Source organism: Streptococcus sp. OMI750, from assembly GCF_047463895.1.
In the GTDB taxonomy this organism is placed as follows: Bacteria; Bacillota; Bacilli; order Lactobacillales; family Streptococcaceae; genus Streptococcus.
Genome location: NZ_JASHCZ010000001.1, coordinates 1 through 55411, shown reverse-complemented (window position 1 = coordinate 55411; position 55411 = coordinate 1). Strand labels below are relative to the sequence as shown.

Here is a 55411-nt window from a genome sequence, read left to right as displayed (position 1 = left end):
GCGCTTGGTTGAAGCAGAAAATCTTAAAGCCCAGGCGACGCGCGAAGAAGATTTTGAAAAAGCCGCTTACTTCCGTGACCAGATTGCAAAATACAAGGAAATGCAAGGACAACAGGTTACTGATCAGGAGACTCCTGTCATCAGCGAAAAAACCATTGAACATATCGTTGAACAAAAGACCAATATTCCTGTTGGTGATTTGAAAGAAAAAGAGCAGTCCCAATTGATCAATCTAGCTTCTGATTTAAAAGCCCATGTCATCGGCCAAGATGACGCAGTGGATAAAATCGCAAAAGCTATTCGACGCAATCGTGTCGGTCTTGGATCACCAAATCGTCCCATCGGAAGCTTCCTTTTTGTCGGACCAACCGGTGTCGGGAAGACCGAATTGTCAAAACAATTGGCGATTGAACTCTTTGGCACTGCAGATAATATGATCCGCTTTGATATGAGCGAATACATGGAAAAACACAGCGTGGCAAAACTAGTCGGAGCACCTCCAGGCTATGTTGGCTACGATGAAGCTGGACAACTGACTGAAAAAGTTCGTCGCAATCCATACTCTCTCGTTTTGCTAGATGAAGTTGAAAAAGCCCATCCAGATGTTATGCACATGTTCCTGCAAGTCTTGGATGATGGTCGTTTGACAGATGGTCAAGGCCGTACGGTTAGCTTTAAAGATACCATTATCATCATGACCTCTAATGCTGGAACCGGCAAGGCTGAAGCCAATGTTGGCTTTGGAGCAGCTCGCGAAGGGCGAACCAACTCTGTTCTTGGAGAACTCGGTAACTTCTTTAGCCCTGAATTCATGAACCGTTTTGATGGGATCATTGAATTCCAACCTCTATCAAAAGAAAATCTGCTTCAAATCGTTACCCTTATGCTGGATGAAGTCAACCAACGTCTTGCACAAAATGAGATCCATTTAGATGTAACAGATAAAGTCAAAGAAAAACTAGTCGATCTGGGTTACGATCCTAAAATGGGGGCGCGCCCACTCCGTCGCACCATTCAAGACCATATCGAAGATACTATTACTGATTTTTACTTGGAACATCCAAGTGAGAAACAACTCAAGGCCGTTATGACCAGCAATGGAAATATTAGTATTAAATCGGTTTCTAAGACAGTTGAAAAGACAGAAGAATAATCATCCAAATTATGAAAGAATGAGGCTGAAAAATCCAGTCTCATTCTTTTTTCTCTCCAGATTTTTGCTAAAAAATATGATATAATGATCAAAAAAACAAGAAAAGAGAAAACCATGACCATTCCAAGTTTTGGTGAAAAGAAAAATGATGTGACCTACGTCCATCGCTATGGTGTCTACGCTGTTATTCCTAATAAAGATAGAGATCAGATCATTCTCGTACAAGCTCCTAACGGGGCCTGGTTCTTACCAGGTGGCGAAATCGAAAAGGGAGAAGATCACCTGCAAGCTCTTAAACGGGAACTGATTGAAGAATTAGGCTTTACTGCTATCTTAGGTCAATACTATGGCCAAGCAGACGAGTACTTCTATTCTCGCCACCGCGATACCTACTACTATAATCCTGCCTATATTTATGAAGTCGTTGACTACACAGAAGCTCAAAAACCACTGGAAGATTTTAACAATCTCTCTTGGTTCCCAGTAGAGGAAGCTATTGAAAAACTGAAACGAGGAAGCCATAAATGGGGCATTGAACAGTGGAAAATTGCCCATAAAAACTAAAGGAATTCTTTCACAAAATAAAAAAAAGTGCTATAATAAATGAAGATAGAGGTCAGGAGGAACTCATATGAAGCTCATTAATACCACCAATAGTCATGCTACCTTGGTTAAAAATCAACTTGCTAGTACTGACGCCTTGCTTGTCGAGGTTTATTCCGCTGGCAATACTGATGTTATTTTTACACAAGCCCCAACCCACTATGAATTGTTAATCAGCAACAAACACCGGGCTATTCGTGAAAACGAAGTTGAAAAAATTCGTGAGTTCTTTTTGAAACGTAAGATTAATCTTCAACTCATTGACCAATCTGCTATTAAGACCCTCTACTCTGATAAACTGATCGAAATTTCTTTCCCAATTGCTAAGTAAGGTGCTTCTACCTTACTTTTTTCTTTGCTGTTTTTTTCAAAAAAAATCCGTTCATCTCAATCATGAGATGAACGGATTCTTTATTTCTGATAGATCATTTTTACGTGAGGGGTAGAAGCCAAGATAAAGGGCTCGCTCACCGTATGAAAACCTAGCTTTTCATACAAGCCAACCACCTGTTCTTGGGCCTCAATTTCAATGGTCCGTCCAGGAAATCTCTGTTCACACAGGTCCAAAATCTGCTCTACCATGTCTTTTCCCAGTCCTTGACCACGACTGTCTTTTGCCACAGCGACTCGACCAAAATGAATCGTCGACCCTGTCTCAAAGATACGTGCATAGGCATCCACGCGTCCTTCCTCATCTTGATGAAAAAGGTGAATAGCTCCAAGATCAATAGCGTCAAGACCATTGTAGATTCTTGTCTGTTCCACGACAAAGGTCTCCAAACGCAATTGAACGATCTCGTAAAACTCTTTCAGTTCTAATTCTTTAAATTCTTTCTGGTACCACATCAGTTCCTCTTTATTGAAAAGTCGCAAGGAGACTTTCTCCCTGCGATTTTTCACATCTTATTATTTAGATTCAAATCCTTCTGCTACTGCATCCGCAAAGTTTTCTTCGACGATGCTTGCACAGTGATCGCAGATGGTTGCGTTATAGCTACGTCCTGCTGTACTTGGATCAATGCGACGGCAACGGTCACAAACTTCGCCAGTTGCACGTTCAACAGTGAAGGCAACATCTTCGAAGGCCACTGCACCTTCTGGAGCTGAACCTTCTGCAATGGTCAATTCTGAGACAATCAAGAGTTGAGCAACATTACTATCTACTGCTCCAAGAAGTGTTTTCACTACTTCATTAGGATAAACTGTCAAATGAGCTTCAAGAGATTTACCGATCACTTTTTCATTACGTGCTTCTTCCAAAGCCTTTTGAGCTTGTCCACGGAAGTCCATAAAGGCTGACCAGGCATCCAAGATTTCATCTTGATTCGCAAATGTTTGTGCTTCTGGCAATTCTGACAATTGAACAAAGTCTTCTGCTTCAAACTCAAGGTATGACCAGATTTCTTCAGCAGTGTGAGGAAGAATTGGTGTCAAGAGTTTTGTGATTTTTACAAGGATATCATAGAAGACAGTTTGCATTTGACGGCGTTCTAGTGACTTAGCTCCTTCGATGTAAACAACATCTTTGGCAAAATCAAGGTAGAAGGCTGACAGATCAACATTGATAAAGTTAACCAAAGCCTTATAAATCGTCAAGAATTCGAAGTTTGCATAAGCATCAAGAATAGTCTTAACAAGTTGGTTAAAGCGGATGGTCATGTACTTATCAACAGAACGAAGTTCTTCATAAGCGACTGCATCCTCAGCTGGGTTAAAGTCAGATGTGTTAGCAATCAAGAAACGAAGGGTGTTACGGATCTTACGGTAAGTTTCAGAAACTTGACTCAAGATATCCATAGAGATCCGTACGTCGTTACTTGAGTCTACACTGGTTACCCAGAGACGTAAGATTTCTGCACCAAATTGTTTTTCAACATCACTTGGAGCAATGGTGTTTCCAAGAGATTTCGACATCTTCTCACCTTTACCATCCAAAGCAAAACCTTGCGACAAGATTTGTTTGTATGGTGCAACCCCTTGGTTAGCCACAGATGTGATGAGAGATGAGTTGAACCAACCACGGTATTGGTCAGAACCTTCTAGGTAGAGGTCTGCTGGATATTTAAGTTCAGGGCGATTAACCACGACACCATTCCATGATGAGCCGGAGTCGAACCATACATCCATGATGTCTGTTTCTTTCTTGAACTCACCGTTTGGTGAACCTGGATGGGTAAATCCTTCTGGCAAGAGGTCTTTAGCATCACGTTCCCACCAGATGATGGAACCATGTTCTTCAAAGAGTTGTGCTACATGCTCGATGGTTTCAGCTGTCATGATTGGTGTGCCGTCTTCTGCGTAGAAGATTGGAAGAGGAACTCCCCAAGCACGTTGACGTGAGATGACCCAGTCACCACGGTCACGAATCATATTGTACAGACGGACTTTCCCCCACTCTGAATGGAACTTGACTTTTTCAATTTCGTCCAAGATTTCTTGACGGAATTTAGATACTGAGGCAAACCATTGAGGCACGGCACGCCAGATGATTGGTTTTTTCGTACGCCAGTCAAATGGGTAGGAGTGAGAGATTTCTTCTTGAGCAAGAAGTAAATCACCAAGTTTTTCAATAACCGTTGGCACAACCTTGTCGTAGAATTGACCTTCGAACTCTGCACCAGCATTGGCCATCATGATCCCGCGTTCGTTAACAGTGACTGCGACTTCAAGTCCGTTTGCAATACCGACATTGTAGTCATCCTCACCAAAACCAGGGGCTGTATGGACGATACCTGTACCGGAGTCTGTTGTAACGTGATCACCAAGGATAACGAGTTCATCTACTGCGGTATCCCATGGGTGCTCTGTCACGATGTGGTTCAATTCTGAACCACGGTAAGTAGCCAACACTTGAACATCTGCCCAGCCAAATTTTTCAGACAAACTGCTCAACAATTCTGAAGCGACCACAAACTTACGAGCTTCGCCAGCTGGTTGCACCAAGACATAATCAATATCTGCACCAACAGTCAACCCGCGAGAAGCCGTGATGGTAAATGGAGTTGTTGTCCAAACAACAATGTAAGTATCAGTGTCTAGGACACCTTTGCCATCTTTAACCTTGTTGGCATAGTAAAGTGAAGTTGATACCAAGTCGTGGTATTCAATTTCCGCTTCAGCAAGCGCTGACTCAGATGACCAAGACCAGTAAACAGGCTTGGCTCCACGGTAGATATAGCCCTTGTTAGCCATTTCACCGAAGACGCGGATTTGCGCTGCTTCATAGTCAGGCGTCAAGGTTACATAAGGATTTTCCCAGTCCCCAGAAACACCCAAGCGTTTGAAGTCTTCGCGTTGTTTATCTACTTGAGAAAGAGCGTATTCACGACAAAGTTTCAAGTACTCGACCAAATCCATTTCTTTGCGTTTAACACCTTGTTTTGCCAAGACTTGCTCGATTGGCAAACCGTGAGTATCCCAACCTGGAATGTAAGGTGCGTAGAATCCTGACATAGATTTAGAACGAACAATGATATCTTTTGAAATCTTGTTCATAGCATGTCCTACGTGGATATTTCCGTTGGCATACGGAGGGCCATCATGCAAGGTGAAATGAGGTTTTCCTTGGTTCAATTCTTGACGGCGTTGGTAAAGCTTTGCTTCATCCCATTCTTTTTGCCATACTGGTTCTTTTGTGGGAAGACCTGCCCGCATTGGGAATTCTGTCTTACCTAAATTCAAAGTCTCTTTGAGTTTCATGGAGTCTCCTATAAAAAATAATCATACAAAATAAAAGACCACGACCTCGCCAAAAAGGACGACAAGTCGTGGTACCACCTTCATTCAAGAAAGAGAATCCTCTCTTTCTCCTCTTTTGTCGCTAACGCTGACCAGCGTTAGTGGTTACTCGTTTCACCACTAAGATTTGTAAAAGGATCAATCCTATCAAAGGAAGTACAGGTCTTCCACCATCACCTGCTCGCTAAAACTATTTGATAAGATCACTGTTTTTACAGATTATAAAATTGAAACAGATTCCCGTTGTTCTTCCACTTCTGGATCATCGATATTAGCAACTTGAGGAGTTTCTACAACAAGATCATCAATAGAATCTTCTTCTACATGACTTTTTTCTGCTTCTTCTAAGGCAGATTGAACTTTTTCATTCAAACCTTCAAACGCTTGTGTAGCACCCAATTCTAAGTTAGCTGCTTCAATGCGTTTTTGTAATTCTTCGATTTCAGCCGGAGTAAATTGACGAGTCAAGTCAATGTTATCATCTTCTGCATGATGATGAACAGACTCACCCAATGCTTTTTCAACAATTTCACGGAAAGCTTCATCGCTAGTTTGAATATACATGGCTGTTGGACGAAGAATTTCATCCCATTCAGGCGTGTCAATAATGCTCAATTGACTCTCGATAGTTGATTTCAAACGTTGATGGAAGACGCGTGTCTTGTTCTTTAATTCCTCTGTTTCAACAGCAACTTTCTTTGCATTATCGGTTGCATGGCGAAGAATTTCATTTGCCTTTTGTTTTGCTTCATCAACTAGGTGTTGTGCATCTTGCTCCGCTTGACGAACGATCGTTTCTGAGCGTTCATTTGCTGCATGTTTTACACGTTCAGCAGTATCTTGCGCAATCAAAACAGATTGGCTCAATGAATCTTTCATTTCATCGAAATAGTTTAGGCGTTCTTCAAGAGCTTGAATTTTTGCTTTTTGATCATGATTCAAACGAACAAGATCTTCATAATCGCTAACAACGATATTCAGAAATTCTTCAACTTCGTTCGCATCATAACCTCTAAATTTAACGCCAAATTTTTTATCTTTAATTTCTAAAGCAGTAAGAGCCATAACTCCTCCTTATTTTTTACTTAAGAGTACTTCAACAGTTACTTTATATTTTCCACTCTTTGAAATACCATTTTCAGAAACCATTTTAAGACGCCCAAAGCGTCGGACACTGACTAAATCATTCAGACCTACAGCATAGCTACTATTGGTAGTTGTTGCATAGTTAACTTTCACTAGACCAGAGCTAATCAGTTGGCTGGCCTGAGAACGTGAAAGCTTAAAGGTTGCAGCAATCACTTTGTCTAGTCGAAAACTCGACACGAGAATATCTCGGTGCTGGCTGTCCTCTTCTATGACAAGTTGTTGAGATAGCGGAACTTCCTTTAGCTTAACAGGCACTCGCGAAATTTTCTGGATATGATCCATAAAATAGGGAACAAAGCGCCGTTCTACAAATACTTGGATCTTCCCATCGCTCGTCAAAATGTCTCCAAAAGACTTGCGCTCCACTCCTAATTGATGAACAATGGTCCCCAACACTTGAGAATGCGTCAAGTGATGAAATTTTGACGCATAGACCATTTCCAATAAAGCCAGATCAAAATCATTAGGATCCAATTGGTAATAGTCCGGAGCCACAATGACTTTGGCATATTCCATTTTTTGCTCATCGCTAGAAGCAAACACTTGTAACTGATAGCTACTAGCAACATTTCGTAAAATAGCCACCTGGTGAGGATTTAAAAATCCCGTGACCTCAACAGAATACCGCTCGATCACTCTTTCGGACAATTCAATACAACGATCAATAAATTCATGATCATCACGGTTGAAATGTTGGTAAATGTCTTTCTGTCCCATCTGTGTCTACCCAATCAGTTGTAGAAATAGTCGCCATAGCAACTGGTTTAATCCATTCAAAACCAAGAGGGCTACCAGAACTGTAAAATCAAGGCCACCAACCTGCAAAGGTAACTTTCTAAAAAGGCTCAAAAATGGTTCAACTAATCGGTGAACCATTTGTCCAAGTGTACTCTGAGGTACACCCGGAAACCAAGAAAGCAGGGCATAGATGACAAGAATAAAAGAGTAGATTTGAATGATGTTTGATAGATATTGAAAAAAGATCATCTTAACGATTGCGTTTCATATCATAATCAAATTCTGTCACTTCCACATCATTTGGAAGGCGAATATCTTCAACATTAACGACCACGTTAATTGGAGTCAACAAGTACATGGTACTTGCAACACGACGAAGATTTCCTGCTAAAACATAACGAGCACCGTCCAAATAATCCAAACAACGACGTGCTTGTACTTCTGTCATATATTGGAAATCAATCAAGATACTCTCATTAGATAGTAATAGATCAACAATTTCAGTCGCTTCCTCGTATTTGCGGGGATAGCGAACATCGATCGTAATCTTTTCATCAGTATTAGCACGCTTAGCAGCCAATTCACGTTGGCGTTCATGCAAGCGAGTAATATTTTCAGATGTATTTTTCGTTGTTGAAACAGGTTCCTTCACAGCTACTGTTGATACAGGAGTTGTAACAGGTGCAACAGGAGTTGATTTTGGTTTTACTGGTTCTTTTTGACTAATCTGTGGACGTGGAGAAGTCACTTGAGGAGTCGGTTGAGGCTGTGGAACTGGTTGCGTTTCCGCCCCAGCTGCTTTTGCCTCCCGAACTTCTACTTCTTCACCGTCTTCTGTGAAGTAGTCAATAAAGTTGTTAAATTTATCTTTTAATGACATAGTTCTTTCCTATTTAAAAAATGATGTCCCAATTCTAACAAAAGTCGCTCCGTTCGCAATGGCTACTTCAAAGTCACGACTCATACCCATACTTAGTTCTGAGAAAGGCATATTTTTTAATTGTTTCTTTTCTAGTTGTTTCTGAAGTTGGTGAGTTTTTGAAAAAATATCTTGCAACTCTTCTTGACTAGCCTCAAAAGGAGCCATCGTCATTAAACCAACAATTTCAATTTTGTCCAGCTGTGCGATTTCCGCTAAAACATCATCCAGTTCATCGGGTGCAAATCCATGTTTACTTTCTTCACCAGAAATATTCACCTGGAGGAAACACTTGATTGGGTGCTCTACTCGCTTTTGTATTTCTTGAGCCAGCTTCACTGAATCCAAGGCATGAAAATAATCAACGAGATTAATCACATCTTTTACCTTCCGTCGTTGGAGGCTCCCAATCAAGTGCCAAGTGAGATTGTACTCTTTTAGAGCTTGATACTTTTCTAGGAATTTATCAACACGATTTTCACCGATATCTTGAATACCTGTTTTGACCAATGCTTCTGTTGTTGCAACATCCACATATTTGGTGACAGCTATCACATTGACTTGATCTTGGCGGTGTGCTTTGTTTCTTGCTGTTTCTACTTGTTGCCGTACAAGATCAGCATTCTGTTCCAGATTCATGATTAACGATTCCGGAAGAATGGAGGTGTTTCCAATTCATCATCATCTGAAGATGAGTCTACATAACGATCAACTTGATGTGTTGATGTTGGTTCAGTTTGGCGAACGATATTCTCACGACGAATATCCCAATCACCAAAGGCTGAACCACGGTTTGGTTCTACCGCTGGACGACTTGAAGTTGTTGGCAATTCAACATCTTGTTTCAGATCAAATTCACGGTCAAATGGTGCAGCTTGTGGACGTTGTTCACGAGGTCCTGTTTTATAAGGACGATGTGAAGAAGCAATACCGCTAACACGTTCTACTTTATCTTGACGGACACCTGTTGCAACAACGGTTACGCGGATTTCATCTTTAAGGGTTTCATCGATAGAGGTACCCAACCAGATGTTCACTCCGTGACCTGCAGCTTGGTTCACAATTTCTGAAGCTTCTTCAGCTTCGATCAAGGTCATATCCAAACCACCAGTAACGTTGACAATCACATCTTCTGCACCGTCGATGGTTGTTTCAAGAAGTGGAGAGTAAATAGCCTTACGAGCCGCTTCAATCACACGCTCTTCTCCGCTACCAACACCGATACCCATAAGGGCATTTCCTTTGTTTTCCATCACAGTCTTCACGTCTGCGAAGTCAAGGTTGATCAAGCCTGGGCTTGTGATCAAGTCAGTGATCCCTTGAACACCTTGACGAAGAACGTTATCTGCTTCACTCAAAGCTTCAAGAAGTGGTGTTTTCTTGTCCACAATTTCAAGCAAGTTGTTGTTAGAAATAATCAACAAAGTATCCACATGCTCGCGAAGTTCATTGATCCCTTCAATTGCGTAGTTTCCTCGTTTGGAACCTTCAAACCCAAATGGACGAGTCACAACGGCTACTGTCAAAGCACCAACTGCTTTAGCAATGCGAGCAATAACTGGTGCAGCACCTGTACCAGATCCTCCACCCATTCCTGCAGTGATGAAGACCATATCTGCACCTTGCAAAGCTTCCGTTAAAACTTCTTCGCTTTCTTCTGCTGCCTTACGACCAACTTCAGGTTGACCTCCGGCACCCAATCCACGAGTCAATTTTGGACCCAATTGGATAACTGTTTCAGCTTTTGCACTTGAAAGTGCTTGAACATCTGTATTGGCAGCGATGAATTCTACACCGGCTACCCCTTCGTCAATCATACGATTGATGGCGTTACCGCCACCACCACCGACACCGATTACTTTAATAACTGCACCTTGTGCCGCTGCTGTGTCAAATGAAAATGTCATAAATACTTACACTCCTTAATCAAACATATTACCGATCAAATTTTTCATTCGGTCTGTGAATGTAGTTTTGGGTTCTTGTTTCTGATCATTGCTTGCTACTGGAATTTCTTGAGCATCTACTGGAGATTCAATCTTCTCAGCATTGTACGCAGGTACTACCGGTTGTGCTGGAGCAGCAGGTTGTGGTTGTACTTGTGGTTGCACTGGACGATCAAATTGAATCGGTTGTTGACGCAAGACTTCGTCTCCATGAACCGCAGCTTGAGCAATAATATCCACATCTGTCAAATTGCCTGCATATTCAGACAAGCTAATTACATGGGCAAAAGCTGGATTGCGAATTCCAATTTGATTTGGAACAAACAATTTCACATTTACACCAAAGACTTCTTGAGCCAATTCTTCAACACCTGGAAGGATCGCACCTCCACCGATAATGACAATACCACCAGGAAGATCTAATAAATGTCTTCTCTCAAGATCTTGCTTGATTTGCTCAAAGATGTGTTTGATACGTGCTGAAATGATTTCAGCCAAGTACTTCTCAGTCACTTCAACTGGCTCTACTTCACCAATGACTTCTACATGGAATACTTCGTTTCCAGCAGATGGCACATAGGCTTCACCGTAGTTGAACTTCAATCCTTCTGCCAATTTTTGAGAAGTCTTCAATACTTTAGAAATATCTTTGGTAACGTAATCGCCACCTTCTTGGTAGATATTTGTAAATTGAAGTTCTTGGCTACGAACAGATGCTACTGTTGTTTGGCCACCACCCATATCAATCACAGTTGCTCCGAATTCACGTTCGCCTTCGTTCAAGACTGTTTTGATCATAGCAAGTGGGGAAATGATGATATTTTCAACTTGTAAGCCTGCACGTTCAACCGTTTTACGCAAATTGTGCAAGATTGTACGAGGTCCTGTGTAAAGAAGACCACGCATTTCAAGTCGGATTCCCATCATTCCACGTGGATCGCGAATTCCTTGGAAACCATCTACTGTGAATTCTTCAGGAATAAAGGTGATCACTTCACGATCTGGTGTCATACTTTTTGTAAGAGCAGATTTGACAACATTTTCAACATCTGCATCTGTGATTTCTTTCGAATCACTTGTGACTGGAATCATTCCTTGAGTTGCTTCAATTTGTAGTAAGTTTGCAGGCAACCCAACATTGACTAGATTGATTGAAATCCCTGCTTTTTCTTCAGCTTGGCTGATTGCATTTTTAATTGCATTTGAAGCAGCTTCGATATCTACTATAATTCCATCTTTGACGCCAGCACTTTTTGCATTGCTGACTCCAATTACATTCATTTCTCCATTGACATGTTCTGCCACCAATACTTTTATTGAACTAGTACCGATATCTAAACCTGTAAAAAAGCCGTCTCTAGCCATTACACCAGTCCTCTCTCTTTTTTTGTTTTCACTTTACATCTATTTATAGCCCTTTTAGTTGGAACTATCCAAACTTCATTATAACACAAAGAAGCCTAAAATGGATATTTTTTCTACAATTATTTGAGATAATTTATGGGGTTTCCACATTTCCAGAAGAATTTTCTCCCTCTGTATTCTGTTCTACATTCTGCTCTTGGGTCGCTTCCTCAGAATGCTCAGCTTGATTTTCTGTACTTTCAGCCTTCTCTTTTTCAGCTTGCTCTTTGGCATCTGCAATGGATTGTTCACTATAGCTGAAAACTCCAGCTTCCATATCGATCGTTGAATCATCGTCCAATTGCTTACTGATTGTCTTGTAGTAAGGCAACTTACGGGTAATTTGGGAAACCGGAACCAAGATTTTATTATCATTTTTCATGGTAATGGTTATCAGGTCTTTCGTGACCTTGCTCGGTGTCAAATCAACCGATACAATTTTATCCTTAATCGAAGACGAAATGGATTTCATTTGTTGAACAAACTGTCTAACCAATTCCCGATCTGAAAATTTCAAACTGATATAAGAGGATGGTAATTCTGAAGCAGGTGTTACTGCCTCTACTACTTCCCCATTTTCCAATACTGGATAGTGATCTTCTCCCGTCACATAATAGGCCACCACTTTGTGTTCTGTCACATTGACTTTAAAGGTCACAGGGAATTGATAATGCATGTGAACCTCTTTGATCCATGGACTAGTTGTTTTCATATTCTGTTCATAGACCGACTTATGAAGGAAGGTCGTAAGAGTATAATCTTCTTCTTTGATGCGACTTTTTTCATACAATTTTTGCTGGTCAACAGCTTTGTTCCCTGAAAATTCAATCACTTTCTGTGTAGACAAGGGACTTAGAAAATAGATCGAGACTAGAGCTACGATTGAGCTGATCCCGATAACAGGAAGAGCACGATAGAGATGCCGTTTTGCAACCATAGGTTCCTTCTTCGGTTTATTCCTTTTCAAACGATTGAAAAAGGAAGGCTTTTCCCCCTGCTCTTCTGGAATATCTAGGTCCTCTACAGCCGAATCAGGCATTTCAGCATCTGAACCTTCTGATTCAGAACCTTCTGATACTGGCCCTGTTTCAGGCTCAGATTCAATTTCCACATCTGATTCTTCTAGATCATCCTCTGTCGCGGAATCCACATCTTGCTCTAAAAGTTCTGCAACTTCTTCGCTTTCCAGCTCTTCTGTTTCAGCCTCCTCGACTTTTTCTAGGGCTTTTTTTTCTAAATATTCTTTGTTTCTTTTTTGCCAGGCTGACAATTCTGTAATCTTGTCTTCCTTGGGTGTTTTTTTATTGTCCTCAGTCATTTTTTCCCTTACTGATATCCTTTTGAAGCAGGCCATAAAAATCGTCCAGTGACAAGAGTTCTGTCGATTTTTCCATCGCTTGATGGTAGACTTGACTCTGCTTCAACATTTCTTGAATGGTTTCGTTAAAGGTCTTAAGTGTTAATTGATCTTCTTGCAGTTGTTCTGCATAGCCTTTATCCACAAAATATTGGGCATTTTCAAGCTGATCTCCACGGCTGGCTCCTTTTCCTAGCGGTACAATCAAATGGAGTTTATTCATGGCCAAGAGTTCAAATAGGGTATTGGCTCCGCCTCTTGTCACCACTAAATCCGCCTTTTGGAGCATTGGTAAGTACTGATCGGTTACATAATCCACTCGATACAGACCCCCTTCTGCTTGATTCAAAGTAGGATCTCCCGTCAAATTAATGATATTGTAGTGCTGTAAAAGCTCTGCTTGATGTTCTGTCACAAATTCATTGAAGACACGCGCACCTGCTGATCCTCCAACAAATAGAAGGGTTGGTAACTCTTGCCGGAATCCTTTTGTTTTCTCATCCAGTAGATCCGAAGTTGCCGGCTTCTGATCTGTAACCTTAGTGACTGCACCGATATGCGCACTCTTTGTTAAACCATGAGCTTGCTCAAAAGTCGTGTACATCTTGGTAGCGAATTTATAGGCTATTTTATTGGCCAATCCCATAGAAAGATCGGACTCATGGATATAGACAGGAACACGCGTGAGTCGGGCTGCGATCACTGGTGGAACCGAGACAAATCCCCCTTTGGAGAAGAGAACTTGTGGACGCACACGAAGCAGGATTGCTATGGACTGGAGCGTTCCCCAAGCCACCTTGAACACATCCATCATATTTTGGAAAGAGAAATAGCGGCGCAATTTCCCCGTTGCAATTGAATGGAAGCGCACGTCTAAGCCAGACTTCTTGATTTCTTGGTACTCAATTCCTTTTTTGTCGCCTATGTAATGGACTTCCCAACCATCTTCGATAAATTTTGGAATCAAGAGGAGATTAAGGGTCACATGGCCCACTGTTCCTCCGCCTGTAAACATTATTTTTTTCATCTTATTTAAACCCTTTTACTGTAGCAAGGAATTCATCCCCACGCACTTCAAAATTCGGATACATATCCCAGCTGGCGTTGGCAGGACTTAATAGGACAACATCTCCAGGACTGGCCAACTCGAAGGCCTTCTTTGTCGCATCTGCCACATCTGCTGCATCGACATAAGGGACGCCTGCTTTATCGGCTGCGCGTTTCACTCGAGGAGCTGATTCCCCTAGAATCACCATTTCTTTTAGACCAGCAATGTGAGGCACTAAGTCATCGAACTCATTGCCACGATCGAGCCCTCCTGCAATCAAGATAACCTTGCTGTTATCAAAACCAGAAAGAGCTTTTTGTGTGGCTAAACTATTGGTCGATTTACTATCATTGTAGAATTTAACACCTTGAATTTCATCCACATATTGAAGACGGTGTTTGACACCCCCAAAGGCTGACAAGGTTTCTTTAATGACTTCATTCTCCACTCCACGGACTTTTGCAACAGCAATCGTTGCCAAGGCATTCTCTACATTGTGACTACCTGGAACGCCGATCTCATCCGCGCGCATAACAACTTCTCCCTTAAACTTGAGAAGTCCATCTTCCAAATAGGCCCCATCCACTTTTTCGACCGTTGAAAATGGAAGGACCCTTGCCTTGGTTTTTGTAGCAAGTTCCTTGGCCAGGTCCTGGTTGAAGTTCAAGACAATGACATCTTTTTCTGTCATATTCTTTTGAAGATTCCATTTAGCGGCTACATAATGTTCGAAAGAACCATGATAGTCGATATGGGTTGGCATGAGGTTGGTAATCACTGCAATCTCCGGATGGAAAGTTTCAATCCCCATCAATTGGAAAGAAGACAATTCCATGACCAAGACTTCCTTTTCTGTCGCTGTTTGTGCAACTTGACTAGCTGGAAAACCAATATTTCCAGACAATAGACCGCCTTGGCCGGCAGCTGTCAAGACTTCACCGATCATGGTTGTCGTCGTCGTTTTTCCATTTGATCCTGTAATCCCAATGATCGGCGCATCTGAAACCAAGTAAGCTAATTCCACTTCAGTAAGGACTGGGATGCCTTTTCCCAGCGCTTTTTCAACCATCGGGTTTGAATAAGGAATTCCTGGATTCTTGACCATAAGCGCAAAGTCTTCATCCAACAACTCCAGAGGGTGGCCTCCTGTCACGACTTTAATTCCTTCTTCTAGCAAACTTTGAGCTGCTGGGTTTTCTTCAAAGGGGTTGCCATCATTGACGGTCACAATCGCTCCTAGCTGATCCAACAAACGGGCTGCTGACTCACCCGATTTGGCCAAACCTAATACAAGAACCTTTTTATTTTCAAATTGTTTCACAAATTTCATATTTTTGTCGCTCCATTTTTATCACCCTCTATTTTACCTTTTTTTAGCAAAATTAAAAAGCCCAAAGGGCTTTAAAAATCACGTCACTGTTTATTTTTTCTGTTTGGTTGTCATTCTAGAAATATCTACCAAAGCCAGATAGCCAACAAAGGCCAGAAAGGCGCCGACAAAAAACTCGGACGGTAGTTGGAAGATCTGAAAAATGGCCAGACAAGTTAAAACAATAATTGAGACGATCAAGACCACCATGGTGACACTGTTCAAAGTGCCACGAATACTTTTTGGGGTCATAAAAAGGTAAAAAAGGAGAATCAAAATCCCTAAGATAAAATAGACCATTTTGTTTCTCCTTTCTTTTCGTATTATTCAGCTGCAGCTGATTTTTTCTTTTTATTTGCTTTTTCGCGTTCTGCTTTATTCAAAATTTGTTTACGCAAACGGATGGATTCTGGTGTTACTTCCATATACTCATCGTCGTTCAAGAACTCAAGAGATTCTTCCAAAGTCAAGATACGAGGAGTCTTGATTACCGCTGTTTGGTCTTTGGTCGCTGAACGAACGTTGGTCATTTGTTTCGCTTTCGTGATGTTCACCGTCAAGTCATTCTCACGAGAGTTTTCCCCAATGATCATTCCTTCGTAAACTTCTGTACCTGGGTTGACAAAGATGGTACCACGCTCTTCGATGGACATGATAGAGTATGTGGTTGCTTTCCCGTTATCGATCGAAACAAGAGCACCACGGTGACGACCACCGATTTCACCTGGAATCACTGGCAAGTATTGGTCGAAGGTGTGGTTCATGATTCCGTAACCACGTGTCATTGACAAGAACTCTGTTGAGTAGCCAATCAAACCACGCGCTGGAACAAGGAAGACCAGACGAGTTTGACCATTTCCAGTAGCTACCATATCCAACATTTCACCTTTACGTTCAGAAAGGCTTTGGATAACAGATCCTTGGTATTCTTCTGGTGTATCGATTTGCACGCGCTCAAATGGTTCACATTTGACACCATCGATTTCCTTGATGATCACTTCTGGACGAGATACTTGCAATTCGTAGCCTTCACGACGCATGGTTTCGATTAGGATAGACAAGTGCAATTCCCCACGACCTGAAACCGTCCATTTATCTGGTGAATCTGTTGGGTCAACACGAAGAGATACGTCTGTTTGCAATTCCGCTTGCAAGCGTTCTTCAACTTTACGAGAGGTCACCCATTTTCCTTCACGACCAGCAAATGGTGAGTTATTCACCAAGAAGGTCATTTGAAGTGTTGGTTCATCAATGTGAAGGATTGGAAGAGCTTCAACTGCATCTGTCGGTGTGATCGTTTCTCCAACGAAGATATCTTCCATACCAGAAATAGCGATCAAGTCACCCGCTTTAGCTTCTTGAATTTCACGACGTTCCAAGCCAAAGAAACCAAAGAGTTTGGTAACACGGAAGTTCTTAGTCGTTCCATCCAATTTAGAAAGGGTTACTTGGTCCCCGACTTTTACAGTACCACGGAAGATACGTCCGATACCGATACGACCTACAAAGTCATTGTAGTCAAGAAGCGATACTTGGAATTGAAGAGATTCATCTGAGTTATCAACTGGAGCAGGGATGTGGTCGATAATGGTATCAAAGATCGGTGCCATGGTTTTTTCTTGATCTGCTGGATCATCTGAAAGTGAAGAGGTTCCATTGATCGCAGATGCATAAACAACCGGGAAATCAAGCTGGTCATCATCCGCACCAAGCTCGATAAAGAGTTCCAAGACTTCATCCACTACTTCTGCTGGACGAGCAGATGGCTTGTCGATTTTATTCACCACAACGATTGGAACCAAATCTTGTTCCAAGGCTTTTTTCAATACGAAACGAGTCTGTGGCATGGTTCCTTCGTAGGCATCTACGACTAAAACAACACCATCGACCATTTTCATGATCCGTTCCACTTCTCCACCGAAGTCCGCGTGTCCTGGAGTATCCATGATATTGATGCGAGTTCCGTCATAAGCAACGGCGGTATTCTTCGCAAGGATCGTAATTCCGCGCTCTTTTTCAATATCGTTTGAGTCCATTGCACGTTCTTGCAATTCTTTGCGTTCATCCAAGGTATGCGATTGTTTCAACAATTCGTCTACCAAGGTTGTTTTTCCGTGGTCAACGTGGGCAATGATCGCAACGTTACGAATATCTTCTCTTAATTTTGTCATGATTTCCTCTATATAATTTTAAATAATATTTCTAACTGAACAATTATACCACAGTCCTGTTTAAAAAACACAGTTCAGCTAGTTGTAAATGTTTTCATCCTCATTTCTTTTCTCCGACTCGATTTCCTTTTCTTTTCATGATACACTGGTTACAAAACTTTCAGAAAAAGAGGTGCCCATGAGATTAGATCAATTGATGGCAAGTCACCAGTATGCTCGAAAAGACATCAAACAATTGCTTGCAAAAAGACAAATCTTGGTCGATCACCTACCTGCTAAAAAGCTATCACAAAATATTGATCCTGGACTCCAAGAGATTCAAATAGGACCAAAGACCATTCATGAACCGCGTCACCACTACTACATGCTCCATAAACCAATCGGAGCCGTGACTGCAAAAAGAGATGCCCAGCATCCAACAGTCATCGAGCTGGTGGATCCCCAACAAGAATATCCAGATCTCTATCCACTTGGGCGCCTCGATCGCGATACCAGTGGCTTGCTCCTGATCACAGATAATGGTCCTTTAGGTTTTCAACTGCTCCATCCTCAATACCATGTGGAGAAAGTCTATGAGGTAGAAGTCAACGGTCCACTCCTTACAACTCACATTGAGCAATTTCAGGACGGCATTACCTTCAAAGACGGCCCCATCTGCAAACCTGCCTCCTTAACTATCCTAGAGAGTCGTTTCAACTACAGCAAGGCCCAAGTCCAAATCTCAGAAGGAAAATACCACCAAGTGAAAAAAATGTTCTTAGCCATCGGGGTCAAAGTGATGACCTTAAAACGCTTGTCTTTTGGTCCTTTCACCTTGGATCCTCAGTTAGCTCCTGGTGAAAGTCGACTTCTGAATGACATTGAACTTGCTTGGATCAAAGACTACCTTGAAAAAACGAGATAAAAGAGGCTAGGACAAAAGTCCTAGCCTCTTAATTGTTTTTGGATTGTCGAGTAAGACGCAGTGGTTGAGTGGGCTCTACTACGCTGGTTTCATCAGCTTTTATAGCCCTACTCAACTTTGCGGAGGTGGGACGACGAAATCGAATTCTAACGAATGACCGATTTCTGTCCCACTCTCTTTTATTAAGCGTCTTTTTTCACTTTTCCGTTCCAAGAGTCAAGACCATAAGACAAGACATAGATGTCTGTATAGCCCTGTTTCTTAAGATAGAGAGCTGCGTTGGTCACACGAGAACTCCGACTATTCTCATAAAGCAAAATTGGTTTGTCCTTGCGCAAGGCAGCAAGGCTCAACTTCAACTGAGTAGAAGGAATGTTACGCGCTCCTAAAATATGCTTAGCATGAAACTCAGCTGGCTCTCGCAGGTCAATCAACTGCCCTTGACGAATGAGCTCTTCAAACTCTGCATTGTCCACAAATTTGGCAGCTTTACGGATGCGGAAATAATTAAAGGCCATCCATCCAAACAATCCTAAAACAACCAACCAAAAAATGATATTTCCCATTACTCTACCTCACTCTTTTTCAAAAATTCTAATTCTTGCTTGTGCTCTCTTCTTAAAACAGTTTCAGCTTCTATATAATCGAGCCGTTCCATCAGGCCAGCATCATAAAGACGTTGAAGCTCAATTTTCATCAATTCGATGTCATAGAGGCGCTTCCCCACATAAATGATGATTCCAAAACGTTTTAAAAATTGTTGAACATCATACAGGTTTTTCATGTTCATTATTGTATCAAATTTAGAAAGGCTTTACAAGATTTTCAAGTAAATGAGGAAATTTTTCGATTGGTTTACGAATAAATAAGTATGATCAACTTTTATTTTTTTACCATTGGTACTTGCATCGCCTCTTTTTTGGGACTAGTTGTCGATCGCTTTCCCAACCAATCCATCCTCGTTCCTCGCAGTCATTGCGACCATTGTCAGCATGTCCTTGGAATTTGGGACCTCATCCCTATCATCTCACAACTCATCCACCGTTTTCGTTGTCGCTATTGTCATCAGACCTATCCTGTTTGGTACTGCATTTTTGAGGTCTGGAGCGGTCTTCTCTTTTTAGCCTGTGCCAACAGCCACCTTTCTCTGTCTCAACTTCTAACACTACTGGGGGCTGCTATCTTAGGCATATACGACCTTCGTTTTATGGAATACCCCGTGGTCATCTGGTGCTGCCTCCATGCCCTGGTTCTCCTTTTCTCAGGTGGCAATCTCCTCATGCTAGTCTTTTTACTCCTTGCGCTAGGGGCTCACTTTTTCTTTATCGGAATTGGGGCAGGGGATTTTCTCTTACTAGCCACCTTTTCGCTGACCTTTTCCCCAAGCAAGATCCTCTTTCTCATTCAGATCGCATCTATCTTAGGGATCCTCGTTTTTGCCCTCAAAAAAGAAAGAGACCGGATTCCCTTTGTTCCCTGTCTCTTTCTCAGTTATCATGCTTTACTGCTTTATACAATGTTTTGCTGATAGGTTCTTCTTATTTTGCAGCTTTCGCTTCTAGATAATCTGCAATAGCAGCTACGTCCTTATCCCCACGTCCTGAAACATTAATGATGATGATCTTGTCTTTATCCAGTTTTGGAGCACGTTTAACCGCTTCTGCAATCGCGTGTGAGCTTTCGATAGCTGGGAGGATCCCTTCTGTCTTACTGAGAAGAAGAAGGGCTTGAACTGCTTCATCATCTGTCGCTGCTACGTATTCAACACGACCAGAGTCTTTAAAGAAGGCATGCTCTGGACCAACCCCTGGGTAGTCCAAACCAGCAGAGATTGAGTACACTGGCGCTACTTTTCCATCTTCTCCAAAGACAGCATAGGTCTTCATGCCATCGACAACTCCAACTGTCCCCTTGGTCATGGTCGCTGCGTGCTGATCAGTATCCAAACCATGACCTGCCGCTTCAACACCGACCAATTTGACTTCTTCATCACCTACATATTGGGAGAAGGCACCGATGGCATTGGATCCCCCACCGACACAGGCAATGACATAGTCTGGCAAACGACCTTCTTTTTCCAAGATTTGACGTTTAGATTCTTCACTAATCACCTTTTGGAATTCATGCACAATGGTTGGGTAAGGGTGAGGGCCAACAGCAGAACCCAAAACGTAAAAGGCATCGAGATCCGCCATCCATGCTCCAAAAGCAGCATCAACAGCGTCTTTCAAGGTCCTAGTACCTGTTTCAACCGCATGGACGGTTGCCCCCATCATTTCCATACGGAAGACATTGAGACGTTGGCGTTCCACATCTTCTGCTCCCATGTAAACATCACAGGCCATACCAAATTTAGCTGCTGCAGCTGCTGTAGCCACACCATGTTGACCGGCTCCTGTTTCAGCAATCACGCGCGTTTTACCCATACGTTTGGCCAAGAGGATTTGCCCCAAGACGTTATTCAATTTGTGCGAACCTAGGTGATTCAAGTCTTCGCGCTTCAAATAAATTTTTGCCCCACCTAAATGCTCTGTCAAGCTTTCCGCAAAATAGAGCGGTGTTTCCCGACCTGAGTAATCTTTCAAATAATGTTTGTATTCTGCGATAAATTCTGGATCATTTTTGTACTGTTCAAAAGTTGCCTCTAATTGATCAAGCAAGTTTTGAATGGGTTCTGGTACAAAAGATCCACCAAATTGTCCGAAATATCCTTTAGTTTCTGTCATGATTGTGTCCTCTTTTCTATCTCTTCAATTCTGTTTATGATCTTTTTCTCTCTCGCTGGTCCTTTGAGCTGCAGTCTCACTGGATTCCTTTGAGATACAAAAAACCTCACACAGAAAAATCTGTGTGAGGACGATTCGATACCGCGGTGCCACCTCTATTGTAGGAAGATATTCTTTCTCCTACATCTCTGACCTGTCTAACAACAGGGTGCACGATAAGGTGTGCTCACCGAATTTTTATTGTTTCAAATTCATCATCATAAACGCATCAGCCCATTTCAAGATTCACCACTGCTTGTTCACAATCACCACAAGCTCCCTGGAAGTGAGAAAAACCTCTACTTTTCTGATGTCTTGAAGCTATTATAGCTCCCGCTTCTGACTTTGTCAACAAAAATTTTAAAAAGCGGCTGAAATGTTCGGATTTTACATTTCCCCATTTTTTGCTAGCAATCGTGCTCGGTGATACTGAAAGCCTAAATAAGCCAGATAAGCCCCTAAGGTATTGGTCCACAAATCATCTAGCTCGAAGACACGATTGGCATCAAACAAGAGGTCTAACAGAACTTGGCTGCATTCAATCCATAGACTTAGACCAAAGCCAAAGAGTAAAACCCGGTTGCGACTCCTCAACCTGGGCCATAGCCAGAGGAGTTGAAAGACCAGCGGGCTTAACAAAAAGATATTGGCTACGTTTTGGAGAATGACCTTAATGAGTTGGATGAGACTGGTAATCTGGCCAAGATTCATCACCGAATTAAGAGGAACCAGCAAGACGACGATGCGACCGAAATGTTGAATCCCCGGTGTTTCCATACCTGGCTCTGGCTGTTGGGGCAAAAAACACATCAGACACAAGAGGATAAAATAGAAGAAGCTGCTACTCCGTAACAGCTTTCTTCCTCTTTTTGTTAGTTCTGTATGATCCATCAGCCCTTGTTTAAGGTTGCGCATGTTGAACAATTGCTTTCTCCCGATCCCGTTTCATGGTATTTGAACGCAATTGGCCACAGGCAGCATCAATATCTGTACCGTGCTCTTGACGGACTACACAATTGACACCATGCTTTTTCAAGGTATCATAGAAGGCCATGACCCGTTCTTTTGGACTCCGGCTGTATTGGTCATGCTCACTGACAGGATTGTAAGGAATCAAGTTAACATAAGACAATTTCTTGATGTTCTTGAGTAATTCTGCCAACTCCAAGGCTTGCTCAACTCCATCATTGACTTCATTCAACATGATGTACTCAAAGGTCACCCGACGGTTCGTAGTCTCGATATAGTATTCAATCGCTGCAAACAATTTTTCAATCGGGAAAGCCCGGTTGATTTTCATAATACTAGAGCGCAAATCATTATTTGGAGCATGAAGGGACACCGCCAAATTGACCTGCACTCCTTCATTTGCAAAATCACGAATTTTATGAGCCAAACCAGAAGTTGATACGGTAATATGACGAGCCCCAATCGCTAGACCTTTATCATCGTTGACGGTCCGGATAAATTTCAAGACGTTGTTATAGTTGTCAAATGGTTCACCGATCCCCATGACAACGATATGGCTAACCCGTTCATCTTGGCCCCGTTCGTCAAAGTATTTTTGAACCAACATGATTTGAGACACGATTTCGCCATTGTTCAAATCACGTTGTTTTTTGATCAAACCTGAAGCACAGAAGGTACAACCGATATTGCATCCGACCTGAGTCGTTACACAGACAGATAAACCATAGTGCTGACGCATCAAAACCGTCTCAATCAGCATTCCGTCTGGCAATTCAAAGAGGTATTTGACGGTTCCATCTGCTGATTCTTGCACAATTCGTTGTTTGAGTGGGTTGACGACGAACTGATCATTTAACTTTGCAATTAAGTCTTTGGACAGATTGGTCATTTCTTCAAAGGACTGGACGCGTTTGCGATAGAGCCATTCCCAGATTTGTGTTGCACGGAATTTCTTTTCGCCATTTTCTTCCGCCCAATCAATCATATCTTGGCGTGTTAAACTATAAATGGATGGTTTCATTCTTTTTTACTCCTCTTTTTGTCGAATCACAAAATGACGTTTGTTGTCCGCCTTTGTTGCCTTTTTAGTCTCAGCAGACGATCTTGTTTTTTTCGAGTTTTTCGCTGGCTGTCCCTTTTCGCGTTCTCGTTTTTGGAAACGATCTTTTTGTTTGCGATTGCGCGAACGCTTTTTAGATTCTCTTGCTTCTGATTGAGCCTTTTTGACCGGTGATTTCTTATCAAAAGAAGCACGATGAGGCTCCTTATTTTCAAGGACAAAATAAGCACACCCATAGCTACAATACTCTAACAAATAATCGTCTAAGCGACTTAATTTGTCCATCGTTGCAACATCGCGCTCTTCCTTATAGAAGCCACGCAAGCGCAACTGCTCATTGCTCCAATCACCAACAATGTAATCAAACTTGGTTAAAATTTCAGAAAATCGCTGACCAAAAACAGTCGCATCAAAAGCTTCCTTCTCATTTTTCAAGAGCTCAAAGGAGAGGTTTTCTGAACGGATTTGGTCTCCTACCTGATGAAAGACAGGTCCAGGAAATTTATTGTAATTATATAATTCAGGGTCAATCTCTTTTCTCATAGTGTTCCTTCATCAAAATCTATTTACTGTAACACTTTATTTTATCATAAATTTGATGACTTGCGTTAGATTTGACTAGAAAAGAGTTGAAATTCAACATTGAGAGTTTCCAAAAGGAAAAAGAGACAAAGAAAGCAATCTTTGTCTCTATACATGTTCATCAGATGATGAAAGGGGCAAAAAAAGAGTAATTTTGGTATAGCTATTGGCCTTAGAATCAATCTCCATATGATAGGCTTCGCCAAATTGAAGATGCAATCGTTGGTCCACATTGTTCAAGCCAACACCTCCTAAACAAAGAAGGGTTTGGTCTGTTGAATCTGATCGGTCAAACCCTCGTCCATTGTCAAAAATCGATACGCAGGTGTAGTCTCCACTGACTTCAGTCGTCACTCGAATGAGACCTGGCCGATCGATCTCTTTAATGCCATGGTAAATCGCATTTTCCACTAAGGGCTGGAGCACCAATTTGGGGAGCTGATAGTCGCCCAACCGTTCATCTTCTAGAATTTCATAGTTGAGCTTTTCACCATAACGTTGCTTCTGAATGAAAAGATACTGGCGGACATGGTCAATTTCATCTCTCAGTAAGATTTGTTCCTGGCCTTGGTTGAGAGCCAGTCGAAAATATTGAGCCAGAGACTTAGTGATGTCGACCACGCGCCGACTATCATTAAACTCCGCCATCCAGACAATCGTATCCAAGGTATTGTAGAGAAAATGCGGATTAATCTGAGCCGAAAGTGCCCGTAACTCATAACGCCGCGCGTTTTGCTCCTCTTCCTTAACCTGTTGCATGAGGTTATCGATTTGGTCCAACATGGCATTAAAAGCTTGAGCGAGGTCCACCAATTCTGGAGATCCTTTGGCCGCAGCTCTCACGTGAGCATCTCCTGCTCCAATCCTCAAAATGATAGTCTGAAAGTCTCGTAAGGGTTTGATCCACAAACGTAGAACAAAGCCGATCCCTATTAAACACATGATCAAAGCTAGTAATCCTAGGCCAATAAAAGAGTACAGGAGCTGCGACTGAAGCATCTGAAGTCCTTCAAGTGAAGCCACTCCAATCAAGGTCCAATCACTATTTGGAATCGGAACTTGATAGATAAAATTCTGCCCCCCTTTAGCATAGCCATCTTTCACAGCAATATAGGGTTGCATGGCCTGCATTTCTTGACTGGAAGAATAGACTGCTTTTTTGGGATGGTAGACAAACTCATGCTTTTGATTAATGATAAAACTAAAGCCTTGTTTCCCAAGTTGCAGGTGATCCAAGTAAGCCTGAAGGCTATCGTAGCCAATATCCAAGCGTACTACTCCAAGATTTTGACCAGTCTGATCAACCACTTCTTGGGTAATAGAAACCACCCATTTTTCTTTTTCCGAAGTCAAGGATTCCTTTCGAGCTGGCGTCAAGACCGGCATGGCTCTTTCCTTAATCGCCTCTTGATACCAGCTTTCATTCATCATGTCTGAGGAAGTCTGCATGCTGATTTTGGAATCTGTCGCTACCAGACGTCCATCCTTGGTTACCAAGACCGCTGAGACCAGGTCCGGATCCGTTTCAATCATCGTTCGCATCAAGTGCTGAACCGTTTTTTGATCCGCACTCTTATCTTGGGCAAATTGTTGAACAGCCTGTTCCTTGCTAAGCACCGTTGTGGTCTGCTTTAATTTTTTTAGATAAGACGTAATAAACTGACTACTTTGGTCGATACTATTTCTTGTCGTCCGCTCCGTTAGCTGGCGGATCGTCCCTGAACTCGTTTGATAGTAAAGGCTACCGATGAAACCAAAAAGTAAGAGAATGAAGAGAAAAAAGTAGAGGACCAGCTGAATCAGCAAGGGATATCGTTTCATTCATGCTCTCCTTTTTTGTACTGCCTTGGCGTCACCCCAACAACCTGCTTAAAGCGTTGAGAAAAATAGTTCATATCTTCAAAACCAACCTGATCGGCGATCTCATAAATCTTTAAATCTGTCGTGAGAAGCAAGAGTTGAGCCTTCTTCATTCGCTCTTGAATGAGGTAGTTTTGGAAAGGAAGTCCCAATTTTTTCTTGATCAATACACTTAGATAAGAGGAACTGAAACCAAGTTGATAGGCCAAATCCTTCAGGGTTAACTGCGAATCTGCTAAACGAGCATGAATGGCTTCTTCTAAGTCTGTTGAATAACCATGGCTGACCAAATCTTCGACTTGCGCCTTCTTTCGCTCTTGATCGAGTTTTCCTTTCACCTTGGCTAACATCTCTTCAATATCATCTTTTGAGAAAGGCTTTAGCAAATAATCATCCGCACCTAACTTGATGGCTTTTCTCGCAAACTCAAAGTCATCATAACCTGTCAAAAAAATGATATGACAAGACGGAGATTGCTCTTTAACGAGATGGGCCAGATCCAAGCCATTCATTTGTGGCATGTTGATATCGGTTAGAAGGATATCGGCTGGTTGCTCTTGAAACTTCTCCCAAGCCTCACGCCCATTTTCTGCCTGATTGATGACAGTCATTCCAAACTGTTCATAGTCGACTAAGGAAGTCAGACCCTGCCGAATCAACTCTTCATCTTCCACAATCATAATCGCGTACATGTCTTTCACCTACTTGTTTTTGCTATACTTATTATAGCAAATTGTAGTTCCAAATGTCTCAGACATAGTCCAATAAATAACCGTAGCCCTTTTCTTTCATTTCTGCTTTGGGAATGAAGGTAATAGACAAGCTATTGATGCAGTAACGAAGACCACCTTTTTCCTTAGGTCCATCAGTAAAGACGTGGCCTAGATGGGAATTTCCTACTCGACTCCGAACCTCTGTCCGAGTCATATTGAAACTCTTATCTTCCTTGTAGGTTGCCACATCCGGACTGATCGGTCGGCTAAAGCTTGGCCAACCACAACCAGAATCAAATTTATCTTTTGAGGAGAAGAGAGGCTCTCCTGTTACGACATCCACATAGATGCCCGCTTCAAACTTATCCCAATAGCGGTTAGAAAAAGCACGCTCTGTATCATTCTCTTGCGTCACTGCATATTCTTCGGGCGATAACTTCTTCTTGATCTCTTCATCGCTCGGTTTTGGATAGCGACTAGCGTCAATAACCGGATAAGAAACTTGATTCACATCAATGTGACAATAGCCATTCGGATGTTTCTGTAGATAGTCCTGATGGTAGTCTTCCGCCTTGATATAATTAGCAAGTTCTTCTTTTTCTACAGCCAAAGGTTTATCATACTTCTTCGCCACCTCTTCAAACACTTGGTTTATGGTTGGCAAATCTGCTTCATCAGTGTAATAAACTCCTGTCCGATATTGACTGCCCTCATCATTTCCCTGACGGTTTTTTGATGTTGGATCAATAATCCGGAAATAGTGTAGAAGCAGTTCTTTCAAGGAAACCTTCTTGACATTATAGGTGATATGTACCGTTTCAGCATGCCCTGTTTGCTTGACCAGTTCATACTTGGTGGTATCCCCTTTTCCATTGGCATAACCTGATTCGGCATCAATGACACCCGGAACACGGGAAAAATACTCTTCCACACCCCAGAAGCAACCACCAGCTAGATAGATTTCTCGTTGGTCTTCTGGATTGACTTTTTCTTCCTGCTTTTTGTTTGCTACTGGTGTCTGACTCATGGACGCTTTTTTGATCTGCTCAGTCGTCGCATCTGATGTATCCAAGGCCATGGATCCTTTGACAAGGAAAAAGATTCCAAAACAAAATAGCCCCACTAAAAGAATGGAAATGAGTTTCCATTTTGTTTCCATTTTATGTCCTCCTTACTTCATTTCTTTTAGAGTCTGGACGATGTCTTCCTTGCTCATATAACCGATATGGGTCTTAGCGAGAGTTCCATCACTATTGATAAAGAGTGCCGATGGATAAGAACGAATCCCATACTCTTTTAGCAGTTCCCCTTTACTATCTAGCAAGACTGGGAAATCCTTGTAATCCAAAGACTGGTACCAGTTTTTGAAATCTGCTTCTAATTTTTCACCATTAAAAGTTGGAGCTACAACGGATAAGACCACATAATCCTTACCCGCCTCTTCTTTTGCCAACTCATTGGTATCCTCTAATGTCGATAGGCAAATAGAGCACCAGGAAGCCCAAAATTTGAGGTAAACTTTCTTCCCTTTGTAATCAGATAAGCGGTAGGTCTTACCGTCTACTCCTTGCAGGTTAAACTCTTGAACCTTCTTTCCAGCTTGCTCTGAAGATCCCGTTGTGGATGTCTGCTTAGTCTCACTTTTGTTGGATGATTCCATTCCTTGGTTAGAGCAAGCCCCCAAAAGTCCAGTACACAAGAATCCTGCAGCTACTAAAGCTAATTTCTTCATCATTATTACCTCTTTAAACAAGGAGAAAGTCATCCTCAGATGACCTCTCCCTTCTTTCATTAGTTGTCTGATTTCATATCAGATGATTCACTCTTTTCATCTTTCATTTCTGAATCGCTAGATTTCATCTCATCTTTTTTCATATCGTCCTTCATTTCAGAACTGCTGTCAGACATCATAGATGAATCTTTCATGTCTTCTTTTTTCATTTTATCATCGGACATGGATGAATCCTTCATGTCATCCTTCTTCATATCGTCCTTCTTCATCATACTACTATCATCCGTTTTTTTCATGTCTGAATCTGATTTCTGTCCAGAACAAGCTGCTAAAGTGACGATGCTAAGTGTAGCAATAGAAAGTGCAAGAATTTTTTTCATGATTTTTCTCCTTTAATCATTCAAGATTAGTGAAACAGGGATGCGAGGCTATTAAGATTTCCTAGCATCAGCAAGATGCCCATCAAGATGATGAGGGCACCACCAATTTTTTTCAAGGTTCCCATATGGGGCTTGAGTTTAGCAAAATGTTGTAGAACCCAGCTAGAAGCCAAGGCCAAAAGCAAGAAAGGCAGAGCCAAGCCTAATGTATATACCAGCATCAGGAGAGCGCCTTGCAATGCACCATCTCCTCCAGAAGCTGCAATGGCTAAAACAGAGCTCAAAACTGGTCCGACACAAGGGGTCCAACCAAAACTGAAGGTGACCCCTATCAGAAAAGCATTGAAGAATTCATTGCGTTTTTCGTCCTTCTTCAGTTGGATACTCTTTTGTTTTTGGAGTTGTCTCAGATTGATGAGGCCCATCTGATGGATTCCCAATAAGATGACAATCCCTCCTAGTAGGTAACGGAACCAGGGAGCATAGAGTATCTGACCAAGGGCACCTGCACCATAACCTAGGATGAGAAATACGGTTGATAGACCAGCAATAAAACAGAGGGTCTTGACCAAACCATACCAAGAAATATCTCTTCCAAAAATACGCACCGTTTTTTCATGCTCAGAATCTAATAAGATCCCTACATAGACTGGCATCAGTGGCAAAATACATGGGGAGAAAAAGGATAGAACTCCCGCTAAGAATACTGAAATGGAAAACAAACTGGTTTGAATCATTTCACTACCTCCCTTTCTTTCTGATACCAGTATAAAGAAAAAATCCCTCTAAAAATAGAGAGATTGATAAGCAAAAACTTGAATTTGATTAGAAGGTGAATCTTCCTATCTGCCAACTCTACCTCGTACTTTCAAGTACGAGACTGATCTAACAAGATACTTCTAATTCTTCTTCAAATAATTAATAGCGTCTTGAAGGGTTTTGACGGGGACAATTTTCATCTTCGAATGAATTTGTTTCGCTGCTTCTTTCGCTGTTTCATAGTTTGATTTGGCCTTGGGATTGGCTTTCTTTTCTTCTTTGGAAACAGGATTATTAGGGGCAAAGAAAATTTCTGCTCCTTCTTTATCGGCTGCGACGACTTTCTTGTCAATCCCACCGATGTCGCCAACCGTTCCATCTTGGTTAATGGTTCCTGTCCCAGCAATATGGCGTCCCTGACGAAGGTCTGGATCCGCTACTTGGGTATAGATGGACAAACTAAACATCATCCCGGCACTTGGACCACCGATGCCAGCTGTCGCAAACTCAATTGGCACGTCACTCTTCACTTCTGTCCGGTCAATCAAGCTAATTCCAATCCCATTCTTACCATTGACTAACTCAATAATCTTTCCTTCAGCCGTCTTGGTCTGTCCATCTTCTGTGTAGGTCACTGAGACCTTGTCCCCAACTTTTTGAGAACCAACATACTCGATGAGCTCTTTTGAGCTCTTGAAGGTTTTGTCATTCACAGCGATAACTGTATCCGTAACATTTAAAATACCTTTAAAAGTAGAATCCTCCATGACTTCCATGACGTAGACACCCAAGAATTCCATCTCTGTCTCTTTACCAGCAGTTTTCAACCCTTGGTATTTGGCCATATTTTGCGAGGTTTCCATATAGAATTGATTCATCCTGAAAAATTCCTCACTGGAACTGCCACCAGTCATTTCTTGTTTAGAGTGGATATCTGTAAAAGGAGTCATCCAGGCATAGATCAAATCAGCCGGAGTCGCTTCTTTCACTGCTACGGTCACAAAATCATAAGATCCTGACTTGGTATCTATTTTTCCATCCACTGTCATGACGGATCGAATATCTTCTGCCGTTCCCGGCATCTCAATATAATAGGGAAGGCGAATCACAAAAGCAGCTAGCAAGAGGAGCAAGAAAAGAACTCCTGCAATCGGCCATCGGTATTCTTTCAACCGTCCTTTTTTCTTTTTAGTGGTCAAGCTTGGTTTATTCGCTTGTGTCATCTTTGATTTCCTCCATTACACTCTCTGGGACATAAGGTGAGATATCCTGCTGAAAAGCCAGCAACTCTCGAATACGGGTTGAACTAATGGCCTGGTAAGGAGGCTGGGCATAGAGATAAATAGTCTCTATTTCAGGCGCCAACTGGTGATTAAAATAATCCATATTGGCTTCGTAAACCAGATCCTGTGCATTGCGCAAGCCTCGGATCAAGGTCACCACACCAAGATTGCGCGCCACTGTCACAGCCAACTCTTGAGTCGACGTCACAATTTCAACATTTTCCAAATGAGCCAAGGCCCCTTCTACCATGCGCACGCGCTGCTCAATGGAAAAGAGTCCGACTTTTTCCGGATTATAAAAAATTCCGACATAGACACGGTCAAACAAGCGACTCGCCCGCTCGATCAATTGCACATGCCCAATGGTAATCGGATCAAACGATCCTGTAAACAATCCAGTTCTATCTGACATATACTGTTACCTTACTAATTCCATAGATTTTTTCTTTCCAGATTCCCACTTGTCCGATTTCCTCAGGAAGTTCTACGTGTTTATCTGTCTCGCACACAATTAGGACGTCCTCTGACAAGAGTTGACGCTCGCACAAGGTTTTGATATCGCGAACGATCTCTTCCTTGGCATAAGGAGGGTCTAAGAACACTAAATCAAAGGTGCCCGTTAGGAGCCCTAAGGCCTGCTTGGCCTCCATTTTTAGCAGTTGAAACCGTTCCTTTTCCTTGGTCATGGCAATATTGGCTGCTATAATCTCCTGCGCTCTGCGATCTCTTTCCACTAGAACGGCCTCTGACATGCCTCGAGAAACTGCTTCGATAGAGAGACCACCGCTTCCAGCATAGAGATCCAGCACTCTTCCACCGTCAAAGTAAGGACCAATCATATTGAACATGGCCCCTCTGACCTTATCAGAAGTCGGCCTGGTTGTTTTTCCTTCAAGTGTTTTGAGGGGACGTCCCCCATAGGTTCCAGATACTATTTTCATAGGGACCATTATACCAAAAAAAATCAGAAAATTGCGATTTGATATGGTCAAGCGACAATTAAAAGAGGCTGGGACAAAAGTCCTAGCCTCTCAATTGTTTTTGGATTGTCGAGCAAGACGCAGTGGTTGAGTAGCCTCTACTACGCTGATTTCATCAGCTTTTACAGCCCTACTCAACTGTGCGGAGGTGGGACGACGAAATCGAATTCTAACGAATTACCGATTTCTGTCCCACTCTCTTTCTTTCCTTATAGGATATTTTCATATTCATCACGGACAGATTGAGGCCAGACACTGGTTTGGACTTCACCAATATGTTTCTTACGAAGCAAGAACATAGCCAAACGAGATTGCCCGATCCCTCCACCAATTGTGAGTGGGAAAAGACCGTTTAATAAGGCCTTGTGCCACTCTAATTGGAGACGATCTTGGTCCCCTGTAATCGCAATTTGACGGCGAAGCGTTTCCTCATCGACACGGATTCCCATTGAAGACAACTCAAAGGCTGAACCTAGGACATCATTCCATACAAGGATATCACCATTCAATCCCTTGTAGCCATTTTCAGATTCTGTTGTCCAGTCATCGTAGTCAGGTGCGCGTCCATCGTGTGGTTTGCCATCTGCCAGCTCTCCACCAATCCCAATCAAGAAAACAGCTCCGAATTCTTTGGCAATGGCATTTTCACGCTCTTTTGGAGTTAAGTCTGGATAGCGTTCCACCAATTCTTCAGTGTGAATGAAGGTGATTTGTTTTGGAAGGACAGACTCAATATCATAACGCGCTTCTACTGCTAGTTCTGTTAACCGAATCGCCTTGTAAATTTTTTCAACTGTTTCTTTAAGGTAGGCGATGTTGCGTTGACCATTTGGAATGACTTTTTCCCAGTCCCATTGGTCTACATAAACAGAGTGGATGGCGTCTAGCGAATCTTCATCTGGACGAAGAGCCTTCATATGGACGAAGAGGCCTTCGCCTTCGCCAAACCCAAAACGTGCCAAGGTATGGCGTTTCCATTTCGCAAGTGAATGCACGACTTCATAAGTCTCATCAGGAATTTGAAGGACCTTTACAGATACCGGATGTTCAATCCCAGAAAGGTTATCTTGCATCCCGTCTCCGACCTTGCTCAAAATTGGCCCTTGGACTTCAATGATGTCCAATTTATCTTTTAAATATTGTGTGAAAGTCGTTTTAACAAACGAAATTTCTTTTTGTTGGTGTATAAAACTTTTTTTCATATAATCCCTCGTTGATAGAAGTTGTAAAACTGATTATACTCTTTTTTCACTTAAAATCCAAGTCTTTCCATCCCCTTATAACGGAATTTTTCTCTTGCAAAAGGATTTTATTTTTGATAAACTATATGTAACCTTTAAAACGTTACATAGGAGAAGCGACATGTTTGATGCAAAAAAACTAAAAGAAAGACGCCTGGAAAAAGGCTTGACCCAAGCAGATGTCTACGAGGATCTCAAAATTTCTCGCAAGACTTACTCCAGTTGGGAGAATGGCTTAGCGGAGCCACACGAAAAAAATCTCAGGAGGTTGGCCAAGCGCCTCTCCGTTAAAGAGGACTACTTTATTAACAAAGAGTCTGCACTCTACACCTACCCTTTATTAACCCCACCTCATCAAAAGAAAGTCGACCAATTGGCCAGCCAGTTATTAGAGCAGCAGCAAAAAGTTGTTTCCTTGACGGCTTATAAGGTTCTTTCAATTGAGCTGGCAGCTGGTTTAGGACATACCTTTTATGATAACGAAACAGACTATGAAACCGTCTATTTTGACAAAGAGATCCAGCATGACTTCGCATCTTGGGTATCCGGAAATTCCATGGAACCTCTCTACCCCAATGGCTCTGTTGCCCTCATGAAGCAGACCGGATTTGACTATGATGGAGCTGTCTACGCCCTCATCTGGAATGGAAAAACTTACATCAAGAAAGTCTATCGGGAAGCGGAAGGCTTGCGCTTAGAATCCATCAACCCTGATTATGACGATTTATTTGCTCCTTATGAAGACGAGCCCAAAATCGTCGGCATTGTGGTCGGGCATTTCCTACCACTTGAGGTGTAAGTATGCTGTTTGATTATTCACGTGAGCCTCATTCTGATATTGCTTTTGTGGATATGAAAAGTTTTTATGCCAGCTGTGAGTGTGTCCGTCTGGGCCTAAATCCCCTGACCACTTCTCTTTGCGTCATGAGCCGGAGCGACAATTCTGCTGGTCTGATTTTGGCCAGCTCTCCCGTTTTCAAACAAGTCTTTGGCAAGAAAAATGTGAGCCGGAGCTACGACCTGCCTTTTGATCTCAAGACCAGAAAATTCAATAGCTACGTCGCCAAAAAACAAGGATTGCCAACAGATCCAGCCTTTATTGCATCCATTGAATCCTGGGCCAAGAGGACCCTGATTGTGCCACCACGCATGAATGCCTACATTCAGGTCAATATGGAGATTCAGAAGGTTTTTCAGGAATTTGCGGCACCCGATGATATATTTCCTTACTCGATCGACGAAGGCTTTATCGATCTGACTTCTTCCTTAAATTATTTTATTCCAGATTCCTCCCTTTCGCGAAAGGAAAAACTGGACCTTCTTTCTGCCAGGATCCAAAAAAAAATCTGGCAGGAAACTGGAATCTATTCTACCATTGGCCTCAGCAACGCCAATCCCCTTCTTGCCAAGCTAGCCTTGGACAATGAAGCCAAGCATTGTCGAAATATGCGCTCCAATTGGTCTTATGAAGATGTAGAAAGTAAGGTCTGGAAACTGCCCCAGCTCACTGATTTTTGGGGTATTGGACGTCGCACTGAAAAACGATTGCAAGGGATCGGGATCACGTCGATTGCTGAACTAGCTCAGGCCCACCCAGATCTCTTAAAGAAAGAATTCGGAGTCATGGGTCTTCAACTTTGGTTCCATGCTCATGGCATTGATGAAAGCAATGTCCACAAGCCTTATCGTCCGAAATCACGAGGCATTGGTAACTCTCAAATCTTGCCCTATGACTACCATCTACAAGCCGACATTGAACTGGTATTTCGGGAGATGGCTGAACAGGTGGCTATTCGCTTGCGACGGAAAAAAAAGAAGACCCAGCTGGTCTCCATTCATGCCTCCTACTCCAAAATCGAGGGTCTTCCGTCCATTCACTGCCAGCAAAAGATTGAACCCACCCAATCTACCAAGGTTTTATCCGATACGGTTCTGCGGCTTTTTCGCTCCAAGTACAAAGGCGGAGCCATTCGGCAGATTGGTGTTTTTTATGGAGAACTTGTCGAGGAGTCCCTCCAATTCTTTTCTCTCTTTGATGATCCAGTAGCTCTGGAAAAAGAGGAAAAACTCCAGCAGACCATTGACCGCATTCGGGATCAATTTGGCTTTACCTCTCTTCAGAAAGGCTCCTCACTACTAGAAAACTCACGCGCCATTGCACGCAGTAAACTAACAGGTGGACATTCCGCAGGAGGCTTAGATGGATTAACATGATCGACCGTTCTTATCTCCCTTATCAATCCGCCCGCGAATTTCAAGATCGTGGCATGGCTAAGTGGGCCGGCTTCTTTTTATCCGAGCACACAACTGCCCTGCACACAAAAGAAATTGACTGCAGTCAGCTCACGATTCTTCCACTTGCTGAACAGATCCAGCTCCTGGAGCAGGCCTTCCAACAACAAACGACGATCTCGATCTCGACTCTAGAGGGGAATCAATTTGCAACCTACACAGGTTCGATTCACACCTTATCTGCTTCTGAGCTTCTTCTCAAAAGCGATGGCCACTACCACCGTCTCCTCGTGGACTCTATCATTTTTATTGAATCTGAGGAAACACCCTATGAAACCTATTCAGACTAAACACGAATTACAATTTGATTATTTTTCAGAGAATTACCACCAATTTGAGATGGACTTTTACAAGTGGGCCGCTACTTCTACACCGCTCGTCTTTTTAGAAGACGATATTCTCCACTCTATGGCAGCAGGCCAGCGAAACTACTTTCGTCTTCACCATACCAAAAGTCGGGATCATCGAGACCATTATTTCTATTTTAAGGTTTCCACACTCTCCCAATCACCCCTGACCCGTATTTACGCTTATACAGGCCATCACTTACAAAAGATAGATCCTCATCAGACAGAGAAAAAGGATAGCTTGATCTGAGAAGCTATCCTTTTTCTTAATTTATGGGATTCACTACAATCCTTACGAGTGATTAGAATCCATCTACGTTTGTGTAGATTTTTTGTACGTCCTCATCGTCTTCAAGAACGCTGTAAAGTTTTTCAAAGGTTTCCAAATCTTCACCTGACAACTCAACTTCTGATTGAGGAATCATTTCCAATTCTGTTACTTGGAATTCTTCGACACCTGATTCACGCAAAGCAACGATCGCTTTGTGAAGATCAGTTGGAGCAGTGTAGACTGTGATCGTTCCTTCTTCTGCTTCTACATCGTCTACATCAACATCTGCTTCAAGCAAAAGTTCAAAGATCGCATCCGCATCATCACCAGCAAAGACGATAACTCCCTTGTTGTCAAAGAGGTAAGATACAGAGCCTGAAGCTCCCATGTTACCACCGTTTTTACCAAAAGCAGCACGAACATTCGCCGCTGTACGGTTAACATTTGACGTCAAGGTATCAACGATCAACATAGAACCATTTGGTCCGAAGCCTTCATAACGTCCTTCTGTAAAGGTTTCATCCGTGTTTCCTTTTGCCTTATCGATCGCTTTATCAATCACGTGTTTTGGCACTTGCGCTTGTTTAGCACGGTCGATAACGAATTTCAAAGCAGTATTCAATTCTGGATCTGGTTCACCCTTTTTAGCGGCTACATAGATCTCAACACCAAATTTGGCATATACCTTTGAGTTGGCACCATCTTTGGCAGTTTTCTTGGCAACAATATTGGCCCATTTACGTCCCATGAGGATTCTCCTTAAATTTTTTCAAATTATTTTCAATCTTTTATATTATATCACAAATCATAAGACTTGGAAGAGTTTTTTGCGCATCATCCAGGATGGAACTACTCTACCAACCATCCATTATTCATCTCTTAGTCTCACCGGCACCCGGCCCCAGATTTGTTCAGGCAATTGGGGGTGACCTAGCTGATACACCTGATCCGCTTGCTGGCTCAAAGCATCCCAAGGTTCCTTACCGATTCGGGTCACGATTTCTACTGATTTTTTCAAGCCTTTGAGGTGGACTTGTCCCTTTGCGGAAAAACCTAAGACATGAATGGCATCGGGAAGAGCTTGATCCATCGCCCCTAGCAAGATGTAAGTCAAGATGCGACGGACTCGCGCCTTGGTATAGCGCTTGGTTGCGACTTTCTCCACCAGGTCTTCCACAGAACTAGCACTTCGAACCGCCTCCTTTAGCCGATTAGCCAGTTCTTCATTGACCTGAAAAATCTGTGTCAAATCCGGATGAGTTAGGATTTGATAACGGAGCAGTTGGTCATAATCCTCCCAAGACACCTGTGGAGCCGACTGAAAGAGTTGACTATTGGGCATGAATTTATCGACAAAGTCCTGATCTTCCTTGTGCAGGCGTAGACTAGTGGCAGAAGCATAGGCCACTTCTTTTTCTTCTGAATGGTAGCCTGCTCCCTGGCGCTGGACGGGCTTGAGCGCAATCCCCTTCCCAGCACAAGCCTTGGCATAAGCCAACCCTAGGATATGATTGGGAGTAGCTCCTGTGAACTCAACTCCAGCAAAGCTTTCCCACATTTTTTGGGTCTTTTGTGGATAGGATAAATCATCCGGAAGGCTTCGCAAGAAAGCTTCCATTTCCATTTTTTTCTCCGAGTAAACAGTTGCAATCGCTTGGTAATCTAAGACCTCTTCTGTCCCAAAGGTCAATTGGTCGATTCCCAGACGGAACAAGATCTCCACCGCTCCCTTGGCAAAATGATCCGCCGACTGAACAGCCACAAGAAAGGGGAGCTCGACCACCAGATCCGCTCCATTTTCCAAAGCCATCTGCGCCCGTGTCCACTTATCTACAATGGCAGGTTCACCACGTTGGACAAAATTTCCAGACATAGCAACAATTTTCAAACCCTCTGCCTGTTCCAGCAAATACTTGTGCCCATTGTGAAAAGGATTAAATTCTGCAATAATACCTGTAACTGTCATGCTGTCCTACTTCTGTGCTACAAAAAACCATCGTTTGCTGGTCTTTGTTGGCTCCTTATCTTCAAAGTCCGCGTATAATTTGAAAGATTTAAATCCAGCCTGCTCCAGCAAAATGTCATAGGTTAAAACTTCATAGGTGCGCTCCTCATGGACTTCATCGTGCCGACTAAAGCTGCCATCCTCCTCTTGGACAAAGAAGGTCAGCTCATGGACGATCGAGTGAGGGGCCGCATCCTCATAGGTATCCCAGAGCATGGCAAAATCTTCTGCATTTTCGTGATAAGAATAGCCCGGGAAAACCTCATCAGTCTGGTAGGTCGAATGCACATCAAAGATAAAGACCCCGTCTTCATTAAGGGCATTGTAGACTTCTTTGAAGACATCTCCTACTTCCACCTCGTCCTGCATATAGCAGATGGAATCAGAGTAGCAGGTCACAAAGTCGTAGGTACCCGCTTGCGACAGGTCCAGCATATTGCCCTCGATAAAAGCAATCTTTTGCTTGGCTGAAGCCGCTCTTTTTTCAGCAATCTTCAGCATATCAGCACTCAAGTCTAATCCTGTCACATCAAAACCAGCTTGGGAAAAGCGAACAGACTGAATCCCTGTCCCACAAGCCAATTCCAGTAATTTTTTCTTATCTTTTGTCTTTGGGAGATGGCGGAGGGAAAAATCCGTCCACAAATCATACAGGCTATCATCCATGACCGCATCATAGACCGCCGCAAACGTTTCATAAGTCGCCATATTCATGATACCAAGTCCGCCCGTAATCCGATAGAAAATTAGGGGAGTGAGACAGAACGAGTTTTCTTAGAAAATTCGTTCGTTGTCTCACCCCCGCAAGGCTGATTAGGTACTCTTCCGAGCTTAAAAAGCGAATGAAGAGTCCAATCAGCTACTGCGTCAAACAATAAATTTTTTAGTTAATAATTTGACATAGCCCTATCTATTTTCCGAGGATTACAGGACGGGTTCAAATCCTTTCTAAGATACAAAGAGCGTTAAAAGCAAAGTGAAAATAGGAAACTTTCTGCCGTATCGTCAGATACAAAGGAAGTTACTCTTTTTCTCACAGCTTTTAGCTCGTGTTCCGTTACCAAACTAACTTAACACGAGGCCCCATCCTTTCTTTCCATAGAATTTCAATTTAACCAACAAAACTCAGTTGCTACCAACTGAGTTTACCTGCTTATGCTAAGGCTGCTGAAAGATCGACAGCACTTGCTTCGTGCCATAGCTTTTCTAGGTTATAGTGGGCACGCATTTCTTCTGAGAAGACATGGACCACCACACCACCTAAGTCAAGAAGGACCCAACCTCCTGCTGAGTCACCTTCGACGTGACTGGCATTGCCACCAGCTTCAACGACTTTCTCGCGAATATTTTCTGCGATCGCTTCCAACTGACGGCTGTTCATAGAGCTTGCGATAACAAAGTAATCTGTCACGCTGGTCAAGCTTTGAACATCTAAAGCTACAATGTCTTCTGCACGTTTTTCATCGGCAGCTTTAACAACAAGTTCAAGTAATTCTTTTTCTTTCATTTAGTCCTCTTTCTTTAAAAAATTGTTTTGTAGTCTAAGACATCCGCAAAACGTTCTGCCCAAATATTTTCATAAAATTCATTAAGCGTTTCTGCTGGGATGTCCTCTCCATCAAAGGTTGTGACAGCTCCTTCTGGAACGACCAGCTTATAGCCGTATTCAAATCCCACTTTGACGGATGTATCGACACAATATTCTGTCTGCATGCCACACAGAACCAGTTGTTCAATCCCTTGTTGATCCAAGTATTCTTTTAATCCTGTCTCTTTAAACATACTATTGTATCGCTTCTGAAATACCTTTTCATTTGCCTGTCTCTTCAACAGGGGCGATAACTGCCAATCTTCTGAAGTGAAAGCCTCTGGCGTTTCAATATGCTGCATGTAGATGATTTCAATCTGCTGTTTTCTAGCCTGTTCTTGTAAATAAGCAATCTTCTCCAGAAGCTTTTCTGTCTCAAAACCTGTTTCCACGAGAATATTTTGAACATCAATAATGATTAAAGCTGTTTTCACTCACTGCTCCTCTTTCAAATACTTCACAAAGGCATTGTAGGTTTCAAGGGTTTGGGGATAAATCGGCAATCCTTGGTGAGCCAGGTGTTCGACTGTGCGAGCCGTCTCATAGGCCACGGCACGATCCAAGGAGACTTGGGCGATTTTACGAGCTTGATCTACCCCTGGGAAATCCCGATTGTGTTCAATATAATCTGCCACATAGACAATCTTGTCTAAGGTTGACATCCGCCCACTTCCGACCGTGTGAATCTCAATACTGCGAAGAATGGCTGGATCTGTCAATCCGAGATCTTCTTGGATCTTATAAATCCCGACCATCCCATGCCAGACATTGTTGCCCCAGTTTTTTAATGCAGGATCTAGCTCATAGCGATCAATCAAGTCCAAAAATTCCTGATCCGATAATTTCTTAGCATAATCATGTAACAAACCTGCTAGGCCAGCCTGCTCTTCATCAGCCCCATAGCGTTTAGCCAAGTCACGCGCAGCCTTCTCAACCCCTAAACAGTGGGTTAGGCGCTTTTCTGGCAGGATTTGACGCATTTTTTCAAGCAAGACATCACGAGAAAAGCCAAGGTAGTTTTCATAGGTCATTAATACAAACCTTCTTTCTTGATGTAGTCCAAGACTGGTTTTGGCAACATAAAATTCGGCGTCCGGCCTTTAGCAAGAAAATCGCGCACCATGCTCGAGGAGATATCCATTAGGGGAACATCCACCCATATCACCGGATAAGAAGTCCCTGCTTTATAGCGTGGTCGCTGTACTCCGACAAATTGCACAATCTCCACCAATTCATCAATACGATGCCATTTGGGTAAATAATCCACCATATCTGCACCAATAATGAAGTAATAGTCTGTGTCTGGATCGCGTTCATTGAGCAAGATCATGGTGTCATAGGTATAGGAAATCCCTTTGCGCTCGAGTTCAATAGTCTCGATTTCAAGACCTTCAATGCCTTCAATGGCTAATTCCAGCATCTTGAGACGATGGTGCTCTGCAATCGTCCCCTTAGCATCGACATGCGGCGGCTCGTACTCAGGCATCAAGAGCACCTTATCTAACCCTAATTGTTGGCGCACTTGATCCGCAACGACCAAATGGGCATTGTGGACCGGATTGAAATTCCCACCCAAAATACCAACTTGTTTGCGTTTCTTGTCTTTGATCTCTGGCTCTAACTCTACCTTCGTAAAGGGAGTCAATAGTTCAATTGCCATATACCTGCTCTCCTGTGTCTCTTAGATTTCTTTTACTTTGACTGAAATCTTCCGGTTTTCTTTTTTGCTTGATTGTTTATACAAGATGAGGATTCGTCCAATTTTTTGAACCGTATCCACACCGATTTCTTCTTCCAAGATTTCTGCTACTTCATGGATGTTTTCATCCGTATTTTGAAGAAGAGTCACCTTGATCAGTTCGCGCGCATCTAGCGCTTGGCGCACACTGGTTTTGATTTGGTCATTGAGCCCGTTTTTCCCGATTTGGATAATCGGTTTGAGGCTGTGGGCTTGGCTATTGAGGAAAGCCCGTTGTTTGGATGTTAATGTCATATTTTTACTTCCTTTTTTCTTGATCATTATTTTAAGTGGTGGGGACGGCCGGAACTAATTTTTCAAAGATCTCATCTTTGAAAAATGGATTTCCTCACCTCAAAATGGAGCCTTGGTCTCCATTTTGCCCTTGCCAATCTCACGATTGGCAACTACACCACGGCAATAACGATCGCTTTATGAGCTCACTTTGTTCGCTCTTCAGATATATTTTTTCCTGTTTTTTTAAATAATAGCTTTGCGGGTGACGACAGCGACGCCTTCTGGTGCCCAGACGGCTACTTTGGCTTCCCCATTGACGCGGATCCAGCCGAGTCCAGAGATGACGAGGTCTGTCTTGTCCTTGATGGTAAACTCATGGGAAATCAAGGGTGGGAATTCTTCTTTTTCCTTGCTGTTAGGGGGAGTTAATAAGCTACCTACATGCTTATCATAAAAGGCCGTCGCTCCTTCGAGCTTGGTCCGATGAAGCTTGAGTTCGTTATCAAAGAAGGCGGTGAAACCTTGCTTTTCTCCCTTGATAAAGTCAAAGCGTCCCAGACCACCCAAGAAGAGGGTTTGCTCTGGGTTGAGTTGGTAGGTCTTGGGCTTGATTTCCTTTTTAGGGCTGACATACTTGAGGTTTTTAGCCGTCAAGTAGTGAGCCATCTGGTGGCGATGTATAATCCCTGGTGTATCGTAGATATAGGATCCATCATCCAATGGGATTTCGATCTTGTCCAGTGTTGTCCCAGGGAAGCGAGAAGTTGTAATAATATCCTTATCGCCTGTGATTTCTTGGATAATCGCATTGATGAGGGTCGACTTCCCAACGTTGGTCACACCCACCACGTAGACATCACGTCCCTTACGGTGCTGCTCAATCTTTTCCATCAAGTCCTTGATAGCACTCTTGTTTTGGGCAGAGGTGAGGACCACATCGACAGGACGCATGCCTTCTTCGTGGGCTCGCTCCATCAACCAATGGGTCACCTTGCTATCCTTGACAGACTTGGGCAAGATGTCTTTTTTGTTTCCGACCAAGAGGACATCATTTCCTGCTACAAAACGGGGCAAGCCAGGAATGACGGAGCCATTAAAGTCAAAAATATCGACTACATTGACCACAAGAGCATCACTATCTCCTACCTCGTGTAGCAATTTCAGGAAATCATCATCTGTCAGATGCACATCTGTGATTTCATTATAGTGACGAAGACGAAAACAGCGTTGGCAATAGACTTCGCCTGTTTCCAATCCCTTTTCAAGAGCTGATTGGGGAGTATAGCCTAGCCCCTCTTTGTTTTCTGTCTGAATGGGGGCTCCACAGCCAATACAGAATAATTCTTCCATTCTTAAATTCCTTTTTTGTATACAATCGGACCATATTTTTCGGCCATTTGCTTCATGACACGGCGTTCACGCGCCCGGTTGATCTGGGTCTTGATGGAATCGTGCTCGACCAAAGGCTTGACCAAAATCGAACGAATGCCCGCCCGATGAGCCGCCCGGATGTCGGTCATCAATTGATCCCCCACCATAACCACTTCATTTTTCTCATAGTGGAAACGTTTGAGGGCCCGATCAATCCCAAAAGTAAAGGGCTTGAGCGACCAAGCTTCATAGTCAATATCAAATTTCTCAACCGCACGCTTGACCCGTTTGGGACTATTATTGGACACCACGATAACCCGAATCCCCCCATCACGAAGGTCATGCAACCACTGGCGCATCTCAGGGGTACCATCCGGATTATTCCAAGCAATCAAGGTATTATCCAAATCCACAAGGACCGCCTTGATGCCCTGTTTTTTCAAGTCTGCAACGGTGAGATCATAGGCTGCTTCCACCGCAAAATCTGGTTTGTAATTTTCGATTGACACGTTTTTCTCCATTTTTTATACTCCTTTCATTGTAGCATAAAAAGACCCATTTTGCACTCGCTTCACGACTAAAACAACGACAGACTCCTATCAGGTCAATTTCACTGCTCAAAAAATAGACAAAATCCTTACAAAGTTCCAAAAACATGGTATAGTAGAAGAAAAAGAACTCGGAATTTTTTATGAAACAAACAAGCTTAAAAGAGGTCTCTCCTCTTCTCCAGCGCATCATTAATTGGTCGTCCATCATTGGAGCTCTTGGGACCTTGGCCTTTTGTATCTGGGCCTACTTTGCTGGCATCCTTCAATCCAAGGAAACTTTGTCAGCTTTTATTCTCCAAGCAGGCATCTTTGGACCCCCTCTCTTTATCTTTCTTCAGATCCTTCAGACAGTAGTCCCTATTATTCCCGGTGCCCTGACATCTGTAGCAGGTGTTTTCATCTACGGCCACATCATTGGGACTATCTACAATTACATCGGCATCGTAATCGGCTGTGCCATTATTTTCCACCTTGCGAGAATGTACGGGCCTAAGTTCGTCCAATCCATGGTCAGTCAGAAGACCTATGACAAGTACATTGGCTGGCTCAATGAAGGCAAGCGGTTCGATCGCTTCTTTATCTTCATGATGATCTGGCCAGTTAGTCCTGCCGACTTCATCTGTATGCTTGCAGGTCTGACCAATATGACCTTCAAACGCTACATGACCATCATCATCCTCTGCAAACCCATCACCCTGGTCATCTACACCTACGGCCTGACCTATATCATCGATTATTTCTGGAAAATGGTCTAAAGCATGACACCACCTCCTAATTGACTAGGAGGTGGTGTTTTTGTAAAAAAGAGAAACTTAACCAATTTTTTTAAATTACTCTCTATATGGTTATCCCATTCCATTTATGAGTTCATATCAGTAAGTGTAGTAAGCACTGATACGTTTACATTCATTAATATAAATCTTCCAAACTTCTATATTCAACGACTTCATTTTTAATAACATTTTTTTCAAATTCAAAATGGTTAAGTGGGTTATCAATCAATACCAATCTTGGAATATCGTCGAGATTAGTGACTAGAGATAGAATAAAATCCGATTGATATTCCTTAGCTTTCTCAAATTCTTTGGAGGTCAAACGAATACGTCCTTTAGGTTTTCGGATACCTTTAACCTCAGCAAGGTATGAATGTTCTTGAACATCTACTTGGAAATCATATCCATCACCATAAAGACGGGCATCAGTCAATTGGCCACCTTGAAATTTCTCTTCCTTATCAAAATGGTGTATGAAATAGTTCTCTGCTTCCATTCCAGTTTCTTGTAGGCGTTTGAATTTCGTCCGAACAATTGGCTTTTCAACGATGGTTATACCTGTTTTCTTCCCTTCACTTGCAAGCAGCATTTTGACTATTTCTGCAAAACTGTGAACATCCTCATTTCCAAACATCGTGTCAATTAAATCTTTTCGAAAACGGTAGACTTCAGCTTTTTGCCACCAACCTTTTCGATTGTTATCAAAATAGGGGTCGAATAAATCCATTCTATTTTTGACGACACCCGTTGTTTCTGCAACGCCTAAAGAAACTATGTAACGATAAAACTCGGATTTACTAGAGCATTGAAATTCCTTTATAAAAGTATCATCAAACTTAGCAAGACCATAGCCAATCAAGTTTAACAATTCATAGTGAGGGTGTTTAGACATAACTTTCTCCATCAGTAGATATTGATTTCATTATACCAAAAAAACACGGCATTCCGCCGTGTTTCTAGGTTTATTTCACCAACTTCTTCATCTCATCAATACGTGCAACAGTTGCGTCGTATTTGGCTTGGTAGTCGGCTTGTTTGTCGCGTTCTTTTTGGACAACTTCTGGTTTGGCATTGGCTACGAAGCGTTCATTAGAGAGCTTCTTACCGACCATATCCAGTTCTTTTTGCCATTTGGCCAATTCTTTTTCAAGACGAGCCAATTCTTCTTCGACATTGAGAAGGTCAGCGAGTGGCAAGTAGATTTCTGCCCCCGTGATGATGCTTGACATAACCAAGTCAGGTACTTCGACATCTGCTGCAATTTCCAAGTGTTCTGGATTTGTGAAGCGTTTGATGTAGTTAACGTTGTCATTGAAGAAGGCATCGAGCTTGCTGTCGCTTGTCTTAATCAAGATAGTGATTGGCTTGCTTGGCGCTACGTTCACTTCTGCACGTGAGTTACGAACAGAGCGAATCACATCTTTAAGAGCTTCAACGCCGGTTGCTGCTTCTTCGTTTTCAAACTCTGGACGAACCACTGGGTATTCCGCAGTCACGATCGTTCCTTCAGAGATTTGGCCGTAAATTTCTTCAGTCACGAATGGCATGATTGGGTGAAGGAGACGCAAGATTTGATCCAAGGTGTATAGAAGGACAGAACGAGTGATGACTTTTTCGGCCTCATTGTCGCTATAAAGCACTTCCTTAGTCAACTCAACATACCAGTCAGCAAACTCGTCCCAGATGAAGTTGTAGAGGATGTGACCAGCCACACCAAACTCAAACTTATCAAAGTTTTCAGCGACCTTACCGATCGTTTCGTTGAGGTTGTGGAGAATCCAACGGTCTGTGACGTTTCCTGCTTGACCAGCAGCCACTTTAGCCACATTTTCACGTGCCGCATCCAAGGTCAATCCTTCATTGTTCATGAGGATGTAACGTGAGATGTTCCAAATCTTGTTAATGAAGTTCCAAGACGCATCCATTTTCTCGTAAGAGAAGCGCACGTCTTGACCTGGTGCAGAACCGTTTGAAAGGAACCAACGGAGGGCATCAGCACCATATTTCTCGATAACATCCATTGGGTCAATACCGTTACCGAGTGACTTAGACATCTTACGTCCTTGCTCGTCACGAATGAGTCCGTGGATAAGGACGTTTTGGAATGGCTGACGACCAGTGAATTCCAATGATTGGAAGATCATACGAGACACCCAGAAGAAGATGATATCGTAACCTGTTACCAAGGTTGACGTTGGGAAGTAACGTTTGAAGTCTTCTGAGTCGACATCAGGCCAGCCCATAGTAGAGAATGGCCAAAGGGCAGAGCTGAACCAAGTATCCAAGACATCTTCGTCTTGTTTCCATCCGTCACCTTCTGGCGCTTCTTCGCCAACGTACATTTCACCCTCAGCATTGTACCAAGCAGGGATTTGGTGACCCCACCAGAGTTGACGAGAGATCACCCAGTCATGGACATTTTCCATCCACTGAAGGAAGGTGTCGTTGAAACGAGGTGGGTAGAATTCTACCTTATCGTCTGTGTCTTGGTTAGCAATAGCATTTTTCGCCAATTGATCCATCTTGACGAACCATTGCGTAGATAAGCGTGGCTCAACCATAACCCCTGTACGCTCTGAGTGACCAACTGAGTGGGTCATCTTCTCAATCTTAACAAGGGCACCAATTTCTTCTAACTTCTTGATAACAGCCTTACGAGCTTCAAAGCGGTCCATGCCATTGAATTCACCAGCCAATTCATTCATGGTACCATCATCGTTCATAACGTTCACTTGTGGAAGATTATGACGTTGACCAACCAAGAAGTCATTAGGGTCGTGGGCAGGAGTGATCTTCACCACACCAGTACCGAATTCAGGGTCAGCGTGTTCGTCCCCTACGATTGGGATTGGCTTGTTCAAGATTGGCAAGATAACATTTTGACCAATCAAGTCTTTATAACGGTCATCATTTGGGTTAACCGCTACGGCAGTATCCCCAAACATAGTCTCAGGACGTGTCGTTGCTACTTCAAGGGCACGTGAACCGTCTTCCAACATGTAGTTCATGTGGTAGAAGGCACCTTCGACATCCTTGTGAATAACCTCGATATCAGAAAGGGCTGTACGAGCTTTTGGATCCCAGTTGATGATAAATTCACCACGGTAGATCCAGCCCTTCTTGTAAAGCTCTACAAAGACCTTACGAACGGCTTTTGACAACCCTTCATCAAGGGTGAAACGCTCACGAGAGTAGTCTACAGAGAGCCCCATCTTGCCCCATTGTTGCTTGATAGTAGTGGCATACTCGTCTTTCCATTCCCAAACCTTATCGAGGAATTTCTCACGCCCCAGGTCATAACGAGAGATGCCGTCCTCAGCTAAACGGGCTTCTACTTTAGCTTGAGTGGCAATCCCAGCATGGTCCATCCCTGGAAGCCAAAGCGTATCAAAGCCTTGCATGCGTTTTTGACGGATGATAATATCTTGCAACGTTGTATCCCAAGCGTGACCAAGGTGAAGTTTCCCAGTTACGTTTGGTGGTGGAATAACGATTGAATAAGGCTTAGCCTTTTTATCGCCAGAAGGCTTGAAAACATCTTCGTCAAGCCATTTTTGGTAACGACCAGCCTCAACCTCGGCTGGATTATATTTAGGTGAAAGTTCTTTAGACATGTGTGTGTCCTTTCTAGTTATTTCTTTTTAATGTTTATTTTGAGCTTCCCACTCACTCTTTAGCAAGCCGTATCTCAAATCATCACAGCGGTTGCCTTGAGCATCTTTGCGGTCTCTTATGCGAGCTTCGAGGGTAAAGCCAAGCTTTTCCGCGACTCGTTGACTTTGGGCATTGTAACCAAAGCAAGACAATTCTATCTTGTGAAGGTTCAATTCTTTAAAAGCTAGATCAATCAAAGCACGCGCCGCTTCAGGCACATAGTTTCGCCCCCAATAGTCTGGGTGCAAGGTATAGCCAATCTCCAGCACATCGTCTTCGTGGCGATGGTTGAAGTCAACAGAGCCAATGATTTTATTGGTTCCTTTGACCACAATGCCGTAACCAGCTGGAAGATTTTCTTTTTGATTGCGATCGGGAAGGATATGCTCTAGGTAATAGATCTCGTCTTCCAAGGTCTTGACGGGTGGAAAACCTGCTGGGTAAGAGACTTCTGGAAGACTAGCGTAAGCATGGATGTCCTCTGCATCAGCCACTGTTCGGACTCGTAAGACCAGACGCTCCGTTTCGATTCGTTCTGGCAGTTCAGCTCTTGTCATTCTTCTTCCTCGCTTTCTTGATAAAGCACCCCATGGGATCGACTCGGTCATCCAGATAACGGTAAACACGCTGATGGCCGTCCCCCATAAAGTAAGTCGGAGCAAAACGGTCATTTTTAAAATGCCCCTTGTCATCTAGGAGCTCTGGATCAGCCAGTCGCTCAAGAATCTTAGCAAAGATATGGCAGATGCCATCTTCCTCGATAATCCGATCTACCTGGCAATCCAAGACGACTGGACAAGCCTCCAAAATCGGAGCCTGAGTTCGTTCAGAAATCTCGTAGTCAAGCCCCAGGTGTTTCAATTTCTCCCGATGGCTGATAAACCCAGCCTGCTCCATCTCAAGCATAAAGTTTTCATCAGGGATGTTCACAGTGAACTGTTGATAATGCTTAATCTGGTCAGCCGCATTTTCCTCACTACCAACCCCGATGACCAGCCAATCTCCCAGGCTATAAGAGGAACTGCAGGTCGTGATATTGTGCCCAAAGTTCTTGTCCTGATACCCCAAGATGAAAATCGGAAAGCCATAGTAGAGTTTACTAGTGTTAAAAGATTGTTTCATGACAAGCTCCTTCAGCTAGGGTTGCAAAAAGAAAAATCGCCCCTGTCATCAATCTGACAGGGACGAATGTGTTAATCCGCGGTACCACCCAATTTCGGGCAATGCCCGCAACTTTGTTTATTTCATTTTCATCCATTAGCAACCAGTTTTGTCACATTTGTGGACTTCTCAGCACCGCCACTTTCTGTAAAATGTGGGATTCAAAACACCTCTAATAGGTTCATTTTAGCAAGTTTTCTTGGAAATAGCAAGAAATCACAAAAGCGATTATTTAAATTTAACGCCTAGTTCTTTCAATTTCTTGATTGTAGCTGGGCCGATTCCTTTAAGGGCCAACAACTCTTTTTCTGTCCAGTTTGCGAAGTCCGCAACAGAGCGAATACCTTCATCATAGAATGTTTGCGCACGATCAAGTGCCACACCTTCCAAACTTGCAGCAAATTCTTCCACTGAAGAAGCTGCTTGTTTCACCTCTTTCGCCACTGCTTTTGTAGCTTTCTCAACCTTTTTAGGTGCTTCTTTCACAGCTGCAGTTACAGTTGCGACAGCTTTTTTCAAAAGATGTCTATTTTGATGCTTGTATTGTTTCGCACGGTTTACGTTCTTCTTTGCCATTTTTCCTCCTAAATTCAGTGATCAATTCCTAAGGCAACAAGGTTTCATCACCATAATTCCATTCAAAAATCCGTTGATGTCATTTCAACTTTTTTATTGTATCACAATCCCCTAAAAAATCAAGTCATTGCTCAATTTTCAGGTAAATCTAGCTAGTAAAACGCCTTCAATAAGGCCATTTAATATTTTCTTTCACCAAAGAGCCCATCAGGTAAATCATGAAATCCTTTTCCAGCATGGAAATTTTCAAACTTCCCTTGCAAGAACTGATAAGCGTCCAAACGGCTTTCATAGCGAATCATAGCGATTTTCGCTCGTTCATCCTGGTCTTCATCAAAAACCTTCTTACTTTCTTCGAGAGCCATTTCATTGATCATGACCTGGGTCTTGATCCACTCCTCAAACTCCTTCATAAACTCTGTTTCGTAACTCATCTTTACTCCATTCCTCTATAAAAATCCGTATCGATCTCCCGATAAGGTTGAATGTCCTGAACATACTCCAAGACTCCTTGAAACTCTCCAGCTTCATCACGCACGGCTGCATAGGTGACATGGACAAATTTCCCACGCGATTCTGATTTGAACCACATTTCATACTTGTCTTTTTTCCCTTCACGAAGCCCCTGCATAATCGCTTTGACCTTCTCCAAGTATTTCGGAGGGTGACACAGCTCAACATTGCGTCCTACCTGCGAAGGCGTCCTCTTAAAAATCATTTCCTCAAAAGGCGCAGCATCATTGTAATATTGGAAAATATCATCCTTATTGACAAAGGTGATCTCCATTGGTAACTGGTTCAAGATTAAATTCGCTTGCTCCACAGAGAGAAAGCCATGGCCAAAAGCTTGTGGTTGCTTGCGATCGAAGCTCTCTTCTTTTTTCTTAGGCGTGAAGGTAATGGTCAATTGCCCCTCAGGAGTTTCAATGACCTGACGGTGCTCATCTCCTTTTGAAGAAGGAAGTGGTTCAGTTGAACCTTCTGACTCTTTCGACGCTTCCTCCTTAAAGTCCACACGTTTCGGCACCCATTTCTCACTTGGGAGAATAATGGCATAACCATAAGTATCACTTTCTTCTGCAATGGAGAGCCAGTCATCCTGGGTAAAGGACTCCAGCAAAATCATCAAGAGGATCGACTCCTCCTTGAAGATCATGCCCTCAAACTCTTGTGCAAAGGCTTCAAAGAGCTCCTTGACTTCAGAAATACTAGATTCCGGTAATTTCTTGGCCGCATCCAAAGCTTTCGCAAAGAGTTCTCGAATCTGGTCATCTACTCCCCACATCACTTTTGGTGGGGAATCATGCCCATATTTTTCCATAATCGGAAACATCAACTCTTCCTTGCGACGGTAATGCCGGTCAAATTGACCCACCAAGCCCAGCTGACGTAACAAGCCCTTATGAATCTCCTGAATCATCTCAGGATCCTCAGTCGTCTCATAATTGTCTAGCAAGCGACGGACCCGCATCATAGCGGCTCGAAGGGCTAAGTTCTCCTGTTTAAAGATCTGAACTGGGTGACCTGGATGGTCTGTATCTGCCACTTCGACCCCTTGAACAGCATTCTTAAAGAGATTGGCATGGACATCACAAAGCTCCATAACATCTTCAAAAGTAACACCTGCATCTGAGTTCATCAGTTCATGCTCCATAAGAGAGATCTCAATCGCAGACACCCCTGCAAAAGTCGCATCAAACCGTTCCTGAACCGATTCAGGGGAAGCTCCATGATGAAGCTCTAATAAGATGTCTCTTAAGACGTGAATTCGTTCATCACTCATTAGTCTAGCCCCACTACTTCATAGCCATTAGCCTCTAGTGTTCGCACAATCTTCTCCATAGGCGTACCTTCTAATTTTGATCCTTGTTTTAAGGAAACCTTGCGCCCAACTGTATTGCGCATGATCGGATTGGCTAAGGGTTTAAAGCCCAACTCCACTAACAAATCCAATACCTCCGGATGTTGATCAATAACTTGAGCCACTGGAATCGATACATCAATAACATTGTCCATTTTCCTATTTCCTTTACTCATTTCGTTCATTTTCACTTCTTCACTAACTTCACGACAGCCTCTGTCCTTGCCGTATGTGGAAACATGTCCACTGATTGAATGTATTCAACCCGATAAACCTTTGTCAAAGCTACCAAATCCCTTGACAAAGTCGATACATTACAAGAGACATAGACCATCTTGTCAGGTGCATAGTGCAATAAGGTCTCGATCAATTTCGCCCCTAAACCCGTACGGGGTGGATCCACAATGACTGCATCTGCTCGATAGCCTTCTTTGTACCAACGAGGAATAATTTCCTCAGCCGTCCCAGCTTCATAGTGGGTATTATCAAATCCCATCCGTTTAGCATTGTATTTGGCATCTTCAATCGCTTCAGGAATGATATCCATCCCCCGAACACTTTTCACTCTATTAGCAAAAGCAAACCCAATCGTTCCAACCCCACAGTAGGCATCTATCAAGTGATCCTCTGGAGAAACATCTAAAGCCTTAACCGCCTCACTATACAACACCTCAGTCTGCTCTGGATTCAACTGGTAAAAGGCTCGAGGAGAGAGGGAGAATTCATAATCCAAAACGCCTTCAAGAATAGCCTCTTCACCCCAAATAATCTGTGTTTGTTCGCCATAGATTTCACTGGAGCGAGACGTATTTTTATTAACAGCAACGGTGACAATCTCAGGGTGTTTCTTGACCAAGTCTTCCACTAAATCCTTTAAATTAATCTGCCGACTGGTGACTACAATGATCTGAACTTGACCAGACTTCCGAGCTCGTCGAACCATCATAGTTCTGACACCCAGTTCTTTACGCTCATCAGCAATCGGAATCTGATAGTAAGTCAATAAATCCGCAAGATCATTGGCAATCGCTTGAATAACCGGATCTTGGACCAAACAATCTTTTAATTCTACCAAATAATGTGAATTTTGAGCATAAAGACCCGCCTTAACCTGGCCTTTGAATTTCCTTGTTTGAAATTGCAATTTTGCCCGATAGTAAAGTGGCTCCTGCATTCCGATTGTCGGCCGAATAGCATACTGTTCAAAGCCTTCAGGTGAGAATTTCTTCAAGGCCTGTTGCAATAAATCTTTCTTAAACTCCAGCTGCTTGTCATACTTTAAATGCATGATTTGACAACCACCACAGGTCTCATAGATATCACACATGGGCGTCACCCGATACTTAGATGCCTTATTCACAGATAGGAGTTTGGCTTCCGCAAAATTTTTCTTGACACTTGTAATTTGACAGAAAATATCCTCGCCCTTTAAAGCCCCAGGCACAAAGACAAGTGTTTTTTTATAAAAGCCAATCCCTTCTCCGTTAATTCCCATTCGTTTAATTTTCAAAGGAATTTTTTGTTTTACTTTAACGTTCATATCCCTATCTTAACACATTTTTCGGTATAATAAAAACATGAAAATTACAAAACTAGAAAAGAAAAAAAGACTCTACCTCCTTGAGTTAGACAACGATCAAAAACTATATATTACGGAAGACACCATCGTCAAATATTTCCTTTCCAAAGAGAAAGAAATCAGTGAAGAAGAGCTAAAAGAAATCCAAGAGTTTGCACAATACTCCTATGGTAAAAACCTGGCCCTTTACCATCTTTCTTTTAAAGCTCGGACAACAAAAGAAGTCCGAGACTACCTTACAAAATATGAGATTGATGCTGCCATTATTGATAAAGTGGTTCAACACCTCACAGAAGAAAAGTGGTTAGATGATCGTCAATATGCAAGAAACTTGATAGAGGCCAACCTTCTCAGTGGCGATAAGGGCCCTGTCTTATTACAACAAAAGATTCAACAAAAAGGGATCCCAAAATCAATCCTTCAAGAAATGCTTGCAGACTATGATTTTACTGAAGTTATCAACCGGACTTCAAAAAAACTTCTAAAAAAATACCAGGGAAAATATCCATTAAAAGCCATAGAAACGAAGATCATCCAAGCACTTATCTCAAAAGGATTTCCATATAACCAAGCACAAATAGCTTTGCAAAATCTCGAACTCGAAGCAGATGAAGAAACAACCAATGAACTCATCCTAAAAGAGTTAGAAAAACAGTATCGTAAATACAGTAAAAAATATGAAGGGTATGATTTACAGCAACGTCTAACACAATCACTTGCAAGAAAAGGATATGATTATACAGATATTAAATCAGCTATCAGAGAATTTTTAGATTAAAAACCTCTTTCAATCAGATCAATTGAAAATTTCGTAGAAAAAAACAAAAAAAATTGAAAAAATATGATACAATATAGAAGATGTACTTAGATTGTAGAAAGTTGGTAAGTTATGAAACTACCTAAAGAAGGCGACTTTATTACAATTCAAAGTTATAAACATGATGGCAGTTTACACCGAACATGGCGTGACACCATGGTATTAAAGATAACCGAAAATGCAATTATTGGAGTAAATGATCATACACTTGTAACTGAAAGTGATGGCAGACGTTGGATTACACGTGAACCAGCAATTGTTTATTTCCATAAAAAATATTGGTTTAACATCATCGCCATGATCCGTGACAATGGTGTGTCCTACTACTGTAATTTAGCAAGTCCATTTCTTATCGACCAGGAAGCCTTAAAATACATCGACTACGATCTCGATGTCAAGGTCTTTACCAATGGTGAAAAAAAATTATTAGATGTTGAAGAATATGAGCAACATAAAGAAAAAATGGGCTATTCAGATGACATTGACTACATTTTAAAGGAAAATGTTAAAGTACTAGTTGATTGGATAAACCAAAACAAAGGTCCTTTTTCTGAGGAATACATCAAAATTTGGTATAACCGTTATGTTGAACTGCGAAACAAATAAAGTTGGAAAGAGCGAAAGCTCTTTTTTTCATATAACAAACTACAAAAAAAGCCTAATGATAACATTAGACTTTTTTAAAATACTATCGGGAAGACAGGATTCGAACCTGCGACACCTTGGTCCCAAACCAAGTACTCTACCAAGCTGAGCTACTTCCCGAACTAAAGCTTACGCTTTATGCACCCTAGAGGAGTCGAACCTCTAACCGCCTGATTCGTAGTCAGGTACTCTATCCAGTTGAGCTAAGGGTGCTCTTTCTTATTCAATTCTTACATAGTCTTGCGACCATGCACCCTAGAGGAGTCGAACCTCTAACCGCCTGATTCGTAGTCAGGTACTCTATCCAGTTGAGCTAAGGGTGCTTCTTCTCTAACCTAAGTCTATGCCGAGGACCGGAATCGAACCGGTACGATCGTTACCAATCGCAGGATTTTAAGTCCTGTGCGTCTGCCAGTTCCGCCACCCCGGCTGCCTCAAGCGAACGACGGGATTCGAACCCGCGACCCCCACCTTGGCAAGGTGGTGTTCTACCACTGAACTACGTTCGCATCTGTTTCTTTATATAAAAAAATGCCGGCTACATGACTTGAACACGCGACCCTCTGATTACAAATCAGATGCTCTACCAACTGAGCTAAGCCGGCTCATTATTATTCTTCTATGCGGGTTAAGGGACTTGAACCCCCACGCCGTAAAGCGCCAGATCCTAAATCTGGTGCGTCTGCCAATTCCGCCAAACCCGCTATAATGACCCGTACTGGGCTCGAACCAGTGACCCATTGATTAAAAGTCAATTGCTCTACCAACTGAGCTAACGAGTCGTATCATTATCTGCTAGAAACTAAGTTTCTACGGTCCCGACGGGAATCGAACCCGCGATCTTCGCCGTGACAGGGCGACGTGATAACCGCTACACTACGGGACCTATGGGAGTTAACGGGATCGAACCGCTGACCCTCTGCTTGTAAGGCAGATGCTCTCCCAGCTGAGCTAAACTCCCAAATGAGCCTAGATCTCTCTAGACTCAATCTCTTGCTAAGCGACTACCTTATCTCACAGGGGGCAACCCCCAACTACTTCCGGCGTTCTAGGGCTTAACTGCTGTGTTCGGCATGGGTACAGGTGTATCTCCTAGGCTATCGTCACTTAACTCTGAATGCT

General features: G+C 42.7%; 60 protein-coding genes, 10 tRNA genes, 1 rRNA gene, 1 pseudogene and 2 other annotated features (1 of these 74 cut by a window edge). Of the genes and pseudogenes, 12 read left to right on the top strand and 60 right to left on the bottom strand.

Going from position 1 to position 55411, the window contains the following annotated elements; genetic code table 11:
• From QM830_RS00360 to QM830_RS00350, 3 genes are all read left to right on the top strand, one after another.
• A protein-coding gene (locus tag QM830_RS00360) for an AAA family ATPase (protein ID WP_414325060.1) crosses the window boundary here: on the top strand, window positions 1-1153 show its 3' portion. It extends 1103 nt beyond the left edge of the window; only the last 1153 of its 2256 coding nucleotides appear in the window; the start codon falls outside the window, past its left edge; its stop codon occupies window positions 1151-1153.
• A gap of 114 nt (window positions 1154-1267) precedes the next feature.
• Complete coding sequence (locus tag QM830_RS00355; protein WP_009732406.1) at window positions 1268-1717, top strand: NUDIX hydrolase; 450 nt, start codon at window positions 1268-1270, stop codon at window positions 1715-1717.
• 67 nt (window positions 1718-1784) lie between these two features.
• A complete protein-coding gene (locus QM830_RS00350) occupies window positions 1785-2087 on the top strand; it encodes a DUF1827 family protein (RefSeq protein ID WP_009732405.1) in 303 nt (100 codons plus the stop codon).
• 80 nt (window positions 2088-2167) lie between these two features.
• Here the strand turns inward: QM830_RS00350 and QM830_RS00345 are convergent, their stop codons facing one another.
• The 14 genes and pseudogenes from QM830_RS00345 to typA form a co-directional block, all read right to left on the bottom strand.
• Complete coding sequence (locus tag QM830_RS00345) at window positions 2168-2602, bottom strand: GNAT family N-acetyltransferase (RefSeq protein WP_414325058.1); 435 nt, start codon at window positions 2600-2602, stop codon at window positions 2168-2170.
• Window positions 2603-2662: 60 nt separating this feature from the next.
• Window positions 2663-5455: an isoleucine--tRNA ligase gene (gene ileS / locus QM830_RS00340; RefSeq protein WP_414325056.1), complete on the bottom strand. Its 2793-nt coding sequence runs from the start codon at window positions 5453-5455 to the stop codon at window positions 2663-2665.
• 51 nt (window positions 5456-5506) lie between these two features.
• Window positions 5507-5723 (bottom strand) — a binding site (T-box leader).
• Window positions 5714-6559 carry a DivIVA domain-containing protein gene (locus QM830_RS00335; protein ID WP_009732401.1) on the bottom strand — a complete coding sequence of 282 codons (846 nt, stop codon included), beginning with the start codon at window positions 6557-6559 and terminating at the stop codon, window positions 5714-5716. It overlaps the preceding feature by 10 nt.
• 9 nt (window positions 6560-6568) lie before the next feature.
• Window positions 6569-7360: an RNA-binding protein gene (locus QM830_RS00330; RefSeq protein WP_414325055.1), complete on the bottom strand. Its 792-nt coding sequence runs from the start codon at window positions 7358-7360 to the stop codon at window positions 6569-6571.
• 6 nt (window positions 7361-7366) lie between these two features.
• The gene (locus QM830_RS00325; protein ID WP_414325054.1) at window positions 7367-7630 is read right to left on the bottom strand and encodes a YggT family protein; all 264 of its coding nucleotides are present in this window, start codon (window positions 7628-7630) and stop codon (window positions 7367-7369) included.
• Window position 7631: 1 nt separating this feature from the next.
• A pseudogene (locus QM830_RS00320) lies at window positions 7632-8003 on the bottom strand (cell division protein SepF); the annotation flags it as partial.
• Window positions 8004-8270: 267 nt separating this feature from the next.
• Window positions 8271-8939: a YggS family pyridoxal phosphate-dependent enzyme gene (locus QM830_RS00315; RefSeq protein ID WP_414325053.1), complete on the bottom strand. Its 669-nt coding sequence runs from the start codon at window positions 8937-8939 to the stop codon at window positions 8271-8273.
• A gap of 2 nt (window positions 8940-8941) precedes the next feature.
• Window positions 8942-10207, bottom strand: a complete 1266-nt coding sequence (gene ftsZ, locus QM830_RS00310; protein WP_414325052.1) for a cell division protein FtsZ — start codon at window positions 10205-10207, stop codon at window positions 8942-8944.
• A 15-nt stretch (window positions 10208-10222) separates the two neighbouring features.
• Window positions 10223-11611, bottom strand: coding sequence for a cell division protein FtsA (ftsA, locus tag QM830_RS00305; RefSeq protein WP_009732396.1), 1389 nt, complete (start codon window positions 11609-11611; stop codon window positions 10223-10225).
• A 133-nt stretch (window positions 11612-11744) separates the two neighbouring features.
• On the bottom strand, window positions 11745-12968 hold the full coding sequence (locus QM830_RS00300; RefSeq protein WP_414325050.1) for a cell division protein FtsQ/DivIB: 1224 nt from the start codon (window positions 12966-12968) through the stop codon (window positions 11745-11747).
• The gene (locus tag QM830_RS00295; RefSeq protein ID WP_414325049.1) at window positions 12961-14034 is read right to left on the bottom strand and encodes a UDP-N-acetylglucosamine--N-acetylmuramyl-(pentapeptide) pyrophosphoryl-undecaprenol N-acetylglucosamine transferase; all 1074 of its coding nucleotides are present in this window, start codon (window positions 14032-14034) and stop codon (window positions 12961-12963) included. The genes QM830_RS00300 and QM830_RS00295 overlap by 8 nt, the downstream gene beginning before the upstream one ends.
• Window position 14035: 1 nt before the next feature.
• On the bottom strand, window positions 14036-15385 hold the full coding sequence (gene murD, locus QM830_RS00290; protein WP_414325046.1) for a UDP-N-acetylmuramoyl-L-alanine--D-glutamate ligase: 1350 nt from the start codon (window positions 15383-15385) through the stop codon (window positions 14036-14038).
• A gap of 90 nt (window positions 15386-15475) precedes the next feature.
• Window positions 15476-15724 (bottom strand): DUF3165 family protein, encoded by a 249-nt coding sequence (locus tag QM830_RS00285; RefSeq protein WP_009732392.1) that lies wholly within the window; start codon window positions 15722-15724, stop codon window positions 15476-15478.
• Between the two features lie 23 nt (window positions 15725-15747).
• Window positions 15748-17595: a translational GTPase TypA gene (gene typA / locus QM830_RS00280; RefSeq protein ID WP_414325045.1), complete on the bottom strand. Its 1848-nt coding sequence runs from the start codon at window positions 17593-17595 to the stop codon at window positions 15748-15750.
• 178 nt (window positions 17596-17773) lie between these two features.
• Between typA and QM830_RS00275 the strand changes: the two genes are divergently transcribed.
• Window positions 17774-18499, top strand: coding sequence for a 16S rRNA pseudouridine(516) synthase (locus QM830_RS00275; protein WP_009732390.1), 726 nt, complete (start codon window positions 17774-17776; stop codon window positions 18497-18499).
• Between the two features lie 182 nt (window positions 18500-18681).
• Here the strand turns inward: QM830_RS00275 and QM830_RS00270 are convergent, their stop codons facing one another.
• Entirely contained in the window at window positions 18682-19065 is a 384-nt protein-coding gene (locus QM830_RS00270) for a rhodanese-like domain-containing protein (protein ID WP_009732389.1), read from the bottom strand.
• A complete protein-coding gene (locus QM830_RS00265) occupies window positions 19065-19283 on the bottom strand; it encodes a YqgQ family protein (protein ID WP_037614205.1) in 219 nt (72 codons plus the stop codon). The genes QM830_RS00270 and QM830_RS00265 overlap by 1 nt, the downstream gene beginning before the upstream one ends.
• 87 nt (window positions 19284-19370) lie before the next feature.
• Between QM830_RS00265 and QM830_RS00260 the strand changes: the two genes are divergently transcribed.
• On the top strand, window positions 19371-20027 hold the full coding sequence (locus QM830_RS00260) for a prepilin peptidase (protein WP_414325043.1): 657 nt from the start codon (window positions 19371-19373) through the stop codon (window positions 20025-20027).
• Between the two features lie 10 nt (window positions 20028-20037).
• Here the strand turns inward: QM830_RS00260 and trpB are convergent, their stop codons facing one another.
• The 14 genes from trpB to asnA form a co-directional block, all read right to left on the bottom strand.
• Window positions 20038-21225: a tryptophan synthase subunit beta gene (gene trpB, locus QM830_RS00255; RefSeq protein WP_414325042.1), complete on the bottom strand. Its 1188-nt coding sequence runs from the start codon at window positions 21223-21225 to the stop codon at window positions 20038-20040.
• Between the two features lie 123 nt (window positions 21226-21348).
• Window positions 21349-21584, bottom strand: a binding site (T-box leader).
• Window positions 21585-21651: 67 nt separating this feature from the next.
• Window positions 21652-22179, bottom strand: coding sequence for a VanZ family protein (locus QM830_RS00250; protein ID WP_051035318.1), 528 nt, complete (start codon window positions 22177-22179; stop codon window positions 21652-21654).
• Entirely contained in the window at window positions 22166-23254 is a 1089-nt protein-coding gene (gene rlmN / locus QM830_RS00245) for a 23S rRNA (adenine(2503)-C(2))-methyltransferase RlmN (protein WP_009732384.1), read from the bottom strand. The genes QM830_RS00250 and rlmN overlap by 14 nt, the downstream gene beginning before the upstream one ends.
• Window positions 23255-23260: 6 nt before the next feature.
• Window positions 23261-23836 carry a YutD family protein gene (locus tag QM830_RS00240; protein WP_414325039.1) on the bottom strand — a complete coding sequence of 192 codons (576 nt, stop codon included), beginning with the start codon at window positions 23834-23836 and terminating at the stop codon, window positions 23261-23263.
• A 147-nt stretch (window positions 23837-23983) separates the two neighbouring features.
• A complete protein-coding gene (locus tag QM830_RS00235; RefSeq protein WP_414325037.1) occupies window positions 23984-25696 on the bottom strand; it encodes a cache domain-containing sensor histidine kinase in 1713 nt (570 codons plus the stop codon).
• On the bottom strand, window positions 25693-26427 hold the full coding sequence (locus QM830_RS00230; protein ID WP_414325035.1) for a response regulator: 735 nt from the start codon (window positions 26425-26427) through the stop codon (window positions 25693-25695). The genes QM830_RS00235 and QM830_RS00230 overlap by 4 nt, the downstream gene beginning before the upstream one ends.
• Before the next feature lie 58 nt (window positions 26428-26485).
• Window positions 26486-27607 (bottom strand): peptide-methionine (R)-S-oxide reductase MsrB, encoded by a 1122-nt coding sequence (gene msrB, locus QM830_RS00225; RefSeq protein ID WP_414325033.1) that lies wholly within the window; start codon window positions 27605-27607, stop codon window positions 26486-26488.
• Window positions 27608-27619: 12 nt separating this feature from the next.
• On the bottom strand, window positions 27620-28180 hold the full coding sequence (locus QM830_RS00220) for a redoxin family protein (RefSeq protein ID WP_414325779.1): 561 nt from the start codon (window positions 28178-28180) through the stop codon (window positions 27620-27622).
• Between the two features lie 59 nt (window positions 28181-28239).
• Complete coding sequence (locus tag QM830_RS00215; RefSeq protein ID WP_125335200.1) at window positions 28240-28560, bottom strand: hypothetical protein; 321 nt, start codon at window positions 28558-28560, stop codon at window positions 28240-28242.
• A gap of 26 nt (window positions 28561-28586) precedes the next feature.
• Window positions 28587-29297 (bottom strand): thiol-disulfide oxidoreductase-associated membrane protein CcdA2, encoded by a 711-nt coding sequence (ccdA2, locus tag QM830_RS00210; RefSeq protein ID WP_414325031.1) that lies wholly within the window; start codon window positions 29295-29297, stop codon window positions 28587-28589.
• Window positions 29298-29459: 162 nt separating this feature from the next.
• Window positions 29460-30542, bottom strand: a complete 1083-nt coding sequence (locus QM830_RS00205) for a SepM family pheromone-processing serine protease (protein WP_414325030.1) — start codon at window positions 30540-30542, stop codon at window positions 29460-29462.
• The gene (gene coaD / locus QM830_RS00200; RefSeq protein WP_414325029.1) at window positions 30526-31014 is read right to left on the bottom strand and encodes a pantetheine-phosphate adenylyltransferase; all 489 of its coding nucleotides are present in this window, start codon (window positions 31012-31014) and stop codon (window positions 30526-30528) included. Before coaD ends, QM830_RS00205 begins: the two co-directional genes overlap by 17 nt.
• On the bottom strand, window positions 31004-31543 hold the full coding sequence (gene rsmD, locus QM830_RS00195; protein ID WP_414325027.1) for a 16S rRNA (guanine(966)-N(2))-methyltransferase RsmD: 540 nt from the start codon (window positions 31541-31543) through the stop codon (window positions 31004-31006). The genes coaD and rsmD overlap by 11 nt, the downstream gene beginning before the upstream one ends.
• A gap of 248 nt (window positions 31544-31791) precedes the next feature.
• Window positions 31792-32784 carry an aspartate--ammonia ligase gene (gene asnA / locus QM830_RS00190; protein ID WP_009732373.1) on the bottom strand — a complete coding sequence of 331 codons (993 nt, stop codon included), beginning with the start codon at window positions 32782-32784 and terminating at the stop codon, window positions 31792-31794.
• A 160-nt stretch (window positions 32785-32944) separates the two neighbouring features.
• Here asnA and QM830_RS00185 point away from each other — a divergent pair, with 160 nt between their 5' ends.
• Genes QM830_RS00185 through QM830_RS00170 form a run of 4 tightly spaced genes read left to right on the top strand, consistent with a single transcriptional unit; the run spans window position 32945 to window position 35712 of the window.
• Window positions 32945-33622: a helix-turn-helix domain-containing protein gene (locus QM830_RS00185; protein WP_031575880.1), complete on the top strand. Its 678-nt coding sequence runs from the start codon at window positions 32945-32947 to the stop codon at window positions 33620-33622.
• A gap of 2 nt (window positions 33623-33624) precedes the next feature.
• The gene (locus QM830_RS00180) at window positions 33625-35037 is read left to right on the top strand and encodes a Y-family DNA polymerase (protein ID WP_414325025.1); all 1413 of its coding nucleotides are present in this window, start codon (window positions 33625-33627) and stop codon (window positions 35035-35037) included.
• Window positions 35034-35405: a hypothetical protein gene (locus QM830_RS00175; protein WP_414325024.1), complete on the top strand. Its 372-nt coding sequence runs from the start codon at window positions 35034-35036 to the stop codon at window positions 35403-35405. Before QM830_RS00180 ends, QM830_RS00175 begins: the two co-directional genes overlap by 4 nt.
• Window positions 35386-35712 (top strand): DUF5960 family protein, encoded by a 327-nt coding sequence (locus QM830_RS00170; RefSeq protein WP_003005875.1) that lies wholly within the window; start codon window positions 35386-35388, stop codon window positions 35710-35712. The genes QM830_RS00175 and QM830_RS00170 overlap by 20 nt, the downstream gene beginning before the upstream one ends.
• Window positions 35713-35764: 52 nt before the next feature.
• Here the strand turns inward: QM830_RS00170 and QM830_RS00165 are convergent, their stop codons facing one another.
• From QM830_RS00165 to QM830_RS00120, 10 genes are all read right to left on the bottom strand, one after another.
• A complete protein-coding gene (locus QM830_RS00165; protein ID WP_368403408.1) occupies window positions 35765-36481 on the bottom strand; it encodes a YebC/PmpR family DNA-binding transcriptional regulator in 717 nt (238 codons plus the stop codon).
• 120 nt (window positions 36482-36601) lie between these two features.
• Window positions 36602-37699, bottom strand: coding sequence for a nucleotidyltransferase (locus QM830_RS00160; protein ID WP_414325023.1), 1098 nt, complete (start codon window positions 37697-37699; stop codon window positions 36602-36604).
• Window positions 37700-37705: 6 nt separating this feature from the next.
• On the bottom strand, window positions 37706-38446 hold the full coding sequence (locus QM830_RS00155; RefSeq protein WP_414325778.1) for a class I SAM-dependent DNA methyltransferase: 741 nt from the start codon (window positions 38444-38446) through the stop codon (window positions 37706-37708).
• Between the two features lie 445 nt (window positions 38447-38891).
• The gene (rsfS, locus tag QM830_RS00150; protein ID WP_003014310.1) at window positions 38892-39245 is read right to left on the bottom strand and encodes a ribosome silencing factor; all 354 of its coding nucleotides are present in this window, start codon (window positions 39243-39245) and stop codon (window positions 38892-38894) included.
• Between the two features lie 14 nt (window positions 39246-39259).
• A complete protein-coding gene (locus QM830_RS00145) occupies window positions 39260-39760 on the bottom strand; it encodes a cysteine hydrolase family protein (RefSeq protein ID WP_414325021.1) in 501 nt (166 codons plus the stop codon).
• Window positions 39761-40357, bottom strand: coding sequence for a bis(5'-nucleosyl)-tetraphosphatase (symmetrical) YqeK (gene yqeK / locus QM830_RS00140; RefSeq protein ID WP_414325019.1), 597 nt, complete (start codon window positions 40355-40357; stop codon window positions 39761-39763).
• Window positions 40357-40986 carry a nicotinate-nucleotide adenylyltransferase gene (locus QM830_RS00135; protein ID WP_049491277.1) on the bottom strand — a complete coding sequence of 210 codons (630 nt, stop codon included), beginning with the start codon at window positions 40984-40986 and terminating at the stop codon, window positions 40357-40359. The genes yqeK and QM830_RS00135 overlap by 1 nt, the downstream gene beginning before the upstream one ends.
• Window positions 40987-41007: 21 nt before the next feature.
• Window positions 41008-41319 carry a ribosome assembly RNA-binding protein YhbY gene (gene yhbY / locus QM830_RS00130; protein WP_006595720.1) on the bottom strand — a complete coding sequence of 104 codons (312 nt, stop codon included), beginning with the start codon at window positions 41317-41319 and terminating at the stop codon, window positions 41008-41010.
• 225 nt (window positions 41320-41544) lie between these two features.
• Window positions 41545-42651 carry a ribosome biogenesis GTPase YqeH gene (gene yqeH / locus QM830_RS00125; protein WP_414325018.1) on the bottom strand — a complete coding sequence of 369 codons (1107 nt, stop codon included), beginning with the start codon at window positions 42649-42651 and terminating at the stop codon, window positions 41545-41547.
• 2 nt (window positions 42652-42653) lie between these two features.
• The gene (locus QM830_RS00120) at window positions 42654-43181 is read right to left on the bottom strand and encodes a YqeG family HAD IIIA-type phosphatase (RefSeq protein ID WP_045759146.1); all 528 of its coding nucleotides are present in this window, start codon (window positions 43179-43181) and stop codon (window positions 42654-42656) included.
• Between the two features lie 182 nt (window positions 43182-43363).
• Between QM830_RS00120 and QM830_RS00115 the strand changes: the two genes are divergently transcribed.
• Window positions 43364-43978 carry a TVP38/TMEM64 family protein gene (locus QM830_RS00115; protein ID WP_009732361.1) on the top strand — a complete coding sequence of 205 codons (615 nt, stop codon included), beginning with the start codon at window positions 43364-43366 and terminating at the stop codon, window positions 43976-43978.
• Window positions 43979-44132: 154 nt separating this feature from the next.
• Here QM830_RS00115 and QM830_RS00110 read toward each other — a convergent pair whose 3' ends face one another.
• From QM830_RS00110 to rlmD, 9 genes are all read right to left on the bottom strand, one after another.
• The gene (locus QM830_RS00110) at window positions 44133-44888 is read right to left on the bottom strand and encodes a DUF3883 domain-containing protein (RefSeq protein ID WP_342977559.1); all 756 of its coding nucleotides are present in this window, start codon (window positions 44886-44888) and stop codon (window positions 44133-44135) included.
• 70 nt (window positions 44889-44958) lie between these two features.
• A complete protein-coding gene (locus QM830_RS00105) occupies window positions 44959-47610 on the bottom strand; it encodes a valine--tRNA ligase (RefSeq protein ID WP_414325017.1) in 2652 nt (883 codons plus the stop codon).
• Between the two features lie 27 nt (window positions 47611-47637).
• Window positions 47638-48207, bottom strand: a complete 570-nt coding sequence (locus QM830_RS00100) for a GNAT family N-acetyltransferase (protein ID WP_414325015.1) — start codon at window positions 48205-48207, stop codon at window positions 47638-47640.
• Window positions 48194-48772 (bottom strand): flavin reductase family protein, encoded by a 579-nt coding sequence (locus QM830_RS00095; RefSeq protein WP_414325014.1) that lies wholly within the window; start codon window positions 48770-48772, stop codon window positions 48194-48196. The genes QM830_RS00100 and QM830_RS00095 overlap by 14 nt, the downstream gene beginning before the upstream one ends.
• Before the next feature lie 267 nt (window positions 48773-49039).
• Window positions 49040-49387, bottom strand: coding sequence for a helix-hairpin-helix domain-containing protein (locus QM830_RS00090; RefSeq protein WP_003011968.1), 348 nt, complete (start codon window positions 49385-49387; stop codon window positions 49040-49042).
• Window positions 49388-49566: 179 nt separating this feature from the next.
• A complete protein-coding gene (locus QM830_RS00085) occupies window positions 49567-49821 on the bottom strand; it encodes a DUF1912 family protein (protein WP_013903179.1) in 255 nt (84 codons plus the stop codon).
• A gap of 2 nt (window positions 49822-49823) precedes the next feature.
• On the bottom strand, window positions 49824-51170 hold the full coding sequence (locus QM830_RS00080) for a DUF438 domain-containing protein (RefSeq protein ID WP_414325012.1): 1347 nt from the start codon (window positions 51168-51170) through the stop codon (window positions 49824-49826).
• Window positions 51170-51403 carry a DUF1858 domain-containing protein gene (locus QM830_RS00075; RefSeq protein ID WP_003005810.1) on the bottom strand — a complete coding sequence of 78 codons (234 nt, stop codon included), beginning with the start codon at window positions 51401-51403 and terminating at the stop codon, window positions 51170-51172. The genes QM830_RS00080 and QM830_RS00075 overlap by 1 nt, the downstream gene beginning before the upstream one ends.
• A gap of 32 nt (window positions 51404-51435) precedes the next feature.
• Window positions 51436-52788, bottom strand: coding sequence for a 23S rRNA (uracil(1939)-C(5))-methyltransferase RlmD (gene rlmD / locus QM830_RS00070; RefSeq protein ID WP_414325010.1), 1353 nt, complete (start codon window positions 52786-52788; stop codon window positions 51436-51438).
• 37 nt (window positions 52789-52825) lie between these two features.
• Here rlmD and recX point away from each other — a divergent pair, with 37 nt between their 5' ends.
• Both recX and QM830_RS00060 read left to right on the top strand, forming a co-directional pair.
• The gene (gene recX, locus QM830_RS00065) at window positions 52826-53605 is read left to right on the top strand and encodes a recombination regulator RecX (RefSeq protein WP_009732352.1); all 780 of its coding nucleotides are present in this window, start codon (window positions 52826-52828) and stop codon (window positions 53603-53605) included.
• A gap of 111 nt (window positions 53606-53716) precedes the next feature.
• The gene (locus tag QM830_RS00060; RefSeq protein WP_009732351.1) at window positions 53717-54250 is read left to right on the top strand and encodes a DUF402 domain-containing protein; all 534 of its coding nucleotides are present in this window, start codon (window positions 53717-53719) and stop codon (window positions 54248-54250) included.
• Window positions 54251-54335: 85 nt separating this feature from the next.
• On the opposite strand, the gene QM830_RS00055 is transcribed toward QM830_RS00060, so the two are convergent.
• The 11 genes from QM830_RS00055 to rrf all read right to left on the bottom strand — a co-directional run bounded on the left by QM830_RS00055 (window position 54336) and on the right by rrf (window position 55400).
• Window positions 54336-54409, bottom strand: a tRNA-Pro gene (locus tag QM830_RS00055).
• A 19-nt stretch (window positions 54410-54428) separates the two neighbouring features.
• Window positions 54429-54502, bottom strand: a tRNA-Arg gene (locus QM830_RS00050).
• A gap of 36 nt (window positions 54503-54538) precedes the next feature.
• Window positions 54539-54612, bottom strand: a tRNA-Arg gene (locus QM830_RS00045).
• A gap of 21 nt (window positions 54613-54633) precedes the next feature.
• A tRNA-Leu gene (locus QM830_RS00040) sits at window positions 54634-54719 on the bottom strand.
• A 7-nt stretch (window positions 54720-54726) separates the two neighbouring features.
• Window positions 54727-54798, bottom strand: a tRNA-Gly gene (locus QM830_RS00035).
• A gap of 23 nt (window positions 54799-54821) precedes the next feature.
• Window positions 54822-54894 (bottom strand) — tRNA-Thr (locus tag QM830_RS00030).
• Window positions 54895-54911: 17 nt separating this feature from the next.
• Window positions 54912-54993: transfer RNA gene (locus QM830_RS00025), tRNA-Leu, on the bottom strand.
• 5 nt (window positions 54994-54998) lie between these two features.
• A tRNA-Lys gene (locus tag QM830_RS00020) sits at window positions 54999-55071 on the bottom strand.
• A 31-nt stretch (window positions 55072-55102) separates the two neighbouring features.
• A tRNA-Asp gene (locus QM830_RS00015) sits at window positions 55103-55175 on the bottom strand.
• Window positions 55176-55177: 2 nt separating this feature from the next.
• Window positions 55178-55250: transfer RNA gene (locus QM830_RS00010), tRNA-Val, on the bottom strand.
• Window positions 55251-55284: 34 nt separating this feature from the next.
• Window positions 55285-55400: ribosomal RNA gene (rrf, locus tag QM830_RS00005) — 5S ribosomal RNA — on the bottom strand.
• Window positions 55401-55411: the final 11 nt, after the last annotated feature.

What these genes read in the sequence shown, in the direction of transcription:
- QM830_RS00355 (WP_009732406.1), top strand. Translation starts at nt 1,268, where the DNA reads ATGACCATTCCAAGTTTTGGTGAAAAGAAAAATGATGTGACCTACGTC.
- QM830_RS00350 (WP_009732405.1), top strand. Translation starts at nt 1,785, where the DNA reads ATGAAGCTCATTAATACCACCAATAGTCATGCTACCTTGGTTAAAAAT.
- QM830_RS00345 (WP_414325058.1), bottom strand. Translation starts at nt 2,602, where the DNA reads ATGTGGTACCAGAAAGAATTTAAAGAATTAGAACTGAAAGAGTTTTAC.
- ileS (WP_414325056.1), bottom strand. Translation starts at nt 5,455, where the DNA reads ATGAAACTCAAAGAGACTTTGAATTTAGGTAAGACAGAATTCCCAATG.
- QM830_RS00335 (WP_009732401.1), bottom strand. Translation starts at nt 6,559, where the DNA reads ATGGCTCTTACTGCTTTAGAAATTAAAGATAAAAAATTTGGCGTTAAA.
- QM830_RS00330 (WP_414325055.1), bottom strand. Translation starts at nt 7,360, where the DNA reads ATGGGACAGAAAGACATTTACCAACATTTCAACCGTGATGATCATGAA.
- QM830_RS00325 (WP_414325054.1), bottom strand. Translation starts at nt 7,630, where the DNA reads ATGATCTTTTTTCAATATCTATCAAACATCATTCAAATCTACTCTTTT.
- QM830_RS00315 (WP_414325053.1), bottom strand. Translation starts at nt 8,939, where the DNA reads ATGAATCTGGAACAGAATGCTGATCTTGTACGGCAACAAGTAGAAACA.
- ftsZ (WP_414325052.1), bottom strand. Translation starts at nt 10,207, where the DNA reads ATGACATTTTCATTTGACACAGCAGCGGCACAAGGTGCAGTTATTAAA.
- ftsA (WP_009732396.1), bottom strand. Translation starts at nt 11,611, where the DNA reads ATGGCTAGAGACGGCTTTTTTACAGGTTTAGATATCGGTACTAGTTCA.
- QM830_RS00300 (WP_414325050.1), bottom strand. Translation starts at nt 12,968, where the DNA reads ATGACTGAGGACAATAAAAAAACACCCAAGGAAGACAAGATTACAGAA.
- QM830_RS00295 (WP_414325049.1), bottom strand. Translation starts at nt 14,034, where the DNA reads ATGAAAAAAATAATGTTTACAGGCGGAGGAACAGTGGGCCATGTGACC.
- murD (WP_414325046.1), bottom strand. Translation starts at nt 15,385, where the DNA reads ATGAAATTTGTGAAACAATTTGAAAATAAAAAGGTTCTTGTATTAGGT.
- QM830_RS00285 (WP_009732392.1), bottom strand. Translation starts at nt 15,724, where the DNA reads ATGGTCTATTTTATCTTAGGGATTTTGATTCTCCTTTTTTACCTTTTT.
- typA (WP_414325045.1), bottom strand. Translation starts at nt 17,595, where the DNA reads ATGACAAAATTAAGAGAAGATATTCGTAACGTTGCGATCATTGCCCAC.
- QM830_RS00275 (WP_009732390.1), top strand. Translation starts at nt 17,774, where the DNA reads ATGAGATTAGATCAATTGATGGCAAGTCACCAGTATGCTCGAAAAGAC.
- QM830_RS00270 (WP_009732389.1), bottom strand. Translation starts at nt 19,065, where the DNA reads ATGGGAAATATCATTTTTTGGTTGGTTGTTTTAGGATTGTTTGGATGG.
- QM830_RS00265 (WP_037614205.1), bottom strand. Translation starts at nt 19,283, where the DNA reads ATGAAAAACCTGTATGATGTTCAACAATTTTTAAAACGTTTTGGAATC.
- QM830_RS00260 (WP_414325043.1), top strand. Translation starts at nt 19,371, where the DNA reads ATGATCAACTTTTATTTTTTTACCATTGGTACTTGCATCGCCTCTTTT.
- trpB (WP_414325042.1), bottom strand. Translation starts at nt 21,225, where the DNA reads ATGACAGAAACTAAAGGATATTTCGGACAATTTGGTGGATCTTTTGTA.
- QM830_RS00250 (WP_051035318.1), bottom strand. Translation starts at nt 22,179, where the DNA reads ATGCGCAACCTTAAACAAGGGCTGATGGATCATACAGAACTAACAAAA.
- rlmN (WP_009732384.1), bottom strand. Translation starts at nt 23,254, where the DNA reads ATGAAACCATCCATTTATAGTTTAACACGCCAAGATATGATTGATTGG.
- QM830_RS00240 (WP_414325039.1), bottom strand. Translation starts at nt 23,836, where the DNA reads ATGAGAAAAGAGATTGACCCTGAATTATATAATTACAATAAATTTCCT.
- QM830_RS00235 (WP_414325037.1), bottom strand. Translation starts at nt 25,696, where the DNA reads ATGAAACGATATCCCTTGCTGATTCAGCTGGTCCTCTACTTTTTTCTC.
- QM830_RS00230 (WP_414325035.1), bottom strand. Translation starts at nt 26,427, where the DNA reads ATGTACGCGATTATGATTGTGGAAGATGAAGAGTTGATTCGGCAGGGT.
- msrB (WP_414325033.1), bottom strand. Translation starts at nt 27,607, where the DNA reads ATGGAAACAAAATGGAAACTCATTTCCATTCTTTTAGTGGGGCTATTT.
- QM830_RS00220 (WP_414325779.1), bottom strand. Translation starts at nt 28,180, where the DNA reads ATGAAGAAATTAGCTTTAGTAGCTGCAGGATTCTTGTGTACTGGACTT.
- QM830_RS00215 (WP_125335200.1), bottom strand. Translation starts at nt 28,560, where the DNA reads ATGAAAAAAATTCTTGCACTTTCTATTGCTACACTTAGCATCGTCACT.
- ccdA2 (WP_414325031.1), bottom strand. Translation starts at nt 29,297, where the DNA reads ATGATTCAAACCAGTTTGTTTTCCATTTCAGTATTCTTAGCGGGAGTT.
- QM830_RS00205 (WP_414325030.1), bottom strand. Translation starts at nt 30,542, where the DNA reads ATGACACAAGCGAATAAACCAAGCTTGACCACTAAAAAGAAAAAAGGA.
- coaD (WP_414325029.1), bottom strand. Translation starts at nt 31,014, where the DNA reads ATGTCAGATAGAACTGGATTGTTTACAGGATCGTTTGATCCGATTACC.
- rsmD (WP_414325027.1), bottom strand. Translation starts at nt 31,543, where the DNA reads ATGAAAATAGTATCTGGAACCTATGGGGGACGTCCCCTCAAAACACTT.
- asnA (WP_009732373.1), bottom strand. Translation starts at nt 32,784, where the DNA reads ATGAAAAAAAGTTTTATACACCAACAAAAAGAAATTTCGTTTGTTAAA.
- QM830_RS00185 (WP_031575880.1), top strand. Translation starts at nt 32,945, where the DNA reads ATGTTTGATGCAAAAAAACTAAAAGAAAGACGCCTGGAAAAAGGCTTG.
- QM830_RS00180 (WP_414325025.1), top strand. Translation starts at nt 33,625, where the DNA reads ATGCTGTTTGATTATTCACGTGAGCCTCATTCTGATATTGCTTTTGTG.
- QM830_RS00175 (WP_414325024.1), top strand. Translation starts at nt 35,034, where the DNA reads ATGATCGACCGTTCTTATCTCCCTTATCAATCCGCCCGCGAATTTCAA.
- QM830_RS00170 (WP_003005875.1), top strand. Translation starts at nt 35,386, where the DNA reads ATGAAACCTATTCAGACTAAACACGAATTACAATTTGATTATTTTTCA.
- QM830_RS00165 (WP_368403408.1), bottom strand. Translation starts at nt 36,481, where the DNA reads ATGGGACGTAAATGGGCCAATATTGTTGCCAAGAAAACTGCCAAAGAT.
- QM830_RS00160 (WP_414325023.1), bottom strand. Translation starts at nt 37,699, where the DNA reads ATGACAGTTACAGGTATTATTGCAGAATTTAATCCTTTTCACAATGGG.
- QM830_RS00155 (WP_414325778.1), bottom strand. Translation starts at nt 38,446, where the DNA reads ATGGCGACTTATGAAACGTTTGCGGCGGTCTATGATGCGGTCATGGAT.
- rsfS (WP_003014310.1), bottom strand. Translation starts at nt 39,245, where the DNA reads ATGAAAGAAAAAGAATTACTTGAACTTGTTGTTAAAGCTGCCGATGAA.
- yqeK (WP_414325019.1), bottom strand. Translation starts at nt 40,357, where the DNA reads ATGACCTATGAAAACTACCTTGGCTTTTCTCGTGATGTCTTGCTTGAA.
- QM830_RS00135 (WP_049491277.1), bottom strand. Translation starts at nt 40,986, where the DNA reads ATGGCAATTGAACTATTGACTCCCTTTACGAAGGTAGAGTTAGAGCCA.
- yhbY (WP_006595720.1), bottom strand. Translation starts at nt 41,319, where the DNA reads ATGACATTAACATCCAAACAACGGGCTTTCCTCAATAGCCAAGCCCAC.
- yqeH (WP_414325018.1), bottom strand. Translation starts at nt 42,651, where the DNA reads ATGGAAGAATTATTCTGTATTGGCTGTGGAGCCCCCATTCAGACAGAA.
- QM830_RS00115 (WP_009732361.1), top strand. Translation starts at nt 43,364, where the DNA reads ATGAAACAAACAAGCTTAAAAGAGGTCTCTCCTCTTCTCCAGCGCATC.
- QM830_RS00110 (WP_342977559.1), bottom strand. Translation starts at nt 44,888, where the DNA reads ATGTCTAAACACCCTCACTATGAATTGTTAAACTTGATTGGCTATGGT.
- QM830_RS00105 (WP_414325017.1), bottom strand. Translation starts at nt 47,610, where the DNA reads ATGTCTAAAGAACTTTCACCTAAATATAATCCAGCCGAGGTTGAGGCT.
- QM830_RS00100 (WP_414325015.1), bottom strand. Translation starts at nt 48,207, where the DNA reads ATGACAAGAGCTGAACTGCCAGAACGAATCGAAACGGAGCGTCTGGTC.
- QM830_RS00095 (WP_414325014.1), bottom strand. Translation starts at nt 48,772, where the DNA reads ATGAAACAATCTTTTAACACTAGTAAACTCTACTATGGCTTTCCGATT.
- QM830_RS00090 (WP_003011968.1), bottom strand. Translation starts at nt 49,387, where the DNA reads ATGGCAAAGAAGAACGTAAACCGTGCGAAACAATACAAGCATCAAAAT.
- QM830_RS00085 (WP_013903179.1), bottom strand. Translation starts at nt 49,821, where the DNA reads ATGAGTTACGAAACAGAGTTTATGAAGGAGTTTGAGGAGTGGATCAAG.
- QM830_RS00080 (WP_414325012.1), bottom strand. Translation starts at nt 51,170, where the DNA reads ATGAGTGATGAACGAATTCACGTCTTAAGAGACATCTTATTAGAGCTT.
- QM830_RS00075 (WP_003005810.1), bottom strand. Translation starts at nt 51,403, where the DNA reads ATGGACAATGTTATTGATGTATCGATTCCAGTGGCTCAAGTTATTGAT.
- rlmD (WP_414325010.1), bottom strand. Translation starts at nt 52,788, where the DNA reads ATGAACGTTAAAGTAAAACAAAAAATTCCTTTGAAAATTAAACGAATG.
- recX (WP_009732352.1), top strand. Translation starts at nt 52,826, where the DNA reads ATGAAAATTACAAAACTAGAAAAGAAAAAAAGACTCTACCTCCTTGAG.
- QM830_RS00060 (WP_009732351.1), top strand. Translation starts at nt 53,717, where the DNA reads ATGAAACTACCTAAAGAAGGCGACTTTATTACAATTCAAAGTTATAAA.